Source organism: Pseudomonas sp. NPDC089396, from assembly GCF_044749545.1.
In the GTDB taxonomy this organism is placed as follows: Bacteria; Pseudomonadota; Gammaproteobacteria; order Pseudomonadales; family Pseudomonadaceae; genus Aquipseudomonas.
Window position 1 is genome coordinate 197014 of sequence record NZ_JBIVIC010000006.1, and the last position, 55482, is coordinate 252495.

General features: G+C 63.0%; 53 protein-coding genes and 1 pseudogene (1 of these 54 only partly in view). 28 read left to right on the forward strand and 26 right to left on the reverse strand.

What is annotated here, in order from left to right:
- Window positions 1–95 precede the first annotated feature (95 nt).
- Both ACIPZB_RS13345 and ACIPZB_RS13350 read right to left on the reverse strand, forming a co-directional pair.
- Window positions 96–1643 (reverse strand): AmpG family muropeptide MFS transporter, encoded by a 1548-nt coding sequence (locus ACIPZB_RS13345; RefSeq protein WP_400640589.1) that lies wholly within the window; start codon window positions 1641–1643, stop codon window positions 96–98.
- Between the two features lie 43 nt (window positions 1644–1686).
- Entirely contained in the window at window positions 1687–2040 is a 354-nt protein-coding gene (locus tag ACIPZB_RS13350) for an MGMT family protein (RefSeq protein ID WP_400640591.1), read from the reverse strand.
- A gap of 153 nt (window positions 2041–2193) precedes the next feature.
- Here ACIPZB_RS13350 and ACIPZB_RS13355 point away from each other — a divergent pair, with 153 nt between their 5' ends.
- From ACIPZB_RS13355 to groL, 5 genes are all read left to right on the forward strand, one after another.
- Window positions 2194–3204 (forward strand): DUF481 domain-containing protein, encoded by a 1011-nt coding sequence (locus ACIPZB_RS13355; RefSeq protein WP_400640595.1) that lies wholly within the window; start codon window positions 2194–2196, stop codon window positions 3202–3204.
- A gap of 89 nt (window positions 3205–3293) precedes the next feature.
- Window positions 3294–4025: a HugZ family protein gene (locus ACIPZB_RS13360; protein ID WP_400640597.1), complete on the forward strand. Its 732-nt coding sequence runs from the start codon at window positions 3294–3296 to the stop codon at window positions 4023–4025.
- 67 nt (window positions 4026–4092) lie between these two features.
- Entirely contained in the window at window positions 4093–4554 is a 462-nt protein-coding gene (locus tag ACIPZB_RS13365; protein WP_008096983.1) for an FxsA family protein, read from the forward strand.
- 240 nt (window positions 4555–4794) lie between these two features.
- Window positions 4795–5088: a co-chaperone GroES gene (locus ACIPZB_RS13370; RefSeq protein ID WP_003260750.1), complete on the forward strand. Its 294-nt coding sequence runs from the start codon at window positions 4795–4797 to the stop codon at window positions 5086–5088.
- 48 nt (window positions 5089–5136) lie between these two features.
- Window positions 5137–6780 carry a chaperonin GroEL gene (groL, locus tag ACIPZB_RS13375; RefSeq protein WP_008096985.1) on the forward strand — a complete coding sequence of 548 codons (1644 nt, stop codon included), beginning with the start codon at window positions 5137–5139 and terminating at the stop codon, window positions 6778–6780.
- A gap of 197 nt (window positions 6781–6977) precedes the next feature.
- On the opposite strand, the gene ACIPZB_RS13380 is transcribed toward groL, so the two are convergent.
- Window positions 6978–7706 (reverse strand): phosphatase PAP2 family protein, encoded by a 729-nt coding sequence (locus ACIPZB_RS13380; protein WP_400640600.1) that lies wholly within the window; start codon window positions 7704–7706, stop codon window positions 6978–6980.
- A 180-nt stretch (window positions 7707–7886) separates the two neighbouring features.
- Here ACIPZB_RS13380 and colR point away from each other — a divergent pair, with 180 nt between their 5' ends.
- The 5 genes from colR (at window position 7887) to ACIPZB_RS13405 (ending at window position 11591) form a co-directional block, all read left to right on the forward strand.
- Entirely contained in the window at window positions 7887–8570 is a 684-nt protein-coding gene (gene colR, locus ACIPZB_RS13385) for a two-component system response regulator ColR (RefSeq protein WP_400640601.1), read from the forward strand.
- Window positions 8560–9864: a sensor histidine kinase gene (locus ACIPZB_RS13390; RefSeq protein WP_400640602.1), complete on the forward strand. Its 1305-nt coding sequence runs from the start codon at window positions 8560–8562 to the stop codon at window positions 9862–9864. The genes colR and ACIPZB_RS13390 overlap by 11 nt, the downstream gene beginning before the upstream one ends.
- Before the next feature lie 111 nt (window positions 9865–9975).
- Window positions 9976–10656: a class I SAM-dependent methyltransferase gene (locus ACIPZB_RS13395; RefSeq protein ID WP_400640604.1), complete on the forward strand. Its 681-nt coding sequence runs from the start codon at window positions 9976–9978 to the stop codon at window positions 10654–10656.
- A 6-nt stretch (window positions 10657–10662) separates the two neighbouring features.
- The gene (locus ACIPZB_RS13400) at window positions 10663–11364 is read left to right on the forward strand and encodes a lipopolysaccharide kinase InaA family protein (protein WP_400640606.1); all 702 of its coding nucleotides are present in this window, start codon (window positions 10663–10665) and stop codon (window positions 11362–11364) included.
- A complete protein-coding gene (locus ACIPZB_RS13405) occupies window positions 11361–11591 on the forward strand; it encodes a hypothetical protein (protein ID WP_400640608.1) in 231 nt (76 codons plus the stop codon). The genes ACIPZB_RS13400 and ACIPZB_RS13405 overlap by 4 nt, the downstream gene beginning before the upstream one ends.
- Window positions 11592–11753: 162 nt before the next feature.
- Here ACIPZB_RS13405 and ACIPZB_RS13410 read toward each other — a convergent pair whose 3' ends face one another.
- The 9 genes from ACIPZB_RS13410 to ACIPZB_RS13450 all read right to left on the reverse strand — a co-directional run bounded on the left by ACIPZB_RS13410 (window position 11754) and on the right by ACIPZB_RS13450 (window position 25342).
- Window positions 11754–14798: a multidrug efflux RND transporter permease subunit gene (locus tag ACIPZB_RS13410; protein ID WP_400640610.1), complete on the reverse strand. Its 3045-nt coding sequence runs from the start codon at window positions 14796–14798 to the stop codon at window positions 11754–11756.
- Between the two features lie 13 nt (window positions 14799–14811).
- Entirely contained in the window at window positions 14812–15960 is a 1149-nt protein-coding gene (locus ACIPZB_RS13415; RefSeq protein WP_400640612.1) for an efflux RND transporter periplasmic adaptor subunit, read from the reverse strand.
- Between the two features lie 225 nt (window positions 15961–16185).
- Window positions 16186–17283, reverse strand: a complete 1098-nt coding sequence (locus ACIPZB_RS13420) for a DUF1513 domain-containing protein (RefSeq protein WP_400640614.1) — start codon at window positions 17281–17283, stop codon at window positions 16186–16188.
- Window positions 17284–17285: 2 nt separating this feature from the next.
- Window positions 17286–18350 (reverse strand): imelysin family protein, encoded by a 1065-nt coding sequence (locus ACIPZB_RS13425; protein ID WP_400640616.1) that lies wholly within the window; start codon window positions 18348–18350, stop codon window positions 17286–17288.
- Window positions 18351–18369: 19 nt separating this feature from the next.
- The gene (locus tag ACIPZB_RS13430; protein ID WP_400640618.1) at window positions 18370–19797 is read right to left on the reverse strand and encodes a di-heme oxidoredictase family protein; all 1428 of its coding nucleotides are present in this window, start codon (window positions 19795–19797) and stop codon (window positions 18370–18372) included.
- 249 nt (window positions 19798–20046) lie between these two features.
- On the reverse strand, window positions 20047–21384 hold the full coding sequence (locus ACIPZB_RS13435) for an imelysin family protein (protein WP_400640620.1): 1338 nt from the start codon (window positions 21382–21384) through the stop codon (window positions 20047–20049).
- 160 nt (window positions 21385–21544) lie between these two features.
- Window positions 21545–23596 carry a putative bifunctional diguanylate cyclase/phosphodiesterase gene (locus tag ACIPZB_RS13440; RefSeq protein ID WP_400640622.1) on the reverse strand — a complete coding sequence of 684 codons (2052 nt, stop codon included), beginning with the start codon at window positions 23594–23596 and terminating at the stop codon, window positions 21545–21547.
- Between the two features lie 270 nt (window positions 23597–23866).
- On the reverse strand, window positions 23867–24463 hold the full coding sequence (locus ACIPZB_RS13445) for a superoxide dismutase (protein ID WP_400640624.1): 597 nt from the start codon (window positions 24461–24463) through the stop codon (window positions 23867–23869).
- Between the two features lie 279 nt (window positions 24464–24742).
- Entirely contained in the window at window positions 24743–25342 is a 600-nt protein-coding gene (locus tag ACIPZB_RS13450; RefSeq protein ID WP_400640626.1) for a LysE/ArgO family amino acid transporter, read from the reverse strand.
- A 90-nt stretch (window positions 25343–25432) separates the two neighbouring features.
- Here ACIPZB_RS13450 and ACIPZB_RS13455 point away from each other — a divergent pair, with 90 nt between their 5' ends.
- From ACIPZB_RS13455 to ACIPZB_RS13465, 3 genes are all read left to right on the forward strand, one after another.
- The gene (locus ACIPZB_RS13455; protein WP_400640628.1) at window positions 25433–26323 is read left to right on the forward strand and encodes a LysR family transcriptional regulator ArgP; all 891 of its coding nucleotides are present in this window, start codon (window positions 25433–25435) and stop codon (window positions 26321–26323) included.
- 45 nt (window positions 26324–26368) lie between these two features.
- Window positions 26369–27364 (forward strand): NAD-dependent epimerase/dehydratase family protein, encoded by a 996-nt coding sequence (locus ACIPZB_RS13460; protein WP_400640630.1) that lies wholly within the window; start codon window positions 26369–26371, stop codon window positions 27362–27364.
- Between the two features lie 87 nt (window positions 27365–27451).
- Window positions 27452–28276, forward strand: coding sequence for an ATPase (locus tag ACIPZB_RS13465; protein ID WP_400640632.1), 825 nt, complete (start codon window positions 27452–27454; stop codon window positions 28274–28276).
- A 123-nt stretch (window positions 28277–28399) separates the two neighbouring features.
- Here ACIPZB_RS13465 and ACIPZB_RS13470 read toward each other — a convergent pair whose 3' ends face one another.
- Window positions 28400–29449 (reverse strand): alkene reductase, encoded by a 1050-nt coding sequence (locus ACIPZB_RS13470; protein ID WP_400640634.1) that lies wholly within the window; start codon window positions 29447–29449, stop codon window positions 28400–28402.
- 17 nt (window positions 29450–29466) lie between these two features.
- A complete protein-coding gene (locus ACIPZB_RS13475; RefSeq protein ID WP_008090250.1) occupies window positions 29467–29769 on the reverse strand; it encodes a helix-turn-helix transcriptional regulator in 303 nt (100 codons plus the stop codon).
- A gap of 151 nt (window positions 29770–29920) precedes the next feature.
- Here ACIPZB_RS13475 and ACIPZB_RS13480 point away from each other — a divergent pair, with 151 nt between their 5' ends.
- Window positions 29921–30517 (forward strand): ACP phosphodiesterase, encoded by a 597-nt coding sequence (locus ACIPZB_RS13480; RefSeq protein WP_400640636.1) that lies wholly within the window; start codon window positions 29921–29923, stop codon window positions 30515–30517.
- 20 nt (window positions 30518–30537) lie between these two features.
- Here the strand turns inward: ACIPZB_RS13480 and ACIPZB_RS13485 are convergent, their stop codons facing one another.
- A complete protein-coding gene (locus tag ACIPZB_RS13485) occupies window positions 30538–31326 on the reverse strand; it encodes a lysophospholipid acyltransferase family protein (RefSeq protein ID WP_400640638.1) in 789 nt (262 codons plus the stop codon).
- Window positions 31326–32081 (reverse strand): L-ornithine N(alpha)-acyltransferase, encoded by a 756-nt coding sequence (olsB, locus tag ACIPZB_RS13490; RefSeq protein WP_400640640.1) that lies wholly within the window; start codon window positions 32079–32081, stop codon window positions 31326–31328. Before olsB ends, ACIPZB_RS13485 begins: the two co-directional genes overlap by 1 nt.
- A 144-nt stretch (window positions 32082–32225) precedes the next feature.
- On the opposite strand from olsB, the gene ACIPZB_RS13495 reads away from it, so the two are divergent.
- The 6 genes from ACIPZB_RS13495 (at window position 32226) to ACIPZB_RS13520 (ending at window position 37057) form a co-directional block, all read left to right on the forward strand.
- Complete coding sequence (locus tag ACIPZB_RS13495) at window positions 32226–33113, forward strand: acyl-CoA dehydrogenase (RefSeq protein ID WP_400640642.1); 888 nt, start codon at window positions 32226–32228, stop codon at window positions 33111–33113.
- Between the two features lie 153 nt (window positions 33114–33266).
- Window positions 33267–34349 (forward strand): serine hydrolase domain-containing protein, encoded by a 1083-nt coding sequence (locus ACIPZB_RS13500; RefSeq protein WP_400640644.1) that lies wholly within the window; start codon window positions 33267–33269, stop codon window positions 34347–34349.
- Window positions 34346–34642 carry an amidase gene (locus ACIPZB_RS13505; RefSeq protein ID WP_400640645.1) on the forward strand — a complete coding sequence of 99 codons (297 nt, stop codon included), beginning with the start codon at window positions 34346–34348 and terminating at the stop codon, window positions 34640–34642. The genes ACIPZB_RS13500 and ACIPZB_RS13505 overlap by 4 nt, the downstream gene beginning before the upstream one ends.
- Window positions 34643–34686: 44 nt before the next feature.
- A complete protein-coding gene (locus tag ACIPZB_RS13510) occupies window positions 34687–35268 on the forward strand; it encodes a YceI family protein (protein ID WP_400640647.1) in 582 nt (193 codons plus the stop codon).
- A gap of 1 nt (window position 35269) precedes the next feature.
- Entirely contained in the window at window positions 35270–36427 is a 1158-nt protein-coding gene (locus ACIPZB_RS13515) for a phosphatidylserine/phosphatidylglycerophosphate/cardiolipin synthase family protein (RefSeq protein WP_400640648.1), read from the forward strand.
- 51 nt (window positions 36428–36478) lie between these two features.
- Window positions 36479–37057 (forward strand): DJ-1/PfpI family protein, encoded by a 579-nt coding sequence (locus ACIPZB_RS13520; RefSeq protein WP_400640649.1) that lies wholly within the window; start codon window positions 36479–36481, stop codon window positions 37055–37057.
- Between the two features lie 139 nt (window positions 37058–37196).
- On the opposite strand, the gene ACIPZB_RS13525 is transcribed toward ACIPZB_RS13520, so the two are convergent.
- Entirely contained in the window at window positions 37197–37595 is a 399-nt protein-coding gene (locus ACIPZB_RS13525) for a nuclear transport factor 2 family protein (RefSeq protein ID WP_400640651.1), read from the reverse strand.
- 115 nt (window positions 37596–37710) lie between these two features.
- Here ACIPZB_RS13525 and ACIPZB_RS13530 point away from each other — a divergent pair, with 115 nt between their 5' ends.
- Entirely contained in the window at window positions 37711–38301 is a 591-nt protein-coding gene (locus ACIPZB_RS13530) for a GNAT family acetyltransferase (protein ID WP_400640652.1), read from the forward strand.
- The gene (locus ACIPZB_RS13535; RefSeq protein WP_400640653.1) at window positions 38298–39170 is read left to right on the forward strand and encodes a carbon-nitrogen hydrolase family protein; all 873 of its coding nucleotides are present in this window, start codon (window positions 38298–38300) and stop codon (window positions 39168–39170) included. The genes ACIPZB_RS13530 and ACIPZB_RS13535 overlap by 4 nt, the downstream gene beginning before the upstream one ends.
- A gap of 117 nt (window positions 39171–39287) precedes the next feature.
- Here ACIPZB_RS13535 and ACIPZB_RS13540 read toward each other — a convergent pair whose 3' ends face one another.
- A complete protein-coding gene (locus ACIPZB_RS13540) occupies window positions 39288–40811 on the reverse strand; it encodes a fumarate hydratase (RefSeq protein ID WP_400640655.1) in 1524 nt (507 codons plus the stop codon).
- A 249-nt stretch (window positions 40812–41060) separates the two neighbouring features.
- Between ACIPZB_RS13540 and ACIPZB_RS13545 the strand changes: the two genes are divergently transcribed.
- Window positions 41061–41981: an iron-sulfur-binding ferredoxin reductase gene (locus ACIPZB_RS13545; protein WP_400640657.1), complete on the forward strand. Its 921-nt coding sequence runs from the start codon at window positions 41061–41063 to the stop codon at window positions 41979–41981.
- A gap of 14 nt (window positions 41982–41995) precedes the next feature.
- Here ACIPZB_RS13545 and ACIPZB_RS13550 read toward each other — a convergent pair whose 3' ends face one another.
- Together ACIPZB_RS13550 and pyk are read right to left on the reverse strand one after the other, a co-directional pair.
- A complete protein-coding gene (locus ACIPZB_RS13550; RefSeq protein ID WP_400640659.1) occupies window positions 41996–43273 on the reverse strand; it encodes a delta-60 repeat domain-containing protein in 1278 nt (425 codons plus the stop codon).
- A 161-nt stretch (window positions 43274–43434) separates the two neighbouring features.
- Window positions 43435–44889, reverse strand: a complete 1455-nt coding sequence (pyk, locus tag ACIPZB_RS13555; RefSeq protein WP_008097666.1) for a pyruvate kinase — start codon at window positions 44887–44889, stop codon at window positions 43435–43437.
- A gap of 180 nt (window positions 44890–45069) precedes the next feature.
- On the opposite strand from pyk, the gene ACIPZB_RS13560 reads away from it, so the two are divergent.
- The 3 genes from ACIPZB_RS13560 (at window position 45070) to sbcB (ending at window position 47424) form a co-directional block, all read left to right on the forward strand.
- Window positions 45070–45459, forward strand: a complete 390-nt coding sequence (locus ACIPZB_RS13560) for a tol-pal system YbgF family protein (protein WP_400640661.1) — start codon at window positions 45070–45072, stop codon at window positions 45457–45459.
- Window positions 45460–45581: 122 nt separating this feature from the next.
- The gene (locus ACIPZB_RS13565; RefSeq protein ID WP_400640938.1) at window positions 45582–45941 is read left to right on the forward strand and encodes a PilZ domain-containing protein; all 360 of its coding nucleotides are present in this window, start codon (window positions 45582–45584) and stop codon (window positions 45939–45941) included.
- A 46-nt stretch (window positions 45942–45987) separates the two neighbouring features.
- Entirely contained in the window at window positions 45988–47424 is a 1437-nt protein-coding gene (gene sbcB, locus ACIPZB_RS13570) for an exodeoxyribonuclease I (RefSeq protein ID WP_400640663.1), read from the forward strand.
- Between the two features lie 68 nt (window positions 47425–47492).
- Here the strand turns inward: sbcB and mvaT are convergent, their stop codons facing one another.
- Window positions 47493–47870 carry a histone-like nucleoid-structuring protein MvaT gene (gene mvaT, locus ACIPZB_RS13575; protein WP_008097674.1) on the reverse strand — a complete coding sequence of 126 codons (378 nt, stop codon included), beginning with the start codon at window positions 47868–47870 and terminating at the stop codon, window positions 47493–47495.
- Window positions 47871–48168: 298 nt separating this feature from the next.
- On the opposite strand from mvaT, the gene purU reads away from it, so the two are divergent.
- Window positions 48169–49020 carry a formyltetrahydrofolate deformylase gene (purU, locus tag ACIPZB_RS13580; RefSeq protein WP_400640666.1) on the forward strand — a complete coding sequence of 284 codons (852 nt, stop codon included), beginning with the start codon at window positions 48169–48171 and terminating at the stop codon, window positions 49018–49020.
- 297 nt (window positions 49021–49317) lie between these two features.
- Here purU and ACIPZB_RS13585 read toward each other — a convergent pair whose 3' ends face one another.
- The 5 genes and pseudogenes from ACIPZB_RS13585 to ACIPZB_RS13605 form a co-directional block, all read right to left on the reverse strand.
- Window positions 49318–50310 carry a lysylphosphatidylglycerol synthase transmembrane domain-containing protein gene (locus ACIPZB_RS13585; RefSeq protein WP_400640668.1) on the reverse strand — a complete coding sequence of 331 codons (993 nt, stop codon included), beginning with the start codon at window positions 50308–50310 and terminating at the stop codon, window positions 49318–49320.
- Complete coding sequence (locus tag ACIPZB_RS13590; RefSeq protein WP_400640670.1) at window positions 50307–51071, reverse strand: DUF2334 domain-containing protein; 765 nt, start codon at window positions 51069–51071, stop codon at window positions 50307–50309. Before ACIPZB_RS13590 ends, ACIPZB_RS13585 begins: the two co-directional genes overlap by 4 nt.
- Window positions 51064–52185 carry a glycosyltransferase family 4 protein gene (locus ACIPZB_RS13595; protein WP_400640672.1) on the reverse strand — a complete coding sequence of 374 codons (1122 nt, stop codon included), beginning with the start codon at window positions 52183–52185 and terminating at the stop codon, window positions 51064–51066. Before ACIPZB_RS13595 ends, ACIPZB_RS13590 begins: the two co-directional genes overlap by 8 nt.
- 230 nt (window positions 52186–52415) lie before the next feature.
- Window positions 52416–53180: a methyl-accepting chemotaxis protein gene (locus tag ACIPZB_RS13600; protein ID WP_400640940.1), complete on the reverse strand. Its 765-nt coding sequence runs from the start codon at window positions 53178–53180 to the stop codon at window positions 52416–52418.
- Between the two features lie 93 nt (window positions 53181–53273).
- Window positions 53274–54359 (reverse strand): annotated as a pseudogene (locus ACIPZB_RS13605) (cache domain-containing protein); the annotation flags it as partial.
- Between the two features lie 97 nt (window positions 54360–54456).
- Here ACIPZB_RS13605 and ACIPZB_RS13610 point away from each other — a divergent pair.
- Window positions 54457–55482 carry the 5' portion of a helicase HerA-like domain-containing protein gene (locus ACIPZB_RS13610; RefSeq protein WP_400640674.1) on the forward strand. 450 nt of this gene lie beyond the right edge of the window, so 1026 of the gene's 1476 nt are visible here — the first part of the coding sequence; the start codon lies at window positions 54457–54459; the stop codon falls past the right edge of the window.

The following is a 55482-nucleotide window of genomic DNA, read 5'->3' on the forward strand; positions in this document are numbered from 1 at the left end:
CCGGCAAGCCGGCTCCCACAGGTACCCCACAGCACTCAAGGCATGTGAAATCCCTGTGGGAGCCGGCTTGCCGGCGATAGGGCCAGTGCAGTCATTCAGGGCCGCTCGGCCGCCGAACTCTCCACAGGTACCTGTTTGCCGCGGCCAACCTCCTGACGCCAATGCAAGGCAATCAGAATCAGCGTCGGCACCCCCAGCAGCGCAGTAATCAGGAAGAAGTCGTGATAACCGAACTTCTCCACCATCACCCCCGAATAACCACCGATCAGGCGCGGCAACAGCAGCATGATCGAGCTCAGCAGCGCATATTGCGTGGCCGAGAACTTGAGGTTGGTCAGGCTCGACAGGTAGGCGACGAAGGCCGAGGTGGCCAGCCCTGAACTGAAGTTGTCCAGGGAGATGGTCACCACCAGCATTTCCAGGTTCGGCCCCATGTCGGCCAGCATCAGGAACAGGATGTTGGTCGCCGCCGAGGCCACACCGCCGATGAACAGGATCGGCAGGATGCCGAAGCGCACGATCAGCAGGCCACCGATACCTGCGCCGACCAGGGTCATGATCAGCCCGAAGATCTTGCTGACGCTGGCGATCTGGTCCTTGGTGAAGCCCATGTCGATGTAGAACACGTTGGCCATCACGCCCATCACCGTGTCCGACATGCGATAGGTGGCGATCAGTCCGAGCAGCAGCAGGGCCTGCCAGCGGTAGCGGGCGATGAAGTCGTTGACCGGCGTCAGCACCGGTGCCAGGCCGCGTCGGCCCAAGCTCGACAAGCATGCCCAGCTCAGCAGCACGTAGAGGATCAGCCGCAGGAACGCACGGTCTTCGAGCAGCAGGTCAAGCGGACTGGCGTCGCCGGAAATGACGCTGGACCAGCCGGTGTTGAACATCTGGGTGAAGCTGGCGGGCACCGACACCAGCAGGATGATCAGCACGAAAACCGAGGCCATCTGATGGACCAGACCATAGCGCGCTGCCGACAACTGGGTGCGCATCGGCACGGGTGGCTCACGCATGATCAGGGTGGTGAACACCGCAGGCAGCATCAGCACACCGAACAGCACATAGGTGCCTGCCCAGGCCTTGTGCAGATAGCTGAAACCGGTCGAGCCGAACCATTCGGCAAAGAACAGCGCGCCGGCGGTGGCGAGCAGGGCGGCGATCCGGTAACCGGCCATGTAGCTGGCAGCCAGCGCCGCCTGGCGCTGATCGTCGGCGATCTCCAGGCGATAGGCATCGACCGCGATGTCCTGCGTGGCCGAGGCGAAGGCCACGAGCACGGCCAGGGCGATCAGCCACGACAGGTGTTGCTGCGGGTCGCACAGGCTCATGCCGACCAGGCCGATCACCACCAACGACTGCGAAAGCAACAGCCACGAACGGCGGCGACCAAGACCGCCCAGCAGCGGCAGGCGCCATTGGTCGAGCAGGGGCGACCATACCCATTTGAAGGCATAGGCCAGGCCAATCAGGCTGGCATAGCCGATGGTCTCACGGGCCACGCCCGCTTCTCGCAACCACACTGAAAGGGTCGAAAACACCAGCATGTAGGGCAGGCCGGCGGCGAAGCCCAGCAGCAGAAGTACCAGGGTTGACGGGCTGGCATAGGCGGCAAGCGCAGCGCGCCAGGTTTTACGGGGCATGGGCCAACATCTGCCTCAAATTTGCGAAAACAAAGCGCGCACTCTAACCGCTGTGCTCCATTGGGCGCCAGCCATGGCGCGTCATATCCACCCGATTATTGGTTACATTCACGCCCTCTGCACGTAGTCGTGCCCGCTGTTCATCGCCCGCAGGCGTACCCAGTGCCAGGCTCAGGCGCCCACCCGCGCCGAGTACCCGGTGCCACGGCAGGCGGGTGTCGCCGGGCAGTTGGCCGAGGGTGCGGCCGACCCATCGTGCCGCGCGGCCCAGTCCTGCCAGTTCGGCAAGTTGCCCGTAGCTGACGACCTTGCCCTCAGGCACTTGGCCGAGCACCGAATACAGGGCCGTTCGTCGGGCTTCGGGCGTTTCCAGGGCATGCTCATATCGCTCAGACATCAGAGCAGCCCTGGCCTGAAGTGAAACCGGACGAGTGGTCGCGGCAAATCAGCGTTGAACTCGATGGCATGCTGGTCGGTCTTTCCTTGCTCTGGTCGTCGGCATCTGGATAATGCCCGGCTTTTTTCGTCGAATCGAACCCGTAGTCCACTTATGTATTCTAGATCCTTGTTGTGCCTGTTGACCGCCAGCCTGTGCGCCACCCCCGCTTTCGCCGACACCGTGTGGATGAAGAACGGTGATCGCCTGAGCGGCAAGATTCGCGTGTTCGACGGTGGCAAACTGCTTCTGGAAACCCCCTACGGTGGTTCGATTTCGCTGGACTGGAAACAGGTTCAGACCTTGGAGAGCGACCAGGAACTGCTGGTCAAGCAGGACGCCTATAACGGCGAGAGGGCCAAGTCCCTGAAGGCGGCCGAGGCGGGCAAGGTGACGCTGGCCAATGGCGATGCACCCAAGACCGTCGAGCTGGCCAGCATCCAGCAGATCATGAAGCCCAAGCCTGTGGTCGAGGACATGATCTGGAAGGGCAATGTCGACGTGGCGATGGACTACCAGCGCGCCGAGAGCGACAGCGACGACTACGACATCGATTTCAAGACCACTGCCCGGCATGGCCGCTGGCGGCACAATGCCGAGGGCGAATACAACCGCGAGTCCAAGAACGACGAAACCACCACCAACAACTGGAGCGCCGAATATGCGCTCGACCGCTTCATCACCGAGAAGTGGTTCTGGCAGGGGCGGCTCGAGTACAAGCGCGACCATATCGAAGACCTGGCGCGTCAGCGTACCGTGGGTACCGGCCCTGGCTACCAGTTCTGGGATGACGAACTGGGCGCCTTCTCGCTCGGTTCGCTGATCAACCGCACCGACTTCGAGTACCGGGATGGCGCCAAGGACAACTTCTATTCGGCGGCCGTCAAGTGGGACTACACCCGCTACCTGATCGGCAAGAAAGTCCAGTTGTTCACCAACGGCGAGCTCGCCAAGCCGCTGGGAGGCGTGGCCAACTACTCCCTCGATGCCGAGGTGGGGCTGCGCTACAAGGTCACCGAATGGGCTTCGCTGAACCTCAAGGCGGAAAAGGACATCATCAGCGGCACACCCGAAAGCGACCTGGACAAGGCCCGCTATACCGCCGGATTCGGCGTGACCTGGTAAAGAAGGGCGGCGGCTGCGCCAGCAGTGGCAGTGGTGGGTGATAATGCTTATCTTGTCACCCATCCATTCCGCCGCCAGGAGCGCCCTCAGTGAGTACCACCGCCATCCGCCCCGCCCGGGAACTGCTGCTCAAGGAATACCGCGGCGTGCTCTCGACCCACTCCAAGTCCATGCCCGGCTTCCCGTTCGGCTCCGTGGTGCCGTACTGCCTCGATGCCGACGGCAACCCGCTGATCCTCATCAGCCGCATCGCCCAGCACACCCACAACCTGCAGAAAGACCCCAAGTGCTCGCTGCTGGTGGGTGAGCGCGAAGCCGAGGACGTGCAGGCCGTCGGTCGTCTCACCGTGATGGCCGAGGCCCACAAGCTGGTCGATGAAGCCGCTGTCGAGGCGGCGGCCGAGCGCTACTACCGTTACTTCCCCGATGCGGCCAACTACCACAAGGCCCACGACTTCGATTTCTGGGTGCTGCAGCCGGTACGTCATCGCTACATCGGCGGCTTCGGCGCGATCCACTGGCTCGACCAGGTGACCCTGGCCAATCCGTTTGCGGGCAAGGCCGAGGCGAGCATGATCGAACACATGAACAGCGATCACGCCAATGCCATTGCCCACTACGTCGAGTTGAGCGAGCTGCCGCGCAGCGCGCCGGCGCAGATGGTCGGCATCGACAGCGAAGGCATGCACCTGCGTATCGGCCAGGGCGTCTACTGGTTGCCCTTCCCAGCTATTTGCAATACGCCGACACAAGTTCGCGAAGCCCTGGTTTTGCTGGCGCGCGCCGACCAATGGCCGAGTGCGACTGAAGTCGAAGCTTGAAAATGCGAATGCGCGCATCCATGTGATGGTCTTACAGGAAGGTTGTCTTCCAACGAGGATTGCTTTGATGCGTGCTTTTCTACTGCTGTTTCTCCTTTTCCCTGTGCTGGAGCTGTTCGTCTTCGTCAAGGTCAGCGCGGCCATCGGGTTCTTCCCGGCGCTGCTGCTGATCATTGCCGGCTCCGCCCTGGGTGTGCTGGTAATGCGCGTGGCCGGCCTGGCCACGGCCCTGCGCGCCCGCGAAAGCCTGCAGCGTGGCGAACTGCCCGCCGAGGACATGTTCCAGGGCCTGATGTTGGCGGTCGGCGGTGGCCTGCTGCTGCTGCCGGGCTTCATCAGCGACGTGCTGGGCGTGCTTTGCCTGCTGCCATTCACCCGCCATCTGGCCGCGCGCAAGTTGCGCCAGCGTGCCGAAGCACAGGCCATGCGCCAGCGGGCGTTTCAGGATGACCCGTTCCAGGCGCAGCCACGCGACAGCGGCCACCGGCCAAATGTAATCGAAGGCGAGTACGAGCGCCGCGACAAGTGAATACCCTGGGGCCGCTCAAGCGGCCCCAGGCTTTTTCAGGCAGTGAAAAATTTTCCATGCCAAGCCCTTGTAATTGAATATGCCGGCCTCATGTATGTGGTCACCGCAAGGTTTCTGGTGGCAACACCAGACATGACACAGGTGGTTCGCACACTGCGGGCCACCCCCGGCAACGCCGGACCGAATCAACCCGCCGGTCGTTACCGGCCGATGAAAACCACAATTTGGGAGAGATCGACAATGAAGCTTCGTCCTCTGCATGACCGCGTAGTCATCCGTCGCAGCGAAGAAGAATCGAAAACCGCTGGCGGTATCGTCCTGCCGGGTTCGGCCGCCGAAAAACCAAACCGCGGCGAAGTTGTAGCCGTCGGCACCGGTCGCATCCTGGACAACGGCGAAGTACGTGCGCTGGCCGTGAAAGTGGGTGACAAAGTGGTTTTCGGCCCTTACTCGGGCAGCAACACCGTGAAAGTCGATGGCGAAGACCTGCTGGTCATGGCCGAGAACGAAATCCTCGCCGTTATCGAAGGCTGATTTCTCCGACTTCCCGTTACTCCAAAGAATTTCAAGGATTAAACGATCATGGCTGCTAAAGACGTAAAATTCGGCGATTCCGCTCGTAAGAAAATGCTGGTTGGTGTCAACGTTCTGGCTGACGCGGTAAAAGCGACCCTGGGCCCGAAAGGCCGTAACGTGGTACTGGCCAAGAGCTTCGGTGCGCCAACCATCACCAAGGACGGCGTTTCCGTCGCCAAAGAAATCGAGCTGAAAGACGCCTTCGAGAACATGGGCGCCCAGCTGGTCAAGGAAGTTGCTTCCAAGGCCAACGACGCTGCCGGTGACGGCACCACCACCGCTACCGTTCTGGCTCAGGCCATCGTCAACGAAGGCCTGAAAGCCGTCGCTGCCGGCATGAACCCGATGGACCTGAAGCGCGGCATCGACAAGGCTACCGCTGCCGTTGTCGCCGAACTGAAAAACCTGTCCAAGCCATGCGCCGACTCCAAGGCCATCGCTCAGGTAGGCACCATCTCCGCCAACTCTGACGACTCCATCGGCAACATCATTGCCGAAGCCATGGAAAAAGTCGGTAAAGAAGGCGTGATCACCGTTGAAGAAGGCTCGGGCCTGGATAACGAACTGTCCGTCGTTGAAGGCATGCAGTTCGACCGTGGCTACCTGTCGCCGTACTTCGTCAACAAGCCGGACACCATGGTTGCCGAGCTGGAAGGCCCGCTGCTGCTGCTGGTCGACAAGAAGATCTCCAACATCCGTGAGCTGCTGCCAGTGCTGGAAGCCGTTGCCAAGGCCGGCCGCCCACTGCTGATCGTTGCCGAAGACGTTGAAGGTGAAGCGCTGGCTACCCTGGTAGTCAACAACATGCGCGGCATCGTCAAGGTTGCAGCGGTCAAGGCTCCAGGCTTCGGCGACCGCCGCAAGGCCATGCTGCAGGACATCGCTGTCCTGACCGGCGGCCAGGTCATCTCCGAAGAAATCGGCCTGTCCCTGGAAACCGCTACCCTGGAGCACCTGGGTAACGCCAAGCGCGTCATCCTGTCCAAGGAAAACACCACCATCATCGACGGCGCTGGCGTTGAAGATGACATCCAGGCGCGCGTCAAGCAGATCCGTGCCCAGATCGAAGAAACTTCCTCGGACTACGACCGTGAGAAGCTGCAAGAGCGTCTGGCCAAGCTGGCTGGCGGTGTTGCCGTGATCAAGGTCGGTGCCGGCACCGAAGTTGAAATGAAAGAGAAGAAAGCCCGCGTTGAAGACGCCCTGCACGCTACCCGTGCAGCCGTTGAAGAAGGCGTGGTGCCTGGCGGCGGTGTTGCCCTGGTTCGCGCCCTGAACGCGATCATCGACCTCAAAGGCGACAACGAAGACCAGAACGTCGGTATCGCCCTGCTGCGTCGCGCTGTTGAAGCGCCGCTGCGCCAGATCACTGCCAACGCCGGCGACGAGCCAAGCGTTGTCGCTGACAAGGTCAAGCAAGGTTCGGGTAACTTCGGTTACAACGCTGCTACCGGCGAATACGGCGACATGATCGAGATGGGCATCCTGGACCCAGCCAAGGTCACCCGTTCGGCCCTGCAAGCTGCTGCTTCGATCGGCGGTCTGATGATCACCACCGAAGCCATGATTGCTGACGCTCCGAGCGAAGCCCCAGCTGGCGGCGGCATGCCAGACATGGGCGGCATGGGTGGCATGGGCGGCATGATGTAAGCCAGCCTTACCCCCTGCAGCAAGAAAAAGCCCCGCCTAGTGCGGGGCTTTTTCGTTTTCCTGTGCCGGCCATCGGGGCTGCTGTGCAGCCCATCGCTGGCAAGCCAGCTCCCACAGTTGAAGTGCAAACCTTGAATATGGCGCTGTACCTGTGGGAGCCGGCTTGTCGGCGAAAGGGCCGCAAAGCGGCCCCTCGTTCAGGCAACGCTGCGCTTGGCGGCTGGCACCTCAGCCATCCCCTTGCGATACAGCACAAGGTAATAAGACCCCAACCCGATCAACCAGCAGAACACTGCCGTCCACACGTTGTGCGAAAGGAAATGCGCGCCCTGCATCATCCGCCCCACCGACAGCACCGAGCCGGCCACCAAGGCGACCACGAACGCCACCCGCGCCAGCCGTGGCCGCCGGTCACGCAGCATGAAGAACAGGCCGAACAGGCAGAAGCCGGTCGCCGCATGCCCACCCGGCCAGCACATCCCAGGCTTGTTGGTAGCCGGGCGCGGCTCCAGCAGCTTGCTGTAGGTTTCCTTGCCACCGAACTGGGTCAGGCTCCATGGGCACTGCACCTGGGTAACTTTCTTCAGCGGTGTGACGAAGGCTGTGGACACGCTCAGCGCCAGTACCAGGCAGCCGAGCTCGCGGCGCCAGCCGAACAGGCGTTTCCAGAAAAAGCTCGAGGCAAAGGCGACCACCGACAGCAGCCCGAGCAGAATCACCCCTTGCTTGACGCGGTCATGCAGAATGTTTTCCAGCAGGTAGCTATGGCGGCCGATGAATTGGCCGGCCGCCTGATCGAAGAACAGGTTGGCCAAGTCCATGTCGACCGAGGTCAGTTCGAGCAGGATCAAGGCTACCGCGATGGCCAGCGGAATGCCGAGGTACAGCCAGGTGTTGATCGGACGAGGTCGAAGGGGAGGATGCATGACGGCTCCAGGCACGAATAAGACGGGGCATTGTCGAGTGCCCGCTATCCTGTGTCCGTGAAGGATCAGTGAAAAAACTGTCAACTTCGCTGAATTAGTCGTGGGGCTGGTACAGGCCGGGCGATGGCCTTAAGCTGCGCCTGCCGCGCACCCACGCGAAGCGCCGCACAGGAGAACCCGATGCGCATTCTTTTGGTTGAAGACAACCGCGATATCCTCGCCAACCTGGCCGACTACCTTGGCATGAAAGGCTACACCGTCGACTGTGCCCAGGACGGCCTGTCCGGCTTGCACCTGGCTGCCACCGAACACTTCGACCTGATCGTGCTCGACATCATGTTGCCCGGCATCGATGGCTACACCCTGTGCAAGCGCCTGCGCGAAGATGCCCGGCGCGACACGCCGGTGATCATGCTGACCGCCCGTGACCAGCTGGACGACCGCCTGCAGGGTTTCCGCTCCGGTGCCGACGATTACCTGCTCAAGCCGTTCGCCCTTTCTGAGCTGGCCGCGCGTATCGAAGCGGTACTGCGCCGGGCCCAGGGGGGGGGACGCCGTACCTTGCAGGTCGCCGACCTCAGCTATGACCTCGACACCCTCGAAGTCACCCGCCAGGGCCGCCTGCTCAAGCTCAACCCGGTCGGCCTCAAGCTGCTCGCCGTGCTGATGCAGAAGAGCCCGCATGTGCTGCGCCGCGAAGTGCTGGAAGAAGCCCTGTGGGGAGACGATTGCCCCGACAGCGACAGCCTGCGCAGTCATGTGCACCAGTTGCGCCAAGTGATCGACAAACCGTTCGAGAAGCCTCTGTTGCATACCGTCCATGGCGTCGGCTATCGCCTCGCCGAGGGTCGCGATGGAGTTTAAGCAAAGCCTTGCGCAGCGCATCATCATCGCCTTTGCGCTGATGAGCGCGCTGGTGGCAGGGGCCTTCGCCTTTGGTATCGTCGCCACCGTCCACCTGGTCGAGGAACGCTTGATTTCCTCGGTGCTGGGGGGCGACCTGCAACGTCTGTTGCGCATGGACAGCGTCAGCGACTGGAGCCACCGGCCACGCCCCGACCAGCTGTTCTACTTCAGCGGTGGGCGTGACGACTTCGAGCTGCCCAAGGACCTGCGTCACCTCAGTGAGGGTTTCCATGAGGTGTTTCGCGACCAGCTGTCCTATCACGCGATGGTCGAGATCGTGGATGGCCGGCGCTACGTGCTGCTGCAGGACCAGAGCGATTTCGAAGAGCGCGAGCGGGTGCTGTTCGCCGTGGTCGTGGTTGGCTTCGTGCTCAGTCTGGTGTTGGCGGTGGTGCTGGGCTGGCTGCTGGCCCGTCGGGTGATGGCACCGGTGATTCGCCTGGCCCGCCAGGTGCGTCATCGCGACCAGTTGCTCGGCCTGGCCCCGCCGCTGGCGCCGGATTACGCAGCGGACGAAGTCGGCCAGTTGGCCGTGGCCTTCGACGATACCCTGGGCCGGCTGCGCGATGCGCTGACCCGCGAGCGGCTGTTCACCAGTGATGTCAGCCATGAGTTGCGCACGCCGCTGATGGTGCTGGCCACCTCATGCGAGCTGCTCATCGAGAACCCCAACCTGGATACGCGTTCGCGCAGCCAGGTGGAGCGGATCGCCCGTGCCACTGAAGAAATGCGCGAGTTGGTCAAGACCTTCCTGATGCTCGCCCGCGCCCAGCGCGACCAAGGGGCTGTGGCCTCCCAGGCGAACTTGCGCGAAGTGGCCGATGACCTGATCGGGGTGTGGCGCGACACTATCGAACAGAAGGGACTGGCACTGTATTACGACGGTCGGGTCAGCGCTGGGCCTCTGTTGTACAACGCAACCTTCCTGCAATCGGTGATGGGCAACCTGCTGCGCAACGCCGCGCATTACACCGACAGTGGCTATATCCGCCTGAGCCTGCAGCCCAACGGCTTCAGTGTCGAAGACAGTGGCGTGGGCATCCCTGAAGAACAGCGCGAGGCGATGTTCCAGCCCTTCGTGCGCGGTGACGAGCGGCGCGGCGAGGGCCTTGGGCTGGGGCTGTCGCTGGTGCAACGGATCTGTGACGACCAGGGTTGGCGTGTGACGCTGACCTCGACTGCACCGCATGGATGCCGCTTCCAGGTCGACTTGAGCCGGAGCGCGGAGAAAATCGACCCCACGGCGCTTTAGAAATTCGCTGAAACATGTTGTTGGGCGGATAACAATTTTTTCACATTGGCATAACCTGTTGCCCACGCTTCGTTACCTACAGTCAGCGCACTGGAAGCCAGGAGATGCCCAATGCGCAGCCCGATCAAACTCGAATTTTCCGAGAAGTACGACCAGCAACATGCTCAAGAGTACTTCCTCAAGCACCAGGATGGCCTGGCTCGTCGCATGTCCCACAAGCGCGACGAACAGCTGGCACGCCGTGCCCTGGCGCTGGCCGGAGAACCGGGGTTGGTGCTTGACCTGCCTTGCGGCGCTGGACGCTTCTGGCCCCTGCTGGCGGAAAAGCCGAACCGGGTGATCATTGGTGCCGACAACTCCGAGGCGATGATCGCGACAGCCTGTGCCGCGCAACCGCCGGAGGTGGTGGCGCGGGTACGCCCTTTGCAGACTTCGGCCTTCGACATCGATCTTCCGGACAACTCGGTCGACAGCATCTTCTGCATGCGGCTGCTTCACCACATTGGCGAGTCCGCTCACCGCAAGGCAATTCTGTCTGAGTTTCAAAGGGTTAGCCGCGACAGCGTAATCCTGTCATTGTGGGTGGACGGCAACTTCAAGGCCTGGCGACGCAAGAAACTCGAGCAACGCCGCAGTGTCAAAGCCGAGCAGGACAGTTTCCAGAACCGTTTTGTGTTACCGGTAGAGACGGTTGAAGCAGAGTTCAAGGCCGCCGGCTTCAGAATCCAGGAACGCCTCGACTTCCTGCCGTTCTATGCCATGTGGCGGGTTTATGTATTGCGTAAGGGGTAATGTTTGATGGCTGTAGCCCAGGGTGAGGAGTCGCGGTTCGATTTTTACTGGCGCCAGCAGGGCGAATGGGTCGAGGAACCCAACCAGCGTCGTGGTGGTGAAAGTGGTGTGCAACGGCTGAGCGATGGCAACGGCAAGTTGCTGTATTCAAAGCGCCAGATCGGGCATATCTATCGCAGCCTGCTGCACCCGTTCGGGCGGCCGACCGTACTGCGGGAACTCGACGCACTGAACAGCTTCGAACAGCTGGGCGTACGCGTGCCGCGCATAGTCTTTTGCGGTGCCGAGCGCGATGCCGATCATCAATGGCGCGCGCTGCTGGTCAGCGAGGCGCTGGATGGCTTCGTCGAGCTGGATACCTGGCACGCCGAGGGCGCGCGCGAGCGTTATCCGCAAGTGGTGCACGAGCGCATGCTCAAGGATTTGGCCGACAACCTGGCGCGCATGCACCTGGGGCATTGGCAGCATGGTTGCCTGTATGGCAAGCACGTGTTCATCAAGGTAATTGGCGAGGGCGAACAGGCCCGTGTCGAAGTGGCCTTGCTCGATCTTGAGAAATGCCGTCGACGCATCAGTTGTCAGCGTGCGGCGGCCAATGACCTACGCCAGCTGCGCCGCCATTCGTCGTTCACCGAAGCAGAATGGCAAGCGCTGCTCTATTTTTACCAGATGGCGTTTGGCAGCGCTGTCAAAGGGTTAGGGCAATGAAACTAGAAATCGCTCGAGCTTTATTTCTGGTGGCGGGCTTGGCCGTGACGACGGTAGCGTTCGCTGCCTGGGAAGAGCCGCGGCCGGTGGTCTTCAGCAAGGCCGAGATGGCAGACCAGTGCGCACTGCCGCGGGTCGTGAAACAACACCAGGCACAGGCCCGGCCTGACCAGGACCTGTTGTTGTTCCTGTTCGGCATGCACCAAGGGCTACGGTCTTCCGGCTGAGCCTGTTTCGAGCACAAGAGGCCCCGCTATTGCGGGGCCTTTGCTTTTCCTGGTTTTGCTTCACTGGCCCTATCGCCGGCAAGCCGGCTCCCACAGGGTTATCGCAGGTCCTGGGCATTGCACTGTACCTGTGGGAGCCGGGTTGCCGGCGATAGGGCCAGATCAAACGACAGCCGCCTCCCGGGCTGTCGACTTATGCGCCAGCAGCGTGTAAATGCATGGCAACACGAACAACGTGAACAAGGTCCCGATCGACATCCCTGTCGCAATCACTGTGCCGATATCGAATCGGCTCACTGCCCCGGCGCCGGTCGCCAGAATCAACGGCACCATGCCAAATACCATTGCCGCCGTGGTCATCAGCACCGGCCGCAGGCGAATGGCCGCCGCTTCCTCGATAGCTTCTCGCACGCTCAGGCCTTTTTCCTCACGCAACTGGTTGGCGAACTCGACGATCAGGATGCCGTGCTTGCTGATCAGCCCGATCAGCGTTACCAGCCCTACCTGGGTGTAGATGTTCATGCTGGAAATGCCCAGGAACAGCGGCAACAGCGCCCCGCAGATCGACAACGGCACCGTCACCAGGATCACCAGTGGATCACGGAAGCTTTCGAACTGTGCCGCCAGCACCAGGAAGATGATCGCCAGCGCCAGGCCGAAGGTCACCCACAGCGCACTGCCTTCCTGGACATACTGGCGCGCGGCACCGGCGTAATCGAAGGAGAACCCCTCGGGGGCTTCCTCGCGGGCAATATCAGCCACGGTCTGCAGTGCTTCACCGATGCTCACCATCGGCACGCCCTGGATGATCGCCGAATTCAGCTGCTGGAACTGGTTGAGCTGGCGCGGGCGGGCGCGGTCGCTGAGGGTGATCAGGGTCGACAGCGGCAGCAACTGGCCCTGATCGTTCTTCACGTAGTAATTGTTGAGCCAGCCAGGGTTGTCACGATAAGGCCGCTCGACCTGGGCGATCACCTTGTAGCTACGGCCTTCCAGGGTAAACCGGTTGATTTCCGCCTCGCCCAGCAAGGTCGCCAGGGTACCGCCCAGGGTGTCCATGGACACGCCCATCTGCGCCGCCTTGGCGCGGTCGATATCCACCACCACTTCGGGCTTGTCGAAGGCCAGGTCGATGTCGAGGAAGGCGAACTTGCCCGTGGCCTGGGCGCGTTCCTTGACCCGTTGGGTGACTTCCAGCAGGGCCGGGTAGTCGCCGGCGGTGTTGATCACGAACTGGAACGGCAGACCCTCGCCGGTGCCTGGCAGCGACGGCAGGTTGAAGCCGAAGATCTGCAGGCCGCCGATTTCCTCGAGCTTGGCCTGCACCAGCGGCAACAGCGCCATCTGCGTGCGCTCGCGCTCGTTCCAGGGCTTTAGCAGAAAGCCGCCGATACCGCTTTGCACCCCATTGAAACCATTGATCTGGAACGACGAGTAGTACTCGGGGAAGGCCTTGAACATCGGCGTGAACTGGTCGGTGTAGGCATTGAGGTAGTCGAGGTTGGCCGGTTGTGGCGCGTTGCTCATCATGAAGATCACGCCCTGGTCCTCGTTGGGCGCCAGCTCGTTCTGGGTGAACTTGAGCAGCAGCGGGATCAGGCACAGGATGATCACGGCGAACACCAGCACCACCGGGCGGCTGTCCAGGGTGGCATGCAGCAGGCGCTGGTAGCGCTCCTTGAGGCGTTCGAACAGCTGGTCCAGGCGATGGGCCAGGCCGCTGGGGTTCTGCTCCTGGCGCAGCAGCAGGGCGCACATCATCGGTGACAAGGTCAGGGCGACGATGCCAGAGATGATCACTGCCCCCGCCAGGGTCAAGGCGAATTCCTTGAACAAGGCGCCGGTGAGCCCGGTGAGAAAGCCGATCGGTGCATACACCGCCGCCAGGGTGATGGTCATCGACACCACCGGCATGGCGATTTCCCGGGCGCCCTCCAGGGCTGCGTCGAACGGTGATTTGCCTTCTTCCATGTGGCGGTGAATGTTCTCCACCACGACGATGGCGTCGTCCACCACCAGGCCGATGGCCAACACCATCGCCAACAGTGTCAGCAGGTTGAGTGAGTAGCCCATCATCTGCATGAAGAACAGCACGCCGATCATCGACAGCGGAATGGTCACCACCGGGATCAGCACCGAGCGCAGGGCACCGAGGAACAGGAACACCACCACGATGACGATCAGCACCGCTTCACCGAGGGTCTTGATCACTTCGTCGATGGAAGCCTGGATGAACAGTGTGGCGTCATAGGCGATCGACACCTTGAGCGCCGACGGCAACTGGCTCTGAAGCTCCGGCATGATCCGCCGAACCTCCTTGATCACCTCCAGCGGGTTGGCGGCAGGGGTGGCCTTGATCCCGATATAGACCGACGGGATGCCGTCGAACGAGCTGACCGTGTCGTAGTTCTCCGCGCCCATCTCGACCCGTGCCACATCGCCCAGCAGCACCCGGCTGTCGCCCGCTGTCTTGACCGGCAGCGCGGCAAAGGCCTCGGCCGACTTGAGCTCGGTGCTGGCGTTGATGCTGGTGACCACGTATTCGCCTTTCACCTCGCCCGCTGCGGAGAGGAAGTTGTAGCGGCGCACGGCATTGGTCACATCGACGGCCGAGAGGCCGAAACCGGCCAGCTTCACCGGGTCGATCCAGATGCGCATGGCGAACACCTGGTTGCCGAGGATTTCCGCCTCGGCCATGCCTGGCAAGGTGGCCAGCTTCGGCTGGATGACCCGTGACAGGTAGTCGGTGATCTGCGGGTTGCTCATTTCCTTGCTGTAGAAGCTGATGTACATCAGCGCCGAGGCATCGGCGGCTTCCTTGCTCAGCACCGGGTCTTCGGAGTCCTGCGGCAGCTGGTTGCGCACCTCGTTGGCCTTGGCCAGCAGTTCGGTGAACAGTCGGTCGCTGTCGGCACCGATGCGCGCGTAGATGGAGATGATCGAGAAATTCTGCCGGCTCACCGAGGTCATGTAGTCGATGCCTTCGGCGCTGGCCAGGCTCTGTTGCAGCGGCTGGGTGATGTAGCCCTGGATGGTTTCGGCATTGGCCCCCGGATAGGCGGTGGTCACCGTGATCAAGGCGTTTTCCATCTGCGGGTACTGGCGGATCTGCAGCTTGCTCCAGGCCTGGAAACCGAGCAGCAGGATCAGCAGGCTGACCACGCTGGCCAGTACCGGGCGGCGGATGAAGGGATCGGTGAACGCCATGCCTGCCTCCTGGTCAGTCCGCGCGCGGGGTGCCCTGTTCGGGCTTGAGGGCAGTGTCCTGGCCGATGCGGATGGCTGCGCCGGGGGTAAGCTTGAGCTGCCCGGCGGTCACCACCTGCTCACCGGCCTTGAGCCCCTTGGTGACCACCACCACACCATCGCGGCGCTCGCCGGTCTGCACGGTGCGTTGTTCGGCGGTCAGCTGCGCCTGGCCCTGGTCATCGGGTTGCGGGTTGCCGTCCTTGTCTTTGCTGGGCGTGGCGACGTACACCGAGTTGCCATACAGCGTGTAGGTGATGGCGCTTTCCGGCACCACCACCTGTGGGCGAGGGTCAGGCAGCAGCACCAGCAGGTTGGCGAACATGCCCGGCAACAGCTGGCCGTCGGGGTTGGCCATGGTCGCGCGCACCAGCACGTTGCGCGTGCTTTCCTCGACCTTGGGGTTGATTGCACTGAGGCTGGCGGGGAAGGTCTGGCCCGGATACGCAGCCACCTGCACCTGGACCTGCTGGCCGAGGCTCAGGTGGGGCAGGGCCTGTTCCGGTACGTTGAAGTCGACGTAGAGGCTGGAGAGGTCCTGCAAGGTGGCGATCACAGAACCGGCGGCCAGGTAGTCGCCGACATCCACCTGGCGGATGCCGATGGTGCCGCTGAACGGGGCGCTGATGCTCTTCTTGGTCTTCGCCGCCTTGAGCTGGTCGACCACGGCCTGGTTGCGCCGGTACTGGGCGGTGAGGCGATCGTACTCGCCACGGGAGATAGCCGAGTCGCCCACCAATTGACTGCCACGGCCGAAGTCGACCTTGGCCAGGCCCAGGTCGGCCTGGGCGGTGCCGAGCAAGGCGGTTTCCTGGTCGTCGTTGAGTTGCAGCAGCAGTTGCCCGGCCTTGACCTTCTGGCCAGAGTCGAAGTGCAAGGATTTGACGATACCTTCCACTTCGAGGCTCAGTTCGACGCCCTGCAGGGCCTTGAGGCTGCCGACGGCGGGCAGGCGCTCCTGCCACTGGCGCTCTTCGGCCAGGGCTGCGGCCACGGTGATGGGCGGCTTTGGGGCAGAGAACATCTGGATCTGCTGGTAGATCGAGAATGCCTTGTAACCCCCCAGGGCCAGCACGATCAGCAAAACGACGGCCAACATGATGAGCATGCGGCGGCGCAGCATAAGTCCGGTTCCTTGGATACGTGGTTGTTATTCGTTTTGACACGACAACGGGCGATCCTGCCCACGTGCGGATGGGGGAAGTATTGACTGTTTTTGGCTGTGGGGGAAATGGATTGTCTGCACCGGCCCTATCGCCGGCAAGCCGGCTCCCACAGGGTAAGCAGCACCGCCGTAACTGTGGGAGCCGGCTTGCCGGCGATAGGGCCGGTGCAGACAGCCTGAGTGTCAGGCCAGATGCAGATGGTTATCCCAGAACCCGGAAGGGAGGTTCATCGGCTGCCCGATCAACTCCGCCTTGCGGCAATCATAGAACCGGCAACGCCCCTGCCCGGAGGTCACCACGAAGCCATCTTCCACCGCCCCGACCCCGGCGCAGTCCGGCATCGGCGCATCGAGCTTCACCGCGCCGCTGTCCAGGTCCCAGATGAACAGCCGGTTGGCCCTCGGCGCGGTCAGCGCCACCAGGCGCAGGTCACTGTGGATGGCCACGCTGGCGGTGTACTGGGCCATCGACTGCAGCTGCCGCTCCGGCACCGGGAAGGCCTTGAACGGCTCGCCCGGGCGCTTGATCGCCAGCAGTTCGGCGGTTTCATCGGCATCGCCCATGAACTGCTGGCAAGCGGCGATGGTGCCGTCGCGGCCCACGGCCAGGTGGCGCACGCTGTTCATCTGCTGGGCGAGGGTTTCCTTGCTCAGCAAGGTGCCGTCGCGCTGCATCAGCACCAGGCTGGGCTGCATGGCGTCGAGGTTCATCTCGACCCGGCTCTCGGCCTCGGTGCGGATGCCGCCGTTGGCCACCACCAGGGTTTCGCCGTCGGGCAGCCAGGCCACTTCGTGCGGGCCGATGCCGTGGGTCGGGATTTCACCGGTGTGCACCAGGCGCTCACCTTCGAACCGGTAGACGCCCAGTACGCCACGGCCGGGATCGGTGGTGTCGTTCTCGGTGGCGTACAGCCATTCACCACCGTTGTGGATCACCGCGTGGCCGTAAAAGTGACGGTTCGGCTGCGAGGTGACGGTTTGCAGCAAGCGCCCGTCGCGCAGGTCGACCAGATAACTTTCGGTGCCGGGGCGGCGCGCGACGAACAGGGCAATCGGCAGGCTGGGGTGGTTGATGATGGCGTGGCAACGCTGGGCCACCTGGGTGCTGAACACCTGGGTGCCGTTCAGGCGGAACCCGACCGCGTAATGCTTGCCGTCGCCATCGTCACGCGCCGACAGCAGCAGGGGTTCGCTGCCTTTGTTGCGAAACAGGCTCCAGCCGCCCAGGGTCAGGGCGCTGAGCAGTACGCTACCGAGTTTGATCGCCTGGCGTCGCAGCATCATCAGTCACCGTCGTTGGCATTGAAGCCCAGTTGAATGTTCAGCGCCTTGGCCAGCTCGCCTTCGTGCAGGCGGTGGACGACGTTGAGCGCGTCGTAGATCTGGTTCAGGCTCTGTTGGCCTGCATCGTCGGCCAGCAGCTCGCCCAGGGTCTTCTGGTTGTCGGCCAGCAACTTGAGGGCGCTGGCGTAGGCGTCGTCGATTTTTTGCGCCAGGGCTTTCTGATCGCTTCCCAGCAGGCCTCGAAGGCCTTGGTTGTCGACGCCGACCCAGACCGCTTGGGCGGCCTTGAGGCTGGCTTCCAGGCTCTTGAGTGACGAATGGCTGCGCCAGGCTTCAGCTTGCAGTGGCTGCGCGATGCCCTTGCTCTGGCGGCCCATCGGCGCGCCCAGTTTCTTCTTCAGGGTGTCCAGGCCGGTGACCTGGGCGCGCAGCAGGTCGGCGATCGCTTCGTGGGAGTCGGCGTAGCGCTGGTTAGGGAACTTGGTCATCTGCGAGAGCATGCCGTCAGTGCTGTTCCAGCCCTTGAGGATGTCTTCGGCGAGGGCCTTCTGGTGTTCACCGATGGCCACCAGCAGCGGGCAGTAGCGGGCTTTCTGCTCAGCGCTGGCGATGTCCGGCTTGCTGTCGAACAGGATGTACTCGTAGGCCGACAGGCCGCGTACGACGACGCTGGCCTTGCCCAGGGAGGCGGCGTCGACTGGCTTGTCGCTGTTGACCAGTTGCTCGACCTGCCGGCCGACCAGGTTCTTCTTGTCGGGCCAGAACTGCACCTGCCAGGCGCGGTTGCCTTCAGCCAGCGGGCCGACCAGCAATGGCTGCAATTCGGCCCAGGCCTTTTGCGCATTGAGGAAGTCGGCACGCGCGGTTTCCAGGCTCTGCTTGCCTTCGCAGTAGGCCAGGGCACTGCTGGCCAACTGGCGGTCGGCTTCGACCCAGCGGCTGTAGGTCGGCAGGATCACCTGCTTGGCGATGGCGGCGGAAGTCACGGCCTGCGGGTCCTGCGGCGAGCACGCGCCGAGAGCGAGTGCGGCGAGGCTGGTGAACAACAGTTTGGGTCGGAACATGCCCGGCTCCTTGCGCGTTTTAAAGTGAGTTCAGGAACGCCAGCAGCGCAGCGCGCTGCTCGGCATTGAAGGTCAAGACCTGGTCGCGTGCCGCCTGCGCTTCGCCGCCGTGCCAGAGCACGGCTTCGAGCAGGTTGCGGGCGCGGCCGTCGTGCAGGTACTGGGTGTGGCCACTGACCGCCTCGTTCAGGCCGATGCCCCACAACGGAGGGGTGCGCCAGTCCTGGCCGTTGGCGGCGAATTCGGTGCGCTCGTCGGCAAGTCCCGGGCCCATGTCGTGCAGCAGCAGGTCGCTGTAGGGGCGGATCAGTTGCCCGGCCAGCTCGGGCTCGACGCCGTCGGTGGCCGTGGTGAATTGCGGGGTGTGGCAGCCCTGGCAGCCGGCCTGGAAGAACAGGTTCTTGCCGGCCAGCACTTGCGGGGCGCCGACATCGCGCCGGGCCGGTACGCCGAGGTTGCGGGTGTAGAAGGTGACCAGGCGCAGGATGTTGTCGCTGACTTCCTTCTCGTCGCCGGCACCGTTGCCATTGGCTGCGGCCAGGCAGGCGGTTTGAGTTGGCGTGCAGTCATCCTGCGGTTGCAGGGTGCTGGTCAGGCCCATGTCACCGGCAAAGGCATGCACGTTCTGCTGGTTGACGTTGGGCTGCCCGGCCTTCCAGCCGAAGCGGCCGATCACGGTCTTGCCCTGGGCATCGTCCCAGACCCGGTTGGCGCGGCCACGAATGCCGTCGCGGTTGTGGTCATCGGGGTCTTCGTTGGCCAGGATGGCGGCTTCGGGGATGGCTTCGAGCAGGCCAAGGCCGATCATCGGCGGTGCCACGCGGGCCGAGAAGCGGGTGTCGGGGTGCATCGGCCCATAGCCGAGCTGGGTGATCTGCAGCGTTGGCCGGCGCAGTTCGACCGGGTGGCCGTCCTTGAAGGTGACGGTCTCGTGGTCATAGCTCACCCGCACCTTGCCCTCGGGGGGCACGCCGGGGATGGCCATGTCCTGCAGTTGGGTGCCATAGACCGGCTCGGGGACCACGCCCAGTCGCTCGATCTGCTTGGCCAGGTACGGCTGGTCGGGGATCGACAGGCGCACCAGCATCGACACCGCGTTGCTGTCGTCAGGCTCCGGCGGATGGCCGCGGCCGTCGCGCACATGGCAGTTCTGGCAGGCATTGGTATTGAACAGCGGGCCCAGGCCGTCGCGTGCGGTGGTGGTGGACGGGGCGATCACCCAGGGGTTGCGGAAGAAACTGTTGCCGACGGCAAAGTCCACGCGCCGCTCGGGCGACAGGTTGGCCGAGGGCAGGGAAAAGGCATTGCGATCACTGCGCTGGACGGTCGCCTGGCCAGCTGACAACGCTTCGCCGGGCTCGGCCTGGGTGAAACGCGGGGCGTCGTCACAGGCGGCGAGGGCAAGGGCCAGCAGCAGAGGGGAGAGTCGGGACAGCGACAAGGACATGCAAAATCCTGGGCGTGGAAGGACTAAAAAACCGGCGTGCAAGCTTAGCAGGCCATGGAAGTTTGAATAAGAGCAATTTGCAATTGCTTCATGAAATTGGTGTCGGTGCGGGCCCTATCGCCGGCAAGCCGGCTCCCACAGGTAATGCGGCGCTGTTTACCCTGTGGGAGCCGGCTTGCCGGCGATAGGGCCCGAAAGAAAAAAGGCGACCCGAAGGCCGCCTCATTTTCAGAACCACACCCGCCCGAATCAGAATTCGTGGTCGGCGGTATCCGGGTTCAGGTTGGCAATGCCCAGCTTGCCTGCCGCTTGCTCGATGGCACCGGTCTGCTTGACCAGCGAGGCAATGGCGTCACGCACGATCTGGTTGCCGGCAGCGTTGTCGGCGCCGATCAGCTGGTCGTAGTGCTCACCCTTGAGGGCGTGATCGACGATCACCTGAAGCTTCGCCTCGGTGGCTTCCAGGTCGGCCTTGAGGGTAGCGTCGGCGGCAGGGTCCGCCTTGGCCACCAGCGACGACAGGCTCGGGCCGGTCAGCTTGGTGCCGTCGGCACGGGTGTACTCGCCCAGGTAGACGTTGCGGATACCCTTGGCGTCGTAGAAGTGCGAGTAGTGGGTGTTGTCGCTGAAGCAGTCCTGCTCGTCTTCCGGCGAGTTGGCTTCCAGCGACACCTTCATGCGCTCACCGGCCAGTTCGCCCAGCGACAGGCTACCCATGCCGAACAGCATCTTGCGCAGGCCGTCGGCCACAGGCTCGGCTTCCAGGGTGGCGCGGTAGTTGTCGGCGACGTTCGGTGCCCAGTTGCCGACCATCTCTTCGAGGTCCTTGACCAGCAGGTCGGTCACCGCCTTCAGGTAGGCGCGACGACGGTCGTTGTGGCCACCGGTGGCGCCTTTGCCTTCGAGGTAGTCCGAAACCGGGCGAGCGCCCGCGCCTGGGCCGGTGCCGTTGAGGTCCTGGCCCCAGAGCAGGAATTCGATGGCGTGGTAGCCGGTGGCGACGTTGGCTTCGGAACCGCCCAGCTCGTTCAGGCTGGCCAGCTTCTCGGGAGTGATGTCCTTGACGTCGACCTTCTCTTCGCCGACCTGAACCACGGTGTTGGCGATGATGTTGGCGCTGGCTGCCGGGTTGCCCAGGGCGTGTTCGTAGCTCTTGTCGACGTAGTCGATCAGGCCTTCGTCCAGGGGCCAGGCGTTCACTTGGCCTTCCCAGTCGTCGATGATGGTGTTGCCGAAGCGGAACGCCTCGCTCTGCAGGTACGGTACGCGTGCGGCGGCCCAGGCGACCTTGGCGGCTTTCAGGGTGTCGTCGCTAGGCTTGGCGAGGAACGCGTCGATGGCGCTCTGCAGGGTCTTGGCGGTGCTCAGCGAGTCGCTGTACACGGCGTAGACCATCTCGGTGTAATGCTTGACCACGGCTTTGCCGGCCGCTTCGTCGACAGCCCCAGGCGCCGCGGCGGGGGTGCTGGCAGCAGCAGGTGCCTGTGCTTGCGGGGCGGCGGCCTTGTCGTCCTTGCCTTCGCCGCAACCGGCGAGGGCGATGGCGATGGCCAGCAGACTGGCGGAGGCCAGAGGCATTCGAATCATTATTGGTTTTCCTGCGTCGTGTGGTTGGACCAAGGGGTTAGGCCGTGCGCCGTGGCACGCGAAACCGCAACATCATGCGAAAGATTTGCATTTGCTGTAAAGAGGCCAGCACGCAATTCATGCAAATGTGCGTCATGGTCTGTAACACGCGGTGCAGGGGCTACAGCGCGGAAACCTGATTGCGCTGAGCCTGCTTGAGGAAATGGGTCAGTTCGCGCGCCGACAGCGGCTTGCTGTAGTGGTAGCCCTGACCTTCGTGGCAGCCCTGGGCAATGATGTAGCTTTCCTGCTCGGCGGTTTCCACACCTTCGGCGATCACCTGCATGCCCAGGCTCTTGCCCAGCTGGATGATGGCGCGAACGATGGTGGCGTCGTCATCGTCGTCGAGCAGGTCCTGGACGAAGCTCTTGTCGATCTTGATCTTGTCCAGCGGCAACGATTTCAGGTAGCTCAGCGACGAGTAGCCGGTGCCGAAATCGTCGATGGCGATCATCGCCCCCGAGCGGCGCAAGCTGAGCAGGTGCTGGGCGGCGGTGCTGATGTCTTCCATCAGGCCGGTTTCCGTCACTTCCAACTCCAGGCTGCGCGGAGGCAGGCGGTAGGCCTGCAGGAGGTTGTTGACCACCCGCGGCAGCTCGTTGTGGTGCAGCTGCACGGTGGACAGGTTGACGGCCATGCGCAGTTCGCTGAAGCCCAGGTCGTGCCATTCGCGCAGTTGCCGGCAGGCCTGGTCGAGCACCCATTCGCCGATGTTGATGATGCTGCCGTTCTGCTCGGCCAGCGGGATGAACTGGTCCGGCGGGACCATGCCCAACTCCGGGTGTTGCCAGCGCAGCAGGGCTTCGACACCGACCACGCGGTGATCGCGGTAGCTGATCTGCGGTTGGTAGACCAGGTACAGCTGGTTGCGTGGCAGGGCTTCGCGCAGGTCTTTTTCCAGCTCGCGGCGCCGGCGCATTTCGCTGTCGACACTGGCGATGTAGAACTGGTAGCGATTGCGCGAACGGGCCTTGGCCAGGGTCATGGTCTGTTCGGCCTTCTGCAGCAGCTTTTCGGTGCTGTCGCCATCTTCCGGGAACAGGGTGATGCCGATGGTGGCGCGCAGGCGGATCTGATGGTGGTCGAGGTCGAATGGCACTTCGAGGTCGTCGAGGATGCTCTGGGCCAGTTCGGCGGCCTCGTAGGGCTGCTCGATGTTGGCCTGGACCAGGGCGAACTGGTCGCCACCCAGGCGCGCCAGGGCTCCCAGGCGACCGCTGTGGGCCCGCAGGCGGTCGGCCAGGGCCAGCAGCAACTGGTCGCCGACCTGGTAGCTGAACTGCTCGTTGATGCCCTTGAAATCGTCCAGGCCGACGCACAGCACGGCCACGCGATGCTGCAGGCGACCACCGTCGGCAAGGATCTTGTCGAGCTGCGTCTGCAGTTGCTGGCGGTTGGGCAGGCCGGTGAGGAAGTCGTACTGGGCCATGCGCTGCAGGCTGTTCTCGGCTTCGTGGCGCAAGTGGGTGTTACGTTCGATCGAGGCCAGCAACTGGTTGGCGGTATTGACCCAGATACCCAGCTCGTTCTTCTCGTGGCCCTTGAGCAGCGGGATCTGGTGCTGGCTGGGGCGGTCGGGATTGATCTGGGTGAGGTGCTCGATGATCTTCGACAGCGGCTTGGTCAGCAGCCAGTGGTAGACCAGGTACAGCACCAGGCCCATGGCCAGGGCACGCAGCACCCCGGAGATGAAGATGATGATGGCGTTGACCAGGAAGTCTTCACCGTAGGACGCGGTGTCGAGGGTGATGCTCAGGTCGCCGTAGTACTCGCTGTAGGGGCCGCGACCGACCAGTTCGGTGGTGTAGGTGCGTTCCTGGCCGAGGATCGGGTCGGTCAGCCAGCGCATGGACATGTCCTGCAGCGGGCGCGATTTCTCGGCAAGCATGGTTTCATTGGGATGGCCGATGGAAGCCTGGCGCACCGATTCGTCCTGGAACAGGCCTTCCATCACCTGCATGCCCATCTCCCGGTCGAGGCTGTACACCGCCTGGGTTGAAGGGTCGCGGAACATGTCGAGGATGCGCTGGGCGTCGTTGTTGACGGCCTGGCGGGTCTTGTAGGAGTCGTAGACGATCTGCGCGCAGCTGAGGACGACACCGACCGCCAGCGCCGACAGGAGCACGACCCTGAGCAACTTGACCGATAAGCTGTTCCGCAATTCCAGCTTCAATGGGGTTTCCTTAATCCATGCGCGCGGCATCATTTTGCCATCATCATTGGCAATACACTATTGGCCGGTGCGGCTCTCCTGAGCAGTGTATCGGTTACCTCAGCCTGCAACTTGAGTGCGCTGTAGCGAATGTCCAGATGTTTGATGTTAGCGTGCTATGCCGGGTGAGCAAGAGCGTTGGCCGCGGGTGTGTCATTTGCCGCCAAGAGGTCGGCCATCCAATAAAAAAACCCGGCTCAAGGCCGGGTTTTCTGTTCAAGGCTCGAGGGATCAGGCCTTGAAGGTCTTGCCTTCGAACTGTTCGGCAACGAAGGTCCAGTTGACCAGGTTCCAGAACGCCTCGACGTACTTCGGACGCAGGTTGCGGTAGTCGATGTAGTAGGCGTGTTCCCAGACGTCGCAGGTCAGCAGCGGGGTGTCGCCGCTGGTCAGCGGGCAGCCGGCGCCGATGGTGCTGGCCAGGGCCAGGGAACCGTCAGCTTTCTTCACCAGCCAGCCCCAGCCGGAACCGAAGGTACCGATCGAAGTCTTGGAGAACTCTTCCTTGAACTTGTCGAAGGAACCGAAAGCGGTGTTGATGGCATCAGCCAGAGCACCGGTAGGCTGGCCGCCGGCGTTTGGTGCCAGGCAGTTCCAGTAGAAGGTGTGGTTCCAGACTTGAGCGGCGTTGTTGAAGATGCCGCCCGAAGAGGTCTTGACGATCTCTTCCAGGGTCTTGCCTTCGAATTCGGTGCCTGGGACCAGGTTGTTCAGGTTCACGACATAGGTGTTGTGGTGCTTGTCGTGGTGAAACTCCAGGGTTTCCTTGGAGATGTGCGGCTGCAGGGCATCGTGGGCGTACGGCAGCGGCGGCAATTCAAAAGCCATGGTGGATCTCCTGATTCAGGTCTAGTTCGCGGTTTGCGCAAGGCCGATCACGGGCGGCCCTATGTGCGTCGGCGAGTTTGTACTCTTTGCGACGCAAGAGGTCGATCATAGCATCAGCCCCCGCGCATAACCACGCAACAAACATAGGGAATAGAGGTTCCGCGGCGGTCGTCGGCTGCCGACCGGCGGTGTGGCCCCATCGCCGGCAAGCCGGCTCCCACCATGACCGCGCTGGCTGCACGTGTGGGAGCCGGCTTGCCGGCGATAGGGCCCTTGAGGTCAGTTGAAGATCAACTGCGCCGCCACGGCGAACATCATCACCGCCACCATCAGGTCGAGCATGCGCCAGGTGGTCGGACGTGCCAGCCAGGGCGCCAGCCACGCCGCGCCAATCGCCAGGGTCGTGAACCACAGCGCCGAGGCACTGGCGGCGCCGGCCACATAGGCGCCGGGCACGGTCTGCTGGGCGCCGAGCGAGCCGATCAGCAGCACCGTATCGAGGTATACGTGGGGGTTGAGCAGGGTCACTGCCAGGGCACTGAGCAGCACCGCGCGACGCGAGCGCATGCCCTGGCCTTCCTGGTGCTGCAGGCTCTGTTTGGAACAGGCGCTGCGCAGCGCCTTGGCGCCATACCAGAGCAGAAACACAGCGCCGCCCCAACGGGCAATGGCCAGCAGGGTCGGGTTGTGTGCCAGCACCGTGGCCAGCCCGAACACCCCGGCCGCCACCAGGAGGGCGTCGCAGACAATGCACAGCAGCGCCACCGGCAGATGATGTTCACGCCGCAGGCTCTGGGCCAGGACGAAGGCGTTCTGTGCGCCAATGGCCATGATCAGGCCGAAGGCCACCAACATGCCGTTCAGATAGCTTTGCCACATGGCAGATACTCCCAAGAAGATGCTGGCCATTGTGCGGATTGGCGCTGTATAAGAAAAACAAATAAAGCTGATCCGTCATTAGGAAAATCGATGTTCGACTACAAGCTACTGGCCGCCCTCGCGGCAGTGATCGAGCAAGGTGGTTTCGAGCGTGCCGCGCAGGTGCTGGGGCTGTCGCAATCGGCCATCTCGCAGCGCATCAAGCTGCTCGAAGCGCGGGTCGGCCAACCCGTGCTGGTGCGTGCAACACCGCCGAGCCCGACCGAGGTTGGCCGTCAGTTGCTCAACCATGTGCAGCAGGTGCGTCTGCTTGAGCGCGACTTGCAGCGCCAGGTGCCGGCGCTGGATGAGGAGGGCATGCCCGAGCGCTTGCGCATCGCCCTCAACGCCGACAGCCTGGCGACCTGGTGGGCGGGTGCGGTCGGGGTATTCTGCGCCGAGCATCAGTTGTTGACTGACCTGGTGGTGGAAGACCAGGAGGTCGGCCTCAAGCGCATGCGTGCCGGTGAAGTGGCGGCCTGCCTGTGCGGCAGCGAGCGGCCGGTGGCCGGGGCGCGCAGCCTGCCGCTGGGGGCCATGCGCTACCGTGCGCTGGCAAGTCCCGGGTTCATGGCGCGGTATTTTCCACTGGGGTTCGAGGTCAAGCGCTTGGCCCGCACACCCGCCATTGTCTACGGCCCGGACGATTTCCTGCAGCACCGATACCTGGCATCGCTGGGCATTGAGGACGGCTTCCTGCACCATCTGTGCCCGTCGTCCGAAGGTTTCCTGCGCATGACCGAGGCCGGCCTCGGCTGGGGGCTGGTGCCCGAGTTGCAGGCCCGCGAGCAGCTGGCGAACGGGCTACTGGTGGAAATCTGTGCCGATACGCCCATCGACGTGCCGTTGTACTGGCATCATTGGCGCAACGGTGGCCATCTGCTCGCGCAATTGACCGAGCACCTGCGGCACACGGCCCGGCACTGGCTGGTGCCCTTGTAGCCGCAGCTGGCGTCTGTTGCATCTGAAATCAAGGCGGAGTCATACATGCGAATTCTGGTCACTGGCGCGAGCGGCTTCATTGGCGGGCGCTTTGCGCGTTTTGCCCTGGAGCAGGGCCTGGACGTGCGGGTCAGCGGTCGACGCGCCGAGGGGGTGGAGCACCTGGTCAAGCGCGGCGCGCAGTTCATCCCCGGCGACCTGGGTGATGCCGAGCTGGCCCGGCGCCTGTGCCAGGGCGTCGAGGCCGTGGTGCATTGCGCGGGCGCGGTGGGTAATTGGGGGCGTTACCAGGACTTTCACCAGGGCAATGTGGTGGTCACGGAGAACGTCGTCGAGGGTTGCCTCAAGGAACATGTGCGCCGCCTGGTGCACTTGTCATCGCCGTCGATCTATTTCAACGGCCGGTCGCGTGTGGATATCCGTGAAGACCAGGTGCCGCGCCGCTTCCATGACCACTATGCGCAGACCAAGTACCTCGCCGAGCAGAAGGTGTTCGGTGCCCAGGAGTTCGGCCTGGAGGTACTGTCGCTGCGCCCGCGCTTCGTCACCGGGGCCGGTGACGCCAGTATTTTTCCGCGGCTGATGCAGATGCAGCGCAAGGGCCGCGTAGCGATCATCGGCAACGGCCTGAACAAGGTCGACTTCACCAGTGTGCACAACCTCAACGAGGCGTTGCTCAGCGCGCTGTTCGCCGAAGACCGTGCCCTGGGGCAGGCCTACAACATCAGCAACGGTCATCCGCTGCCGCTGTGGGACGTGGTGAACTACGTGATGCGCCAGATGCAATTGCCCCAGGTGACCCGTTACCGTTCATACGGCCTGGCCTACAGCCTGGCAGCGCTGAACGAGGGCGCCTGCATGCTTTGGCCTGGGCGTCCGCAGCCGACGCTGTCGCGTTTGGGGATGCAGGTGATGAGCCGTGATTTCACCCTGGATATCAGTCGCGCTCGCCAGTACCTCGACTACCAGCCCAAAGTCAGCCTATGGTCGGCGCTGGATGAATTTTGCGCCTGGTGGAGGCATCAGCCCCTTAACCAGTGAACCTGGCGCGCGGATGATGGTCATCAATGCGCCGCGCGAGCGGTTTATACTCATGCCTCTTTGCTATTACTGTGGTTGAAACTACCCATGCGTAACGATGCCCACGACGATTTCGATGATGTGCCCACTTTGCGGGCCGGTACCCCTGATGATGACGAACTGCTGCCTGCGCACGTTTCGCGCAGCCGTCAGAAAGCTGCCAAACCGGTCAGTACCGGCCCGCTCTGGGCGCTGCTGGGGGCGTCGTTCATCGCGCTGGCGGGTCTGGGCTGGTGGAGTTTCCAGCAGATCTCGCTGATGGAGCAGCAACTGGTGGCGACCCAGGAAAGCTTCGCACGCATCAGTGAAGAAGCCGCCGGGCGTTTGCAGGCCATCAGCGGCAAGGTCGATGCCAGCGAATCGACGGTCAATACCGGCAGCGAGGCGTTGAAACTGCAGATTCGCCAGTTGCAGGCCAACCTGGCCGAGCAGGGCAAGCAGCAGCAGGGCGTGGCGGGGCAGACGGGTGACCTGGGCAAGCGTCTGGAGCAGGTGCTGGCCGATACCCGAGAGCAGCAGAAAGCTGTGACCGAGTTGCAAACCCAGCTGCAGGCGCAGTTGAAAGCCGTGAATGGTGAACTGGCGGCGTTGAAGTCGGGACAGGTGGATGGCGGCAAGCTGGATGGGCAGCTCAAGAGCCTGAACGATGAAGTTGCGGCGCTGAAGAAGCAGGGTAACCAGAAGGCGGCCATCGATAGCCTGGAGCAGGACGTGCTGGTGCTGAAGAGCCAGATCGACAACCGACCGGCAGCGGCTTCCGGTGGCGCATCGGTGCAGGAGTTCGATGCGTTCCGTGGGCAGACCACGCGCAATATCAATACCCTGCAGAGTCAGATTCAGAACCTGCAGAAGCAGATCAATGCCCGACCTTGAGATTGCAGGGGAGGGCTTTGCCCTCCTTTCGCGACACAAGGCCGCTCCTACAGATGATCGCAGTCGCCTGTAGGAGCGGCCTTGTGTCGCGAAAGGGCCGCGAAGCGGCCCCGGCAATCTCGCTCACATCCGCGGATAATCGATATACCCCACCGGCCCCCTGGCATAGAAGGTCTCCGGATGCGCCTGGTTCAGCGGCGCATCCGCCGCCAACCGCGCCGGCAGGTCCGGGTTGGCAATGAAGGGCACGCCAAACGCCACCGCATCCGCCTTGCCACTGGCCAGCGCCGCACTGGCACTGGCCTTGTCGAACCGTTCGTTGACGATATACGGGCCACCAAATGCTGCCTTGATCAGCGAGCCAATGCTGTCGTCGGCTTGCTTCTCTCGCGAGCAGATGAAGGCGATGCCGCGCTTGCCCAGCTCCCGCGCCACATAGGTGAAGGTTTCGGCGCGGTCGGCGTCGCCCATGTCATGCGAGTCGGCTCGCGGTGCCAGGTGCACGCCCACCCGTCCCGCGCCCCACACTTCGATGGCCGCGTCGGTCACTTCCAGCAGCAGTCGCGCACGGTTTTCCAGCGAGCCACCGTAGCGGTCGGTGCGCTGATTGGTGCTGCTCTGCAGGAACTGATCGAGCAGGTAGCCGTTGGCACCGTGAATTTCCACACCATCGAAGCCTGCCGCCTTGGCGTTCTCGGCGCCGCTTCGGTAGGCCTCTACGATGTCGGCGATCTCTTCGGTTTCCAACGCGCGTGGGGTGGGGTACTCGGTGATCGGGCGTACCAGGCTGACATGGCCCTTGGGCTGGATCGCACTGGGCGCCACCGGCAGCTCACCGTTCAGGTAGCTGGGGTGGGAGATGCGGCCGACGTGCCACAGCTGCAGGAAAATCCGCCCGCCAGCGGCGTGCACGGCCTTGGTGACATTGTTCCAGCCACGTACCTGCTGGTCGTTCCAGATGCCCGGGGTGTCCGGGTAGCCGACACCCATCGGCGTCACCGAGGTCGCTTCACTGAGGATCAGCCCGGCGCTGGCGCGCTGCACGTAGTACTCGGCCATCAGCGCGTTGGGCACCCGGCCTTCGTCGGCGCGGCAGCGGGTCAGCGGCGCCATGATGATGCGGTTGGGCAGTTGCACGTCGCCCAGCGTGATCGGATCGAAAAGCGTAGTCATAAAGGTTACCTGCCTTGTCAGAGCGCTTGGCGCAGTTGTTCGAGAAATGCCTGGACCGTGGCTTCGTTACGTTTGAAGAAGTGCCATTGGCCGATCTTCTGGCTGCTGATAAGGCCGGCCCGCTGCAACGTGGCCAGGTGGGCGGAGACGGTCGACTGCGACAGGCCGCAGCGTTGATCGATCTGCCCGGCACAGACGCCCTGCGCGGTGCTGTGGTGCTGGTCAGGAAATTGCGCGGCCGGGTCTTTCAGCCAGTGGAGGATTTCGCGCCGGACCGGATGGGCCAGGGCTTTGATGATTTCGTCGAGATCTATGGGCATGGTCGTCACTTGTGATGTACCGGTATATCGCGATGAGACGAAATATAAATCGGAAATTCTCGATATCGAAATATGAATAGGCTCTGAGCTGAGCACGAATCGCTATATCGCGTTATAACGATATGCATGAGGCCGGTGCTAAACTGCGGGCATGAACTACCTCGCACATCTGCACCTGGGCGGCCCTGCGCCGCAACAACTGCTTGGCAGCCTGTATGGCGACTTCGTCAAAGGATCGCTGGAGGGGCGGTTTCCGCCTGCCCTTGAAGCGTCCATCCGCTTGCACCGGCATATCGACAGTTACACCGATCAGCATCCGCTGGTATTGGCGGCGCTGGCGCGATTTCCGCGCGAGCGGCGGCGGTTTGCCGGGATCGTCCTGGATGTGTTCTTCGATCATTGTCTGGCGCGCCACTGGGGGGATTACGCCGAACAGCCGCTGGCGCAATTCACCGGTGATTTTTATCGAGTGCTGCTGGCGGAACCGGCGTTGCCCGGTCGGCTGGCGCGGATTGCGCCGTTCATGGCGGCCGATGACTGGCTGGGGGCTTATGGCGATTTCGCTACCCTGGAGCAGGTATACAAGGGGATTGCCCGGCGCTTGTCGCGGCCGGAAGGAATGGCCGGAGTGATGGGCGAGCTGGAGCGGTTGTATGAGCCTTTGCTTGCGGATTTCCGTGAGTTCTACCCGCAGTTGCAGGCGTTTGCGGCGTCGGGGCGGGCCTCATCGCCGGCTTGCCGGCGATGAGGCCAGTACAGGCAACACTATCAAGCAGCCCGAGCCTGCCTGCGCGGCGCCACCTCAACCTCCTCAACCCCAAACAACGCCATGTGAATTGCTTGCTGCGCCTGAAACGCCAACGCCGCACGCTCCTTGTCCACACTGCTGATCGGCTGCAACAAGTGAATGCACACCTCACCGCGAGGCTCGGCGAACAGTCGCAGCAGGTGAGAAACCAGATCGTCATCGCCAATGAATGGCGCAATCAGGTCCGTCTCGCCCTTGCGCAGATACTCAATGGCCACTGGCTGCAGCGCCACACCCTGATCGATGGCACCGGCCAGCAAGCGGCCGTGGAAGGTGCGCAGCTGGCGCCCGTCGGTGGTGGTGCCTTCAGGGAAGATCAGCAGCGGCCTTTCCTGGCCGAGCTGTTCGCTGATCTGTTCACGCAAGCGCTGGCTGTCGCCACCCCCACGGCGTATGAACAGCGTGCCGGCCTGTTCCGCCAGCCAACCGGCCAGCGGCCAGCGGCGTACTTCGGCCTTGGACAGGAACGACAGCGGCATCAGCATGCCGAGCAGGGGAATGTCGGTCCAGGAGACGTGGTTGCTGACCCACAGCATCGGCCGTTGCGGCACCACACCCTTCACGCGCACGTCGAAGGGCAGGGCGGCGACCAGGTGCTTCATGAATCGGCAGGTCCAGCGCTGCCGGCGTTCCAGGGGGGCCTTGAACCCTAAGCGCTCGCCCAGGGCGATGACGCTGGCCATGAGCGTGCCCCAGAGCAGCACCAGCAGCAGCCGGCAGAGGCGGGCGAGCACCCGCAGCCTGGGCATCAGACTGCCGCCTTGAAGTGGCGTGCGTAGCGTGGGCAAAGGTCGTCACGCTTGAGCAGAATGAATACATCGGCCACCTGGAAGTCCTCGTCCCAGCAGGGTTCGCCGCAAATCTTCGCGCCCAGGCGCATGTAGGCCTTGAGCAGCGGTGGCATTTCGGCGATGACGTTGGTCGGCAGCGCCAGGCTGGGCAAGGGGTTCTTAGGCTCGGCGCGCAGGTGCTCGGTGCACAGGTAACGTTCGCGCAGGCGTTGCATGACCGCGTGGGCTTGCACGCCGCCATCCTGCATCGGGATGCTGGCGCAACCCATCAGGTAGCTGTAGCGGCCTTCGTTGAGCACCTCGGCCAGCTCGCCCCAGAGCACGGCGATGGTGCCACCGTTGCGGTAGTCCGAGTCGACGCAGGTGCGCCCCAGTTCAAGGATAGGGCCTTGCAGTTGCAACAGGCCATGCAGGCTGAACTCTTCTTCGCTGTAGAAACGCCCCAGGCTGCTGGCGGCCTGGTGGTCGAGCAGGCGGGTGGTGGCCACCAGCTCGCCGGTGCTCAGGTCACGCACACCAATGTGGCGGCAATGTACGTCGTAATCGTCCATGTCCAGGCCCTGTTCGGCGCCTTTGAGCTTGGCCTTGAATTCCGCGCTGAACACTTTGTAGCGCAGCGCCTGCGCTTCGTGCAGGGCGGTTGCTCCAATCAGGCGTTCGGCTTGCAGACGGCGTTCAGTGCTGTTGTCGCCAGGGTGAGCGATCCGAGTCATTGCGAGTCTCCATAAGCCAGCCATGAAGGGTTGCGGCCGGTCGGCTTTGTTGTGCAAAGTCAGCCTAGGCAGGCGCGGTGTCACGGCGGTGAACCTTTGGTGATGCTTGCGTGACAGCCCCCAGAGCCCCACGAGGAGCATGCGATGGCTTGGTTGCAACGACTCAACGACCCCCTGCGACAGCCGCTGGCTGGCACCTTGGGCGAGACTTACAGCGCGCAGCTCGAACGTCTTGGCGCGGTCTGCCCGTTCGAACTGGCGGTGCTGGGCGGGCGCGCCATGGCCACCCCTGGCCTGGCTTTCCTGATCGGTTACCAGGCGGCCCTGCGGGTGCTCTGGCCCAGTGCCCCGGCCAGCCTTGGCGCGCTGTGCGCCACCGAGCGGCGCAGCGTGCGCCCGGCGGACATGCAGACGCGCCTTGAAGGGTTGCGCCTCACTGGCAGCAAGGACTTCGTCACCGCCGGGCTGGATGCCGAATGGCTGCTGGTGGCGGCGCGCAGCGAAGGGCCGGGTGAGGGGCCGAGGTTGAACCTGGCGGTGGTCTATCCCGGTGAGCCGGGGGTGACATTGGAGGCACTGCCTACCTTGCCGTTGATGCCTGAAGTGGGGCATGGGCGGCTGCGCTTGCAGGAAGCGGGTTGCGAGCTGCTGGCGGGCGACGGTTGGGATGCCTACGTCAAGCCGTTCCGTTCGCTGGAAGATTTGTACGTGCTGGCGGCGTTGACCGCCTGGTTGTATGGCGTCGGCCAGGAGTGTGGCTGGCCGCAGGACTTGCGCTTACGTCTGCTGGGGTTGCTGGCGGGCTGTGCCGAAGGTAGCCGGCAGTGCGCCGATAGCGTGGGCTGCCATTTGTTGCTGGGTGGATTGTTTGCGCAGTTTCAGGCGCTGCGCGGGGTGATCGACAAGGCCCTGTTGGCGGGGCCGGCGCAGTGGTCGCAACTGTGGCAGCGGGACCAGGGCGTGCTGGCGTTGGCCACTGCCGCACGGGAGAAACGCCTGGCCAAGGCTTGGGCGGCCGAAGGGTTGTCATGAAAGATTGAGAGGCTGTGCCATCTTTTTGAATCTGGGGCTGCTTCGCAGCCCATCGCCGGCAAGCCGGCTCCCACCGATTGAGGACGACGCTGTACTTGTGGGAGCCGGCTTGCCGGCGATGGGGCGCGAAGCGGCCCCAACAAGGCAAACCCTATGCTCAAGACCCTGCTGGCCATCATCGGCCTGACCATCCTGCCTGCCTGGGCCGAAGACTGGCCCGAACCCGACTGGCCAATCATTGATAGCAACAGCGACTGGCAATCCGTCGATACCTACGCCTTCCCGCAACGCAACGCCAGCGATCGCAGCGGCATCCGTACCGACGCCCTGCTCATCATCCGCGATGGCCGCATCGTCCATGAACGCTACAGCGCACCCACCACCGCCCAAACCGCCCACCTCACCTGGTCGGTGAGCAAGAGTGTGCTGGCCACGGTGCTGGGTGTGGCCCAGGCAGAAGGGCGCTTCACCCTGCAGGACCCGATAGCGCGCTTCTACCTACCCATGCAGGCCCACCCTGATGTGCGCATGGCCGACCTGCTGCACTGGGCCAGTGGCCTGCAATGGCAGGAAGACTACGAATACGCGCCGTTGAAGTCCTCGGTGGTGGCCATGCTTTACACGCGTGGGCGCCATGATATGGCGGCCTACACCGCTGCGCACCCTGCCGCCGACAAACCCGGTCAGCGCTTTCTCTACTCCAGCGGCGACAGCAACCTGCTGGCCGCCGCCTTGCGTGGCATGCTCGACGCAGGCACCTATGCCGACTACCCCTGGCGGGCGCTGTTCACCCCGCTGGGCATCGACAGCGCGGTCTGGGAACGCGATGGCACTGGCACGTTTGTCGGTTCTTCCTACCTCTACCTCAGCGCCCGCGACCTGGCACGCATTGGCCTGCTGATGCAGCGCGACGGGCGCTGGCAAGCGCGCCAGTTGTTGCCGGCAGGCTGGGTGGCATTCAACCGTGGGCTGTTTACCCAGGCCCAGGCTGTCCCTGGTGAAGCCAACCCTGGCGGCCACTGGTGGCTGAACCAGCCGCTGCCGGGCCATGCACGACCTTGGCCCGATGTACCAGCAGATGCCTACGCCGCCCTCGGTCATTGGGGCCAGGCCCTTTACGTGCTGCCCACGCAGAAGCTGGTGATCGTCCGCTACGGCGATGACCGCGATGGCGCCTACAGCCATAACGAGCTGCTCAAGCGGGTGCTGGTGGCGCTCGCCAGGGAGGGAACATGAGGCGCCTGGCGTTGCTGGTAATCGTCGTGCTGCTCGGCTGGGCCTGGCTGGAGCGTCAGGCGCTGGCGGATTTTCCCGGCATCCTGTCGGCCTATTCGGCCAAGGAGTACTGCTCGTGCCGCTTCGTCATGGGTTTCGAGCAAGGGTATTGCCGCGGTTACGTGAAACAGTGGCTACCCTTGAGTCAGCTGGAGGAAGACAGCCAGCAGCGCGTGGTCAACGCCACCGGGCTGGGCCAGCGCAGCCGGGCGGCCTGGCAGGGCGCGCACGAGGGTTGCCGCTTGCTGCCATGACGGTGGGCGGTTAAGGTTGGCGGTCAAGTTTCACGAGATCTGTCATGTTCAAGCTGCTCCGTCTTCTGCCGGCCTTGCTGCTGGCTTTGTGCCTTCCCGCCCATGCCAACTGGCACCTCGATGGCGAGTCTTCCCGCTTGTCGTTCATCACTGGCAAGAACGGCGATACCGCTGAGGTTCATCGCTTCCTGGTCTTGCATGGCTCGGTGGATCGCAAGGGTGCAGCGGCACTGCGTATCGAGGTGGATTCGGTCAGCAGTGGCGTCCCGCTGCGCGATGAGCGCATGCGCGACGACCTGTTCGAAGTCGATCGCTTCGCTGAAGCCTCGGTGAACGCACAGATCGACCTGCGTCCCATCAATGACCTGGCCAACGGTGCGCAGATCGAGCTGCGCCTGCCGCTTACCGTCACCTTGCGGGGCCAGTCCCACAGCTACAACGCGCTGCTGCTGGCCACCCGTCTTGATGAGCGCCGGTTCCAGGTGGTGACGCTCGAACCGCTGATCCTCAATGCCAACGACTTCGGTTTGCTGCCCGGTCTGGAAGGCCTGCGCAAGTTCGCCAAGCTCAAGTCCATCAACCCCACGGTACCGGTCAACGCGGTGCTGATTTTCAACGCCCGCTGACATGCCGGGGCCGGTCTTCCCCTGGCGGGATGGCAACCAGTTCGAACTGCTGATCGACGGTCCCGAGTTCTTTCCGCGCATGCTCCAGGCGATCGCGCAAGCGGAGTTCCAGGTTGACCTTGAGCTGTACCTGGTCGAGGCCGGTGCTTGCGCCGAGGCGGTGGTCGAGGTGCTGGAGCAGGCGGCGCGACGCGGTGTGCAGGTGCGGTGCCTGTTCGACGACTATGGATCGCTGGCCTTCACCACGGCCCTGCGCCAGCGCCTGTTGGAGGCGGGCGTCTACCTGCGCTGGTACAACCGCCTGCGCTGGAAGCGTGGTTTTCGCAACCTGTACCGCGACCATCGCAAGCTGCTGCTGGTGGACGAACGCTGGGCGGTGGTGGGGGGTACGGGTGTCACCGACGAGTTCTGGACACCCGACGAGGCGACCAGCGAGTGGCACGAAGTGATGGTGCAAATGCAAGGGGCGGTAGTGAGCGACTGGCAGTTGCTGTTCGACCGCCAGTGGCACGCCAACAACCGTCGCACCGCCTGGCGCCCCGCCGAAGGCTTCGGACTGCCGCGCCTGCCCAAGGTGCCGGCGCAAGGGCAGGGTATGGGCCGTGTGGCCTATGCCGACGCCCGCCAGCACCAGGACATCCTGCATTCGCTGGTGCGTGCGCTCAACAGCGGCAAGCAGCGCGTGTGGTTGGCCACGCCTTATTTCCTGCCGACCTGGAGTGTGCGCCGTTCGTTGCGCCGGGCCGCCAGCAAAGGGGTCGATGTGCGGCTGTTGCTGACCGGACCACGCACCGACCACCCCTCCGTGCGTTATGCCGGGCACCGTTATTACCCGCGCTTGCTGCGCGCCGGCGTAAAAATTTATGAGTACCAGCCCTGTTTCCTGCACTTGAAAATGGTGTTGATCGACGACTGGGTCAGCATCGGGTCGTGCAATTTCGACCACTGGAACCTGCGCTTCAACCTGGAGGCCAACATCGAGGCACTCGACCCGCAGTTGACCGCCGCCGTTCAGGCCAGCTTCGAGCGTGATTTCGCCTTGAGCGAGGAGGTCGACCTCGATCACTGGAACGCCCGGCCCCTGTGGCGGCGGGTCAAGCAGCGGGTGTGGGGCTGGCTGGACCGGCTGGTGGTCAATTTGCTCGACCGACGAGACTGACAGCGACTATCGTGCAGTGACTGTTCACAGGCAATGGTGAGGGAGACTGCGATGACGGCGAAGAAGATTCTCATGCTGGTGGGCGACTACGTCGAGGACTACGAGGCGATGGTGCCGTTCCAGGCGTTGACCATGGTGGGCCATACCGTGCATGCGGTGTGCCCGGAGAAGGTCGCGGGGCAGACCGTGCGCACGGCGATCCATGATTTCGAAGGCGAGCAGACCTACAGCGAGAAGCCGGGCCACAACTTTGCCCTGAACCATGACTTCGTCCGCGTGCGTGCCGAGGGCTACGATGCGTTGTTGATTCCCGGTGGACGTGCCCCGGAGTACCTGCGCCTGGACGAGAAGGTGCTGGATCTGGTCAAGGCCTTCGATCAGGCCGGCAAGCCGATTGCCGCGGTGTGCCACGGGGCGCAACTGCTGGCAGCGGCGGGCGTGCTGGAAGGACGCGAGTGCAGTGCGTATCCGGCGTGTGCACCGGAGGTGCGCCTGGCGGGTGGGAAGTTCATCGATATTGCCATTGATCAGGCGCATGTGGATGGCAACCTGGTGACTGCGCCGGCGTGGCCTGCGCATCCGGCGTGGTTGGCGGCGTTTCTGAAGGTGCTGGGGACGCGTATCGTCTGACAGAGGTAGCCCGTGTAGGAGCGGCCTTGTGTCGCGAAAGGGCCGCAAAGCGGCCCCAGCAATTCATGCGTCAACTCTAAAACCTGGGGCCGCTTTGCGGCCCTTTCGCGACACAAGGCCGCTCCTACTGGGCTCACATTCACCCCACCTGTTCGACCCAGTCATTGAGGTTGTAGTAGTTGGTCACCCGGGCAATCTTCCCGCAGTGAATGTAGAAGAACGCCCCCGCCGGCAGCACATAGGTTTGCCCATTCGCCGCCGGCAACCCCTCGTCATCGGCCAGGTACTCCCCGTGCACGGTGAACTCGGCCGCCGCCCGGCTGCCGTCGGCATTCTGCATCACCACGATGTCGGCCAGGCGCTCGCGGTAGCAGCGGTTCATCTTGTCCATGAATGCGGCGAACCTGGCCTTGCCCATCTGCCGCTCCCCCTGGTTGATGTCGTGGATCACGTCTTCGCTGAGCAGGGCGAGAAAGTTCGGCATGTCGCCGGCATTGAAGGCGGCGTAGTAGGCATTTACCAGTTCGGTAGCGGTCATGGAACATTACCTGTCGTGTTGGGGAAAGGCGGTGCGTTGGCTCGGATGATAGGGTTTCCCCTCAAGCCCGGCTTAGCCGAGCGCGTCATCCACATCGACAAAACGACCGCCAAGCATGGAAATACGCCTGTTGCACGGCGCCGCTATCGCGCCTTACATCGATGACCTCGCTCGCCTGCGCCTGACCGTGTTTCGCGAGTTTCCCTACCTCTACGACGGCACTCCCGAGTACGAAGCCGACTACCTGGCAAGCTATGCCCGATCGGGTCGCAGCCTGGTGGTGTTGGCCCTGGACCATGGCCAGGTGGTTGGTGCCTCGACCGGCCTGCCGCTGGTGGACGTAGCGCCCGAATTCCAGCAGCCGTTCCTGGCCCAGGGGCGCGACCCTGCCAGCGTCTACTACTTCGGTGAGTCGCTGGTACTGCCGCAATACCGAGGGCAGGGCCTGGGCGTGCGCTTTTTCATCGAGCGAGAGTCCTACGCGCACAAACTGGCCGAGTTCGACGCCTGCGCGTTCTGCGCCGTCGAGCGCCCCGGCGTGCATCCGAGACGGCCCGCGGACTACAAGCCGTTGCACGGATTCTGGCGCAACCGCGGCTTCCTGCATGATCCTTCCCTGCGCACTCGCTACGCTTGGCGTGACCTGGATGAGCAGGAGAGCACGGAAAAGATCATGTCGTTCTGGGTCAAGGAGCTGCCCATTTGATTCGCCTTGCAGCTTGCCAGTACGCCATTGAGTTGCATGAAACCTGGGATGCCTATGCCGACCACTTGCAGGGGGTGTGCGCCGAGGCAGTGGAGGCGGGAGCTCAGTTGTTGCTGCTGCCGGAGTACGCTGGGCTGCTGCTCAGCGGCCAGTTGCCGGCCGAACAGCGTGGCGATCTGAAGGCTTCGATCGCCGGCATCCAGCCGCTGATCGAGCCTTGGCTGGCGCTGTGCGAGGGGATCGCCCGGCGCTGGGGTGTCTATCTGCAACCGGGTAGCCTGCCGGTTCAGGGCAGCGCTGGCCACTACCGCAACCGGGCTTGGTTGTTTGGCCCTCAAGGGGTGCTTGGCTATCAGGACAAGCTGATGATGACCCGTTTCGAGCGGGAGCAGTGGGGCATCACGGCGGGCCAAGGGCTGCAGGTGTTCGACACTGACCTCGGGCGTATGGGGATTCTGATTTGCTACGACAATGAGTTTCCCATGCTTGCCCGGCGTTTGGCCGAGCGCGGTGCCGACTTGATTCTGGCGCCGAGCTGTACCGACACCGTGGCGGGTTATCACCGGGTGCGCATCGGTGCTCAGGCACGGGCGTTGGAGAACCAGGTTGCGGTGTTGCAGAGTCCGACCGTTGGCTTGGCGCCCTGGTCGCCGGCGCTGGATGAAAATGTTGGCCGGGCAGGGCTGTTCGTGCCGCCGGATCATGGGATGCCGGGGGATGGAGTGGTGGCGCTGAGTGAGGAACTCGATCCGCCAGGCAGCCGGTGGCTGATCTGTGATGTGGATCTTGGGGAGGTTCGGCGGGTGAGGGAGGAGGGGCAGGTGTTCACTCGGCGCGATTGGCCAGAGCAGTTCGAGCGGATTGTGTGAATTGGGGCTGCTCTGCAGCCCATCGCCGGCAAGCCGGCTCCCACAGAGGCACGCGCAACGCTGTTCCTGTGGGAGCCGGCTTGCCGGCGATGGGCCGCAGAGCGGCCCCAGTTCAGATTACTTAACTTCTACAGCCAGGCTTTCGGCGATCTTGCCCTGCCACAGCGCAGGGCCAGTGATGTGCACGGACTCACCGTTGCTGTCGACCGCGACGGTGACCGGCATGTCCTTCACTTCGAACTCGTAGATCGCTTCCATGCCCAGTTCGGCGAAGGCCAGAACCTGGGACTTGCGAATCGCCTGGGCCACCAGGTAGGCAGCGCCGCCGACGGCCATCAGGTACACGGCCTTGTTGTCCTTGATCGCCTCGATGGCGGTCGGGCCACGCTCGGACTTGCCGATCATGCCCAGCAGGCCGGTCTGTTCGAGGATCTGGCGGGTGAACTTGTCCATGCGGGTAGCGGTGGTCGGGCCGGCTGGGCCTACCACTTCGTCACCGACCGGGTCGACCGGGCCAACGTAGTAGATGAAGCGGCCTTTGAGGTCGACTGGCAGCTCTTCGCCACGGTTGAGCATCTCGACCATGCGCTTGTGCGCAGCGTCGCGGCCAGTGAGCATCTTGCCGTTGAGCAGGATGGTCTCGCCCGGCTTCCAGCTGGCGACTTCTTCCGGGGTGATTTCGTCGAGGTTGACGCGGCGGGCGCTCGGGCCAGCTTCCCAGACGATTTCCGGGTAGGCGTCCAGCGACGGCGCTTCCAGTTCGGCAGGGCCGGAACCATCGAGCACGAAGTGCGCGTGGCGGGTAGCCGCGCAGTTCGGGATCATGCACACCGGCAGGGAGGCGGCGTGGGTCGGGTAGTCCATGATCTTGACGTCGAGCACGGTGGTCAGGCCACCCAGGCCCTGGGCGCCGATGCCCAGCTGGTTGACCTTGTCGAACAGCTCCAGGCGGATCTCTTCGAGGCGGTTCTGCGGGCCACGGGCCTTGAGCTCGTGAATGTCGATGGATTCCATCAACACTTCCTTGGCCATCACGGCAGCCTTCTCGGCAGTACCGCCGATACCGATGCCGAGCATGCCAGGCGGGCACCAGCCAGCGCCCATGGTCGGCACGGTCTTCAGTACCCAGTCGACGATCGAGTCGGACGGGTTGAGCATGGCCATCTTCGACTTGTTCTCGGAACCGCCGCCTTTGGCCGCGACATCGACTTCGACCTTGTCACCAGGGACGATCGAGTAGTGGATGACAGCCGGGGTGTTGTCCTTGGTGTTCTTGCGAGCACCGGCCGGGTCGGCCAGGATCGAGGCGCGCAGGACGTTTTCAGGCAGGTTGTAGGCGCGACGCACACCCTCGTTGATCATGTCGTCGACGCTCATGGTGGCGCCGTCCCAGCGCACGTCCATGCCCACGCGGATGAACACGGTGACGATACCGGTGTCCTGGCAGATCGGGCGGTGGCCGGTGGCGCACATGCGCGAGTTGATCAGGATCTGGGCGATCGAATCGCGTGCAGCAGGCGACTCTTCACGCAGGTAGGCCTCGTGCATCGCCTGGATGAAATCGACGGGGTGGTAGTACGAGATGAATTGCAGGGCGTCGGCGACGCTCTGAATCAGGTCGTCTTGCTTGATCACGGTCATGCAGCGCGCTCCTCTTAAAGACGGGAACATTCAAAAAGACGCTCGACAGTGCCGACCAGCGTGTCGAAGCGCCTTGCAAGGCGCCGGCAGGTCAGGCCGACGGAAAAAGGCGCGGCAGTATAGCGCGCATCCGTGCCGGGCACACCTGCGGCCGGTCTGGACCATGGTCGGCAGCTGGCGGGCATCCTTTTTGCTGCCGTCGAGCGCTTGGCTTACAGTGAGCCGGAGATCTCTGGAGAAACACCGACCATGCCTGAACTATGCGTGGGCGAGCGCCGCTGGACGGTGCCCACCGGCAGCAACCTGCTCGATGCCCTGAACGAGGCCGGGCTGAACGTGCCTTACAGTTGCCGTGCCGGCAGCTGCCATGCCTGCCTGGTGCACTGCCTGGACGGGCAGCCGGCGGATGCCTTGCCTGAGGCCTTGGCGCTGGAAAAGTACGCCCAGGGCTGGCGCCTGGCATGCCAGTGCCGGGTAACAGGTGACCTGCGGGTATCAGTGTTTGATCCGCAGCAAGATGGCCTGCCAGCTACGGTGAGTGCGTTGGACTGGTTCGGTGATGTGTTGCGTCTGCGGCTGGTGCCGGAACGGCCCCTGCGATATCGCGCAGGTCAGCACATGGTGCTTTGGCAGGGGAGCGTGGCACGGCCGTATTCACTGGCCAGCTTGCCGGGTGAGGATGGCTTTCTCGAATTCCATATCGACTGCCAGCGCTCCGGAGCTTTCTGTGATGGGGCTCGAGGCTTGCGGGTCGGCGATGCGCTGCGTCTGGGTGAGCTTCGGGGTGGGGCGCTGCATTATGATCAGGACTGGCAGGAGCGACCGCTCTGGCTGCTGGCGGCAGGTACAGGATTGGCACCCTTGTGGGGCATCTTGCGCGAGGCCTTGCGGCAGGGGCACCAGGGTGAAATTCGGGTGGTGCATGTGGCGCGTGATCACTCGGGACACTATCTGGAGCAGTCGTTGCGACAGTTGCCGGGCGTCATCATCGAGCTGGTCGTTGCCAACCAGCTCGATGATGTGTTGAGGGCACTGCGCCCGTCGTCCCGGCAAACGGTGGTTTTGGCCTGTGGTTCTGCAGCAAGTGTCGAGCGTTTTGCCCGACAGATGTTTATTTCCGGGCTACCCAGGGGGCAAGTGTTCGCAGATGTGTTCGTCGGGCACGTGTGAGTGCTGCAAGAGCTCTACGGGTTGCGGTTGGTCAACAGCCTGAGTACGTAACCGTTGGACCGCTCCGGGATCTGGGTCTGGCCGTGCACCAGCAATCGGCCTTGCTCGTCTACTTCACAGCCCGCCGCCATGGTCACCCTGCGCAGCGCGAAGGTTTGGGTCGCGAAGCTGTCGAGTTCGCCATCGCTGTCAAAGCGGCCAACGATCGCTGGCAGGTTGCCGACCCTGATCCGCATCTCGCCGACAGCTATCAGCTTGGTGCCTTTGCTGCCGGGCGATACGGCGAGGACATGTTCCCAGCGAACATTGTTGCCTTCGTGCTTTACCGGTACGCGCTTGAATCGCTGATCAAGGCTGCCATCGGATTTGTGCAGTGCGACCAGCAGCCCCGATCCGTCGTCATCGGCGCCGCAGCCAATGATGCGCTCGTCCTCCGGTAGCACCAGAAAGTTCTTCAGTGTGGGTAGCCCCGGGAAGTCGGCAATACCGCCCTTGCCGAAGCATGGGTCGTATTCGCCCTCGCGGGTCAACCGGACGACGAAGGCATCCCGGTCCTTGAGGTCGGGCTGTCGCATGGTCGCGCAAATGGAGAGGGAGTTCGCATCGCTGAACAGCGAGTGGCCGTACACCACGCCGTCCCCCTGGCGTTCAAGGTGTTTGTAACCTGTGCCATTGAAGGAAGTAACGAAGTTGGCCTCCCAGTCGAACATCATGACGACCAGATCCTGATTGTAATAATTGCCGAAGACGATGAAGGTGCCGCCCGCTTCCGCCATCTGCCACGCCTGTTGAGACGAATCGGCCGGTGTGGCCGATGGCATGGCCATGGCGATCGGCGCGCTGAACGCCCGCCGCTGGGCACGGCCCGGCTGTTCGATGACAAAGTGACCGTTATCGGCGAACGTGGTATCCAGCGTGCCGTCTTCGTTGAAGCGCGCCAGCGCGGGCTTCTTGGGGATGATTGGGGAGAAGGTCAGGCCCAGTACCATGAACTTGCCGTCGTTGTTCTGGATGATGTGGTAGCCGAAAGATTGGCTGCCTTGCTGGAACGTGCCAACGGTGCTGCCCAGGTGGCCAAACTGTTCGTCGAGCACGCCATCGTCGGTCAGACGGAAGAGGAGGTAGCCCGTTTCGAGGGTGCTGCCGTTGGTGTAGGCACTTCCGACATAAACGCGGCCCTTGTCAGTTTTCACTGACGTGGTAACACCTGCGAATTCAGGCGCGAAGATTTGAGCGGGGAAATCGGGGTCGATCAGGCCTTGGGCCTGTTTGGCATCAATGCGGTAGGGCATGTTTGCTTCCTGTTGCAGTCGAATTGGAGATTGAAGAATCTCGACAATCGACGTCGGCCAGTACAGGCAAACACCGTGATTTCACGAGGGGTAATCACCCCACACTGTGGGAAATATTTCTCACAAAAGAAAAGGGGCCCTGAGAGGCCCCTTTTCCTGCATCAACCGACCAGCGGATCACCGACATGCAGGATCTTCATGCCGTTGGTGCCACCGATGGTGTGGTAGCTGTCGCCTTTGGTCAGGATCACCCAGTCACCCTGTTCCACCAGCCCACGCTTGAGCAACTCGTCGACCGCTGCCTGGCTCACTTTGTCGGCCGGCAGCGAAGCCGGGTCGAAGGCGATCGGGTAGACACCGCGGAACATCGAGGTACGGGCCTGGGTGGCGCGGTGTGGGGTCAGCGCGTAGATCGGCACGTGCGAACGCAGGCGCGACATGATCAGCGGGGTGTAGCCACTTTCGGTGAGGGCGATGATCGCCTTGACGCCGGGGAAGTGGTTGGCGGTGTACATGGCCGCCAGGGCGATGCTTTCGTCGCAACGCTCGAAGGTGGTGTGCAGACGGTGGCTGGATTTCTGGTTGGTCGGGTGCTTCTCGGCACCCTGGCAGATCCGCGCCATGGCCTGAACGGCTTCGATCGGGTAGGCACCGGCGGCACTTTCGGCCGACAGCATGACCGCATCGGTGTTGTCGAGCACGGCGTTGGCCACGTCGGACACTTCGGCGCGAGTCGGCATCGGGTTCTGGATCATCGACTCCATCATCTGGGTCGCCACGATCACTGCCTTGTTGTTGCGGCGGGCGTGCTGGATGATCTTCTTCTGGATGCCGATCAGCTCGGCGTCGCCGATTTCCACGCCCAGGTCGCCACGGGCAACCATGACGGCGTCGGAGGCGGCGATCAGGCCGTCGAGGGTCTCGTCGTCGGCGACCGCTTCAGCGCGCTCGATCTTGGCGACCAGCCAGGCGCTGCCGCCGGACTCGTCACGCAGCTTGCGGGCGTATTCCATGTCCTTGGCGTCACGCGGGAACGACACGGCCAGGTAGTCCAGGTCCATTTCCGCGGCCAGCTTGATGTCGGCCTTGTCTTTTTCGGTCAGGGCCGGTGCGGTCAGGCCGCCACCTTTGCGGTTGATGCCTTTGTGGTCCGACAGTGGGCCACCGACGATCACCACGCAATGCAAGGCATCGGCGGTGGCGGTCTCGACGCGCATGACCACGCGGCCATCGTCGAGCAGCAGCTCGTCACCGACGCCGCAGTCCTTGACCAGGTCCGGGTAGTCGATGCCGACGATGTCCTGGTTGCCTTCGGTCAGCGGGTGGGCGGTGGAGAAGGTGAATTTGTCACCGATCTTCAGTTCGATGCGCTTGTTGCTGAATTTGGCGATGCGGATCTTCGGACCCTGCAGGTCACCCAGCAGTGCGACATGGCGGCCGTTTTTGGCGGCGATGTCACGGATCAGGCGGGCGCGCGCTTTGTGCTCGTCCGGGGTGCCGTGGGAAAAGTTCAGGCGTGCCACATCCAGGCCGGCGAGGATCAGCTGTTCGATCACTTCCGGCGAGTTGCTGGCGGGGCCAAGGGTGGCGACGATTTTGGTACGGCGGATGGTCATGCACAGACTCCTATAGTGAAGCGCAGCGAAAGGCTACTCCTGAATCACGCTGTAGTCATTGTTCCGTTGCACTACCTGCAAGCCGTGCAGGGTGGCAAATGACTGGGCGAGGTATCCTGGCAAATGGTGGTGAAGATTTGTCGACAAAGGCCGATACACAGGCATCCAAGGAGATCCCACATGCGAGCCCTGATCGTTTTAGCCCTGGCGACGGCCAGTACCGTCGGCTGCACCCGCTGGTCGATGGACCATCACTTGAACAACGCCTACCGCGCCTACGACCGTGGCGACTGCCAGAAGGTCATGCTGGAATTGTCCCAGGTCGACCGTACCAGCCGTGCGCGCCCCTTCATTCACCCGGAAGTGTCATTGCTGCGTGGCCAGTGCCTGGAACGCCAGCAACTGTTCGTGGATGCCGCGCAAACGTATGAGTACCTGATCCAGCAGTATCCAAACAATGAGTACGCCTACCGCGCCAAGGCGCGCCTGCAAACGCTTGAAAAACTTGGTCATTACCGCAGCGGTCAGGCGGCAATGGCCAGCCCGGTGAATACCTCACCTTGGCGTTAACACCAAGGTGTCAATAATTTCACGGGATTTGCACGGCCCGCTGCGCTAACCTGTAATCCAGTTGTTACAACAACCGCCAGTACCTTGCATTCCTGGCATTGGTACGGATTGCACGTGTGATCATGTTCAACAAGCGCCATATCGAACGCCACCAATTGCCGTGTGCATTGAAGGTGTTCAACCGCTTCACCGATCAACCTATCGGTCAGCTGGGTAATGCCTCTGAAGACGGATTGATGTTGATCAGCCAGCTGCCGGTGCTGGTCGGGCCGGATTTCGAGCTGCAGCTGCGCGTGCCGCTTGCCGGCGGCGGCTTCCAGTGCATCAACCTGACAGCCAGTTGCCTTTGGTGCCGCGAAGACCAGACGCCGGGTCACTACGATTCAGGTTTCATGTTGCTGCAGACACCGCGCGAATACGACGATTTCGTCCGCTCGCTGCGCGACTATTTCAGTTTCCGTCCGGCCAACGCTTCCGTCTGAGACGAGGTCCGCTAGAATCGGGGCAACCTCGATTCAGGACGACTCCGTGACTTCCAGCATCTTCTGGCACGACTACGAAACCACCGGCATCAACCCGCGCTGCGACAGGCCGTTGCAGGTGGCGGGTGTGCGCACCGATTTCGAACTCAACGAGATCGAACCGCCCATCAGTCTTTATTGCCGCCCCTCCGACGACATCCTGCCGCACCCGGCGGCGTGCCTTGTGACAGGCATTACCCCGCAGCAGCTGGCAACCCAGGGCTTGTGCGAGGCAGAGTTCATGACTCGGGTCCATGAGCAGCTGGCGCGTCCAGGCACTTGCGGTGCGGGTTACAACACCCTGCGCTTCGATGATGAAGTGACCCGTTACAGCCTCTACCGCAACTTCTTCGATCCGTATGCGCGCGAATGGCAGGGCGGCAACAGCCGCTGGGACTTGATCGATGTGGTGCGCACCGCCTATGCCCTGCGTCCCGAAGGTATCAATTGGCCGCAACAGGATGGACGCACCAGCCTGCGCCTTGAATTGCTGAGCCAGGCAAACGGCATCGACCATGGGCATGCGCACGAAGCACTTTCCGACGTGCGGGCGACCATTGCCCTGGCGCGCCTGATTCGGCAAAAACAACCCAGGTTGTACGAATGGCTGTTCCAACTGCGCAGCAAACACAAAGTGTTGGAGCAGATTCGTTTATTGCAACCGCTGGTGCATATATCCGGTCGCTTCTCGGCGGCGCGTAATTATCTGGGCGTGGTCTTGCCGTTGGCCTGGCACCCGCGCAATCGCAATGCACTGATTGTGTGCGACCTGCATCAGGAAACCCTACCGTTATTGAGGGAAAGTGCCGAAGTACTTCGTGAGCGCTTGTATACGCGCCATGAGGAGTTGTCTGAAGGACAATTACCGGTCCCGCTCAAGTTGGTACAGATCAATCGCTGTCCCGTGTTGGCGCCGCTTGCGGTATTGCGCCCTGCGGATCAGCAACGACTCGGTATCGATCTGGCACTTTTGCAATCACGTGGCGAAGCGCTGGCCAATCAGCAAGCGCAGTGGCAAGACAAGCTGGAGCTTATCTACGGCAAGGATGAGTTTGCGCCTAATGAGGACCCTGAACAGCAGTTGTATGACGGTTTCCTGGGGGATCGCGATCGTCGCTTGTGCGAGCAAGTTCGCACGCTGGACCCCGCAGCATTGGGCAATGGCCATTGGATGTTCGATGACCCACGCATACCTGAATTGCTGTTCCGTTATCGGGCGCGCAACTTTCCAGAGACCTTGAACAGCGATGAGCGCCAGCGCTGGTATGCCTTCTGTCAGCAGCGCCTGAGCGACCCGCTGTGGGGCGCGCCGAATACCCTGGGCGACTTCGAGCAGGCTCGGCAGAGCGCCTGGGCCAACGCTGACGAAGCCGGGCGCCGGGTGCTGGAGGCTTGGCAAGTGCATGCCCGGCAGTTGTCAGAGCAATTTGCTATCAGCCAATGAATGGACAAACAAAAACGCCGGCATCGAGCCGGCGTTTTTGTTTATACAAGCTGCGTCTGCGCGGACAATCAGTCCAGCAGGGTTGCCCAGCTTTCAACCACATCGCCACCCCATTTGGCTTTCCATTCTTTCAGGGTCTTGTGGTTGCCGCCTTTGGTTTCGATTACTTCACCATTGTGCGGATTCTTGTATTGCTTGACCTTGCGAGCACGCTTGGTGCCAGTGGTCTTGACTGCGCCGCGTGGGGCTTTGCTCAGTTTCGACTCTGGGTCGAGCAGGGCGATGACGTCACGCAGCGACTTGGAGTATTCGCCCATCAGCGTGCGCAATTTGCCTTCGAACTCCAGTTCTTTTTTCAGCTTGTCATCCTGCGACAGGTTGGCCAGGCGGGCCTGAAGTTCCTTGATGGCTTCTTCGGTGGCGCGGTACTCGTTGATCAGGGACATGGAGTGTTCCTTAATGCGTGTTCAGAAATGTGTGGGGCAATAATAGACAGGCGATACACTCAAGTAAACATATTAATAGGGCAGCGAACTGTTAATTAGCCTGTGACAAAATATCTCAAGATTAAGAAAAATTTACATAGCCCCCCTTCAATTGGGCATGAATGTCCTCTACCCAGTTACGCCATGTCGCAGCGGTAAGGCATGACCTGAGGATGCAGCCGGCGGGTGCAATGCTTACTGCGTTTTTTGGGCCGGGCCGCTAGAATGGGCGCCTTTGCGAAGTTCTGGAGTCTTATTCATGCGCACCTATCGTCTGGTGATCGCCTGCCCCGACCGTGTTGGCATCGTGGCGAAAGTCAGTAATTTCCTGGCCTTGTACAATGGCTGGATCAACGAAGCCAGCCATCACTCCGATGAGCAGAGTGGTTGGTTCTTCATGCGCCATGAAATCCGTGCCGAATCGTTGCCTTTCGGTATCGAGGCCTTCCGCGAAGCCTTTGCACCGATTGCCGAAGAGTTCTCCATGACCTGGCGTGTCACCGACTCGGCGCAGAAGAAGCGCGTCGTGCTGATGGCCAGCCGCGAATCGCACTGCCTGGCAGACCTGCTGCACCGTTGGCACACCGACGAGCTGGATTGCGAGATCCCCTGCGTGGTTTCCAACCACAACGACCTGCGCAGCATGGTCGAGTGGCACGGCATTCCGTTCTTCCACGTGCCGGTCGACCCGAAAGACAAGGCGCCGGCGTTTGCCGAGGTGTCGCGTCTGGTCCAGGAGCATGCAGCCGATGTGGTGGTGCTGGCGCGTTACATGCAAATCCTGCCGCCGCAGCTCTGCCAGGATTACGCCGAGAAGGTCATCAACATCCACCACAGCTTCCTGCCCTCGTTTGTCGGTGCCAAGCCGTATCACCAGGCAGCCCTGCGCGGTGTGAAACTGATCGGTGCAACGTGCCACTACGTGACCGAGGAACTGGACGCCGGCCCGATCATCGAGCAGGACGTGGTGCGCGTGAGCCACGCCGACAGCATCGAGGACATGGTTCGCTTCGGCCGTGATGTCGAGAAGATGGTGTTGGCCCGTGGCCTGCGTTATCACCTGGAAGACCGCGTGCTGGTGCACGGCAACAAGACGGTGGTGTTCGACTGATTCGAGCATAGGGCCGCTTCGCAGCCCAATCGCCGCGGTTCGTCGCCACGACAAGCCGGCTCCCACAGGTACTGCACAAGGCTTGAGGTCTGTGGAGGTCACTGTGGGAGCCGGCTTGCCGGCGATTGGGGCGTACAGCGCCCCCGGAGGTGTATCCAATGGCAAGCGCCCGCAACAAGCCCACTGCCACACCCCCTCCCACCCTCGGCGAAGGGTGCCTGGCCCGCTACGACCCCGAAGCGCTCGACGAAGAAGACGGCACCGAGTTCCCCGGCGCCGCCGATCTCTGGCGTCAGCTCAACCCGCCTGACCCCGCCAGCGTTCCAGCAGCGGACGCGCCAGCAGGCAGACGAATACCGGCCCGCCCGCCAGCAGATAAAAGTAGTACGTAACCGCGCGCCAGATCAGGATCGCCGCCGCCGCGGTCGAGCTGCCCACCATCGGTGCCAGCAAACTTGCCGACGTCAGTTCGGCGGCCCCGGCGCCGCCCGGCATCAGGCTGAACTGCCCGGCACTGAGCGAGAGCATCTGCACCAGAAAACTCGGCACCCACGACAACTCCACGCCCAAGCCCCGCAACACCAGAAACAGCACGCTGTAGCGCAGGCTCCAGTGAGCGCAGGTCAGGCTGAACACGAGCGCCAAGGTGCGCTTGGGCAGCCGCCAGGTCTGGGCCAGCGCCGCGATGAAGTGCAACACCTTACGCGCCCAGCGCCGTCTGCGGCGTGGGTTCATGCCGGCGCGATGCAGCAGCCGGCCGTTGAAGCGCATGATCGCGCGCCGGTAGTGCAGCAACGCCAGTATCGCGGCCAGTGCTGTGCACATCAGCAAGGCGCTGCCCAGCAGCAGGCTTTCCTGGCTGCGGCCCAGGCTGTGGAACAGGGCGTAGCCGGCGATCGCCAGCATCGCGCAGAAGAAGAACAGCAAGTCGTTCAACTGGTCCATGGCGAACACCGCGCCACTGCGGGCCGGGCCGATGCGGTCGCGGGCGAGCAAGGCCATCAGCGTCAACGGCCCGCCGCTGCCACCGGGCGTGGTGCAGATGGCGAACTCCGTGGCCATTACCACGCCAAGGCTACGCACGTGCCCAAGCTTTGCGCCGTGCTGGCCGAGCAGCAGGCGTAGGCGCATGGCATTGATGATCCAGCACAACAGGATCATGCCCAGCAGGGTCAACATCAGACCGGGGTCGAAGGCCTTGATCCTGGGCAGCAGCTCGTCGCCACCGAGCAATGCTGGCACCAGGACTGCGCACAGCAGTGCCAGGCCCAGCCAGGCGAAGCGATTCACGCGAGCACCTGGCGTTCCAGCCAGGCCGATTTGGTCAGGGGTTCACGGCCCTGAAGCAGTAAATGGTCGAGCGTGGCCAGCCAGTAGTTGCGTGACGAGCGGTGGCGCATGTCCACTGGGTGCAGCCCGAGGCGCAAGGTCTGGGCCTCACGCCAGCGCCGTCGCTGCCAGTCGCATACCATCCGTGAAACACCCCGACGCCAGGCGCTGCCGGCACTCCAGACCAGGCCGGGGGCGCTGAATGCGCGGAAATCGGGCAACCGGTACAAGTGCTGCGGGGTGCTGGTGTAGCGCAGCGGCAATTGGCTCAAGGCCTGGCGCGTGCCCTGGCTCATCAGCCAGGCCGGCGCGACAAAGCCGGCTACCGGCCAGCCTTGCCGGTCGAACAGTGCCAGGCCATCTTCCAGGCGCTGCAGCGCTTGGGCCTGGTCGAGCGCATAGAACTCGCCTTCGTGGGTGTAGAGACGGCGCATGAAGTACTCGCCGAGGCTGCGTGGCGAGGGCCCGTCATCGGCATGGAAGAAACCGTGCAGCGCCAGTTCGTCGCCCTGCGCCAGGCGCCGTTCGAGCAGGCGGCAGAACGTTGGGGAGCGGGCAAGGGGATTGCGGTGGTGGAAGTCGGGGACTACCAGCCAGGTCATCGGCACGCCGCCCCTTTCATCGACCGCCTGCACGAACGGCTGGTAGTCCGGCCAGGTTTCCGGCGCTATGTCGTGCAGCACCAGCATCAGGCTGCGCGACGTGCCATCGCTCTCAGCCATGGGCGCGTACCAGGGGTTGATGGCCGAGCACCGCCTGGTAATGCTGGAGCAGGCCATTTACCACGTTGTCCCACGAGTAATGTTGCTCCACGTGAAGGCGAGCCTGGGCACCGAGCTTGCGGACGCCGGCCTCGAACACTTCGCGTACCGTCGTGGCCATGGCCTGGCCATCGTTGGCGCGGCACAGGCGGCCGCATTGTTCGTTGATGATCTCGCTGAAAGCTCCGGCCCGTACCGCCACCACGGGCGTGGCGCTGGCCATTGCTTCGAGGACCACCAGGCCGAAGGTTTCCTGGTCGCCGGCGTGTACCAGCAGGTCGGCACTGGCCACCAGCCGGGCGACTTCGTCGAGTGGGCAGAAGTGGTCGATCACGCTGACATTGTCCGGCACGTTGGCCGGCATGTTCGAACCCACCAGCAGCAGGTGATAGGGGCGGCCCAGGTGCTGCATGCATTCGAGCAGCACCGGCAGGTTCTTCTCCCGCGAGCCCCGGCCGGCGAACACCAGTAGCCGGCTGGTGTCGGGTATGCCCAGCTGAGCTCGCAGTTGCGGGTCGCGGTGTGCCGGGTTGAAGGTAGCAAGGTCGACGCCGAGGCGTTGTACATGCACATCACGCACACCCAGGCGGCGCAACTTGTCGGCCATTACCTGGCTGGGCGCCAGTACCCGGTCGAAATTGCCATACAGCTTGCTGACATAGGCTTCGACATTGGGCGTGAACCAGTTGCCCATGCGGTTGCTGACCAGCAGCGGCAAGTCGGAGTGGTAGAAACCGATCACCGGTACATCGAGCTGGCGTCGTGCTTCCAGTGCTGCCCAGGCGGTGAGGTAGGGGTCGCCGACTTCGATCAGGTCCGGCTTGAGTCCGCGTAGCACCGTGCACCAAGGGCCCAGCCGCACGGGGAATCGATAGCCGTTGCCGAAGGGCAGAGGGGGGGCAGGTACTTCGTACACGCCATTGGTATGGCGGGCGCTTGGGCCAGGGATCAAAAGGCTGTGGCGAACGCCCTGGAGGGCGTCGAGGCGATGATGTTTGGCATCAAGATAAGTCCGTACGCCTCCGCTGGCCGGGGCATAGAACATGGTGATGTCAGCGATGTGCACGATCAGCATCCCTCCGGGATCGTCTTCGGGTCTGTCATTCGGCTGTAACGGGCCGGTGATGACGCGCCTAAAGGTTGACCTTACTGAAGGATAGTTTGTTCGATCGGGTTGGGCGGGGGAGTGGTGTCGAGTCCATCGCCGGCAAGCCGGCTCCCACAGCTACTGCACAAGGCTCGAAGCCTGTGCAGATGCCTGTGGGAGCCGGCTTGCCGGCGATAAGGGCGACGCGGTGCTTCAGGTCAGATACGGAAGCTGCCGACCAGGTGCTTCAGGCGAGTGGCTTGCTGCTCCAGGTCCGAGCACGCCCGCAGGGTGGCCTGCAGGTTCTCCACGCCTTCCTGGTTGAGCATGTTGATTTCGTTGATGTCCATGTTGATCGAGTCGACCACCGCGGTCTGCTCTTCAGTGGCGGTGGCCACCGACTGGTTCATGCCGTCGATCTCGCCAATGCGCACGGTGACGCTGTCCAGGCGTTCACCGGCCTGGTTGGCAATCTGCACGCTGTCCTGGCTGTGGCGCTGGCTTTGGCCCATGGTCTCGACCGACTCGCGGGCGCCGACCTGCAGTTCCTCGATCATGCTCTGCACCTGCTGCGCAGACTCCTGGGTACGGTGCGCCAGGTTGCGCACTTCATCGGCGACCACGGCAAAGCCGCGCCCGGCTTCACCGGCCCGGGCCGCCTCGATCGCGGCGTTCAGTGCCAGCAGGTTGGTCTGCTGGGAGATGCTGGTGATCACCTCGAGAATCTGCCCGATGTTCACGGTCTTGCTGTTCAGGGTCTCGATGTGCGCGCTGGAGGTCACGATCAGGTCGGACAGGCGATTCATCGCCGCGATGTTGCGGTCCACCACCTGTTGCCCTTCTTCGGCCAGCAGGCGAGCGGAGCTTGCGTGCTGCGAGGCCTGGGCGGCGTTGCCGGCGATTTCCTGGGCGGCAGCACCCAGCTCATTGATGGCGGCGGCGACACTGTTGGTGCGGTTGGACTGCTCGTCCGAGTTGGCCATCGACGAGTTGGAAGCGCTGATGACGCGCAGGGCCACCTCGTTGACCTGCTCGGTGGCCGAGGACACCTCGCGGATCGAACCGTGGATACGCTCCACGAAGCGGTTGAAGGCAGTGCCGAGGATGCCGAATTCGTCGTGGTTGTGAATGCGCAGGCGTTTGGTCAGGTCGCCTTCGCCTTCGGCGATGTCTTCCATGGCGCGGGTCATGGTCAGCAGCGGTTGCATCAGCACGCTGATCAGCAGACCGAGCAGGCCGATGATGATGACCACCGCCACCACGGTGGCGATCACCGCCGAGGTGCGGAAGGTGCTGAGCATGGCGAAGGCTTTGTCTTTGTCCACCGACAGGCCGATGTACCAGTTGGCCGATGGCAGGCCCTTGATCGGGGTGAAGGTCAACAGGCGAGTCTGGCCGTCAGCCTGGACTTCGGTCAGGTCACCGGTCAGTTTCGGCGTGTGCTGCGGGAACAGGTCGGACAGCGACTTCATGACCATCTTCTGGTCCGGGTGAACCAGGACCTTGCCTTGGTCGTTGACCAGGAAGGCGTAGCCCATGCCGCCGAAGTTCAGCGAGTTGATGATGCGTACCAGGCCGTCGAGGGCCAGGTCACCGCCCACCACGCCCACCTGGGTGGACACCTTGCCGAGGATGCCGATGACCATCTTGTTGGTGGTCATGTCCATGTAGGGTTCGGTGAGGATCACGCCTTGGGCATTCATGCCGTCCTTGTACCAAGGGCGGGTGCGCGGGTCATAGCCTTCGGGCATCTTCGAGTCGGGGCGTACGCTGAAACCGCCGTCGACCTTGCCCAGGTAGACCGTCAGGAAGCTTGAGATCAGGGCGTTCTGGCCCATCAGTGTCTCAGCCTGTTCAGGCTCTTGGGCAATGTTCTGGGCCAGGTTTTCAACCAGCTTGATGCGGCCTTCGAACAGGTTGTGAATGTTGGTCGAAGTGGACTCGCCCATTTCAGCCAGATAATTCTCCAGATTCTCGCGGATCGCATTACGCTGGAGGTAATCGTTGTAGAGGGTGAACAGGCTGAAGGCGAGGATCACGATCAGTGATGCCGCCAAAAGAATCTTGTGGCTGAAACGCAGGCTTTTGTTCATGGCGTAATCGGTTCCGCTAAGGTTTTTATCGGGCGTTCGCACGAATACAGCTGTAAAACAGTGCAACATCCCGGGTAGTCCTTTGGGTTGTTCCTGTCTTTAATGGCGAATATCACCCCGCGTTATCGGCCAATAGGCGGTAAAGCTTGAGAAGAGGATCAAAAAGATGTCGGATTCTTTGACCATGGTTATAGGGGCTGGCACCGATGGCCAACCGGTCAAGCAAGCCATGCGCCTGGCCAACCGTCACGGGTTGGTGGCGGGTGCTACCGGTACCGGCAAGACGGTGACCTTGCAGCACCTGGCGGAAGTGTTCAGCGACGCGGGCGTGGCGGTCTTCGCGGCCGATGTCAAAGGCGACCTCTGCGGCCTCGGCGCACCGGGCGCGCCCCAGGGCAAGGTGGCCGAGCGGATCGCCGCAATGCCCTGGCTGGGGCATCAGCCGCGTGCTTACCCGGTCACTTTGTGGGATGTCGCCGGGCAGTCCGGTCATCCGTTGCGTACCACCCTCAGTGAAATGGGACCGTTGTTGCTCGGCAACTTGCTGGAGTTGACCGACAGTCAGCAGGCGGCGTTGTACGCGGCGTTCAAGGTGGCTGACCGGGAAGGGCTGTTGCTGCTCGACCTCAAGGACCTCAAGGCGCTGCTTGCACACTTGAAGGACAACCCGCAGTTGCTGGGCGAAGACAGCGCCCTGATGACCAGCGCTTCGACCCAGGCGCTCCTGCGCCGCCTGGCAACCCTGGAACAGCAGGGCGCCGAGGCGCTGTTCGGCGAGCCGGCGCTGCAATTGGAAGACCTGCTAAGACTCGATGGCGATGGGCGCGGGCGTATCCATCTGCTCGATGCCAGCCGGCTGGTGCATGACGCGCCCAAGGTCTATGCGACTTTCCTGCTGTGGTTGCTGGCCGAGCTGTTCGAGCAGCTGCCTGAGCGCGGAGATGCCGATAAGCCTGTGCTGGCGCTGTTCTTCGACGAGGCGCACTTGCTGTTCAACGACACGCCCAAGGCATTGCAGGACCGGTTGGAGCAGGTGGTGCGGCTGATCCGTTCCAAGGGCGTTGGGGTGTATTTCGTGACCCAGTCTCCGGGTGATCTGCCAGACACGGTGCTGGCCCAGCTGGGCTTGCGCATCCAGCATGGCTTGCGGGCATTCACGGCCAAAGAGCAGAAGTCGCTGCGGGCGGTGGCG

Coding starts and splice junctions, on each gene's coding strand:
- ACIPZB_RS13455 (WP_400640628.1), top strand. CDS start 25,433: ATGTTCGACTACAAGCTACTGGCCGCCCTCGCGGCAGTGATCGAGCAA.
- ACIPZB_RS13370 (WP_003260750.1), top strand. CDS start 4,795: ATGAAGCTTCGTCCTCTGCATGACCGCGTAGTCATCCGTCGCAGCGAA.
- ACIPZB_RS13365 (WP_008096983.1), top strand. CDS start 4,093: ATGCGTGCTTTTCTACTGCTGTTTCTCCTTTTCCCTGTGCTGGAGCTG.
- ACIPZB_RS13515 (WP_400640648.1), top strand. CDS start 35,270: ATGCCGGGGCCGGTCTTCCCCTGGCGGGATGGCAACCAGTTCGAACTG.
- ACIPZB_RS13565 (WP_400640938.1), top strand. CDS start 45,582: ATGTTCAACAAGCGCCATATCGAACGCCACCAATTGCCGTGTGCATTG.
- ACIPZB_RS13530 (WP_400640652.1), top strand. CDS start 37,711: ATGGAAATACGCCTGTTGCACGGCGCCGCTATCGCGCCTTACATCGAT.
- ACIPZB_RS13545 (WP_400640657.1), top strand. CDS start 41,061: ATGCCTGAACTATGCGTGGGCGAGCGCCGCTGGACGGTGCCCACCGGC.
- ACIPZB_RS13520 (WP_400640649.1), top strand. CDS start 36,479: ATGACGGCGAAGAAGATTCTCATGCTGGTGGGCGACTACGTCGAGGAC.
- ACIPZB_RS13435 (WP_400640620.1), bottom strand. CDS start 21,384: ATGATTCGAATGCCTCTGGCCTCCGCCAGTCTGCTGGCCATCGCCATC.
- ACIPZB_RS13595 (WP_400640672.1), bottom strand. CDS start 52,185: ATGCTGATCGTGCACATCGCTGACATCACCATGTTCTATGCCCCGGCC.
- ACIPZB_RS13500 (WP_400640644.1), top strand. CDS start 33,267: ATGCTCAAGACCCTGCTGGCCATCATCGGCCTGACCATCCTGCCTGCC.
- olsB (WP_400640640.1), bottom strand. CDS start 32,081: ATGACTCGGATCGCTCACCCTGGCGACAACAGCACTGAACGCCGTCTG.
- ACIPZB_RS13475 (WP_008090250.1), bottom strand. CDS start 29,769: ATGCCCATAGATCTCGACGAAATCATCAAAGCCCTGGCCCATCCGGTC.
- ACIPZB_RS13540 (WP_400640655.1), bottom strand. CDS start 40,811: ATGACCGTGATCAAGCAAGACGACCTGATTCAGAGCGTCGCCGACGCC.
- ACIPZB_RS13380 (WP_400640600.1), bottom strand. CDS start 7,706: ATGCATCCTCCCCTTCGACCTCGTCCGATCAACACCTGGCTGTACCTC.
- ACIPZB_RS13450 (WP_400640626.1), bottom strand. CDS start 25,342: ATGTGGCAAAGCTATCTGAACGGCATGTTGGTGGCCTTCGGCCTGATC.
- ACIPZB_RS13345 (WP_400640589.1), bottom strand. CDS start 1,643: ATGCCCCGTAAAACCTGGCGCGCTGCGCTTGCCGCCTATGCCAGCCCG.
- ACIPZB_RS13485 (WP_400640638.1), bottom strand. CDS start 31,326: ATGCCCAGGCTGCGGGTGCTCGCCCGCCTCTGCCGGCTGCTGCTGGTG.
- ACIPZB_RS13560 (WP_400640661.1), top strand. CDS start 45,070: ATGCGAGCCCTGATCGTTTTAGCCCTGGCGACGGCCAGTACCGTCGGC.
- ACIPZB_RS13395 (WP_400640604.1), top strand. CDS start 9,976: ATGCGCAGCCCGATCAAACTCGAATTTTCCGAGAAGTACGACCAGCAA.
- ACIPZB_RS13505 (WP_400640645.1), top strand. CDS start 34,346: ATGAGGCGCCTGGCGTTGCTGGTAATCGTCGTGCTGCTCGGCTGGGCC.
- colR (WP_400640601.1), top strand. CDS start 7,887: ATGCGCATTCTTTTGGTTGAAGACAACCGCGATATCCTCGCCAACCTG.
- purU (WP_400640666.1), top strand. CDS start 48,169: ATGCGCACCTATCGTCTGGTGATCGCCTGCCCCGACCGTGTTGGCATC.
- ACIPZB_RS13425 (WP_400640616.1), bottom strand. CDS start 18,350: ATGTTCCGACCCAAACTGTTGTTCACCAGCCTCGCCGCACTCGCTCTC.
- groL (WP_008096985.1), top strand. CDS start 5,137: ATGGCTGCTAAAGACGTAAAATTCGGCGATTCCGCTCGTAAGAAAATG.
- mvaT (WP_008097674.1), bottom strand. CDS start 47,870: ATGTCCCTGATCAACGAGTACCGCGCCACCGAAGAAGCCATCAAGGAA.
- ACIPZB_RS13525 (WP_400640651.1), bottom strand. CDS start 37,595: ATGACCGCTACCGAACTGGTAAATGCCTACTACGCCGCCTTCAATGCC.
- ACIPZB_RS13480 (WP_400640636.1), top strand. CDS start 29,921: ATGAACTACCTCGCACATCTGCACCTGGGCGGCCCTGCGCCGCAACAA.
- ACIPZB_RS13510 (WP_400640647.1), top strand. CDS start 34,687: ATGTTCAAGCTGCTCCGTCTTCTGCCGGCCTTGCTGCTGGCTTTGTGC.
- pyk (WP_008097666.1), bottom strand. CDS start 44,889: ATGACCATCCGCCGTACCAAAATCGTCGCCACCCTTGGCCCCGCCAGC.
- ACIPZB_RS13350 (WP_400640591.1), bottom strand. CDS start 2,040: ATGTCTGAGCGATATGAGCATGCCCTGGAAACGCCCGAAGCCCGACGA.
- ACIPZB_RS13410 (WP_400640610.1), bottom strand. CDS start 14,798: ATGGCGTTCACCGATCCCTTCATCCGCCGCCCGGTACTGGCCAGCGTG.
- ACIPZB_RS13550 (WP_400640659.1), bottom strand. CDS start 43,273: ATGCCCTACCGCATTGATGCCAAACAGGCCCAAGGCCTGATCGACCCC.
- ACIPZB_RS13460 (WP_400640630.1), top strand. CDS start 26,369: ATGCGAATTCTGGTCACTGGCGCGAGCGGCTTCATTGGCGGGCGCTTT.
- ACIPZB_RS13390 (WP_400640602.1), top strand. CDS start 8,560: ATGGAGTTTAAGCAAAGCCTTGCGCAGCGCATCATCATCGCCTTTGCG.
- ACIPZB_RS13465 (WP_400640632.1), top strand. CDS start 27,452: ATGCGTAACGATGCCCACGACGATTTCGATGATGTGCCCACTTTGCGG.
- ACIPZB_RS13415 (WP_400640612.1), bottom strand. CDS start 15,960: ATGCTGCGCCGCCGCATGCTCATCATGTTGGCCGTCGTTTTGCTGATC.
- ACIPZB_RS13405 (WP_400640608.1), top strand. CDS start 11,361: ATGAAACTAGAAATCGCTCGAGCTTTATTTCTGGTGGCGGGCTTGGCC.
- ACIPZB_RS13590 (WP_400640670.1), bottom strand. CDS start 51,071: ATGGCTGAGAGCGATGGCACGTCGCGCAGCCTGATGCTGGTGCTGCAC.
- ACIPZB_RS13400 (WP_400640606.1), top strand. CDS start 10,663: ATGGCTGTAGCCCAGGGTGAGGAGTCGCGGTTCGATTTTTACTGGCGC.
- ACIPZB_RS13420 (WP_400640614.1), bottom strand. CDS start 17,283: ATGCTGCGACGCCAGGCGATCAAACTCGGTAGCGTACTGCTCAGCGCC.
- ACIPZB_RS13430 (WP_400640618.1), bottom strand. CDS start 19,797: ATGTCCTTGTCGCTGTCCCGACTCTCCCCTCTGCTGCTGGCCCTTGCC.
- ACIPZB_RS13355 (WP_400640595.1), top strand. CDS start 2,194: ATGTATTCTAGATCCTTGTTGTGCCTGTTGACCGCCAGCCTGTGCGCC.
- ACIPZB_RS13600 (WP_400640940.1), bottom strand. CDS start 53,180: ATGGCCAACTCGGACGAGCAGTCCAACCGCACCAACAGTGTCGCCGCC.
- ACIPZB_RS13445 (WP_400640624.1), bottom strand. CDS start 24,463: ATGGCTTTTGAATTGCCGCCGCTGCCGTACGCCCACGATGCCCTGCAG.
- ACIPZB_RS13470 (WP_400640634.1), bottom strand. CDS start 29,449: ATGACTACGCTTTTCGATCCGATCACGCTGGGCGACGTGCAACTGCCC.
- ACIPZB_RS13495 (WP_400640642.1), top strand. CDS start 32,226: ATGGCTTGGTTGCAACGACTCAACGACCCCCTGCGACAGCCGCTGGCT.